Source organism: Mesorhizobium escarrei, assembly GCF_935825525.1.
Taxonomy (GTDB): Bacteria; Pseudomonadota; Alphaproteobacteria; order Rhizobiales; family Rhizobiaceae; genus Mesorhizobium; species Mesorhizobium escarrei.
Genome location: NZ_CAKXZT010000136.1, coordinates 73704 through 130567, shown reverse-complemented (window position 1 = coordinate 130567; position 56864 = coordinate 73704). Strand labels below are relative to the sequence as shown.

At 62.7% G+C, this 56864-nt stretch carries 55 protein-coding genes (2 of these 55 cut by a window edge); 36 read left to right on the top strand and 19 right to left on the bottom strand.

What is annotated here, in order from left to right; translation table 11 throughout:
• The 15 genes from NMG80_RS21180 to NMG80_RS21110 form a co-directional block, all read left to right on the top strand.
• A protein-coding gene (locus tag NMG80_RS21180; RefSeq protein WP_254019909.1) for a pirin family protein crosses the window boundary here: on the top strand, positions 1–192 show its end. The gene continues 714 nt to the left of window position 1, outside the view; 192 of the gene's 906 nt are visible here — the last part of the coding sequence; the start codon falls outside the window, past its left edge; the stop codon is at positions 190–192.
• Positions 193–409: 217 nt separating this feature from the next.
• A complete protein-coding gene (locus NMG80_RS21175) occupies positions 410–847 on the top strand; it encodes an ester cyclase (protein ID WP_254019908.1) in 438 nt (145 codons plus the stop codon).
• An 11-nt stretch (positions 848–858) separates the two neighbouring features.
• On the top strand, positions 859–1335 hold the full coding sequence (locus NMG80_RS21170) for an ester cyclase (RefSeq protein ID WP_254019907.1): 477 nt from the start codon (positions 859–861) through the stop codon (positions 1333–1335).
• Positions 1336–1362: 27 nt separating this feature from the next.
• Positions 1363–2316 carry a zinc-binding dehydrogenase gene (locus NMG80_RS21165; RefSeq protein WP_254019906.1) on the top strand — a complete coding sequence of 318 codons (954 nt, stop codon included), beginning with the start codon at positions 1363–1365 and terminating at the stop codon, positions 2314–2316.
• A 69-nt stretch (positions 2317–2385) separates the two neighbouring features.
• Complete coding sequence (locus NMG80_RS21160) at positions 2386–3156, top strand: SDR family NAD(P)-dependent oxidoreductase (RefSeq protein WP_254019905.1); 771 nt, start codon at positions 2386–2388, stop codon at positions 3154–3156.
• A 29-nt stretch (positions 3157–3185) separates the two neighbouring features.
• Positions 3186–4151 carry a LysR family transcriptional regulator gene (locus tag NMG80_RS21155; RefSeq protein WP_254019904.1) on the top strand — a complete coding sequence of 322 codons (966 nt, stop codon included), beginning with the start codon at positions 3186–3188 and terminating at the stop codon, positions 4149–4151.
• Positions 4152–4216: 65 nt separating this feature from the next.
• A complete protein-coding gene (locus NMG80_RS21150; protein ID WP_254019903.1) occupies positions 4217–5293 on the top strand; it encodes an amidohydrolase family protein in 1077 nt (358 codons plus the stop codon).
• Positions 5286–5624 (top strand): metal-sulfur cluster assembly factor, encoded by a 339-nt coding sequence (locus NMG80_RS21145; protein WP_254019902.1) that lies wholly within the window; start codon positions 5286–5288, stop codon positions 5622–5624. The genes NMG80_RS21150 and NMG80_RS21145 overlap by 8 nt, the downstream gene beginning before the upstream one ends.
• Positions 5624–6574, top strand: a complete 951-nt coding sequence (locus NMG80_RS21140) for an alpha/beta fold hydrolase (protein ID WP_254019901.1) — start codon at positions 5624–5626, stop codon at positions 6572–6574. Before NMG80_RS21145 ends, NMG80_RS21140 begins: the two co-directional genes overlap by 1 nt.
• 115 nt (positions 6575–6689) lie before the next feature.
• Positions 6690–7454 carry an SDR family NAD(P)-dependent oxidoreductase gene (locus NMG80_RS21135; protein ID WP_254019900.1) on the top strand — a complete coding sequence of 255 codons (765 nt, stop codon included), beginning with the start codon at positions 6690–6692 and terminating at the stop codon, positions 7452–7454.
• 62 nt (positions 7455–7516) lie between these two features.
• The gene (locus NMG80_RS21130; RefSeq protein ID WP_254019899.1) at positions 7517–8206 is read left to right on the top strand and encodes a fumarylacetoacetate hydrolase family protein; all 690 of its coding nucleotides are present in this window, start codon (positions 7517–7519) and stop codon (positions 8204–8206) included.
• Entirely contained in the window at positions 8203–8853 is a 651-nt protein-coding gene (gene maiA / locus NMG80_RS21125; RefSeq protein ID WP_254019898.1) for a maleylacetoacetate isomerase, read from the top strand. Before NMG80_RS21130 ends, maiA begins: the two co-directional genes overlap by 4 nt.
• Positions 8850–10145: an MFS transporter gene (locus NMG80_RS21120; protein WP_254019897.1), complete on the top strand. Its 1296-nt coding sequence runs from the start codon at positions 8850–8852 to the stop codon at positions 10143–10145. The genes maiA and NMG80_RS21120 overlap by 4 nt, the downstream gene beginning before the upstream one ends.
• A 10-nt stretch (positions 10146–10155) precedes the next feature.
• A complete protein-coding gene (gtdA, locus tag NMG80_RS21115) occupies positions 10156–11199 on the top strand; it encodes a gentisate 1,2-dioxygenase (RefSeq protein ID WP_367185981.1) in 1044 nt (347 codons plus the stop codon).
• A complete protein-coding gene (locus tag NMG80_RS21110; protein ID WP_254019895.1) occupies positions 11192–11749 on the top strand; it encodes a VOC family protein in 558 nt (185 codons plus the stop codon). Before gtdA ends, NMG80_RS21110 begins: the two co-directional genes overlap by 8 nt.
• 320 nt (positions 11750–12069) lie before the next feature.
• Here NMG80_RS21110 and NMG80_RS21105 read toward each other — a convergent pair whose 3' ends face one another.
• Positions 12070–12672: an NADPH-dependent F420 reductase gene (locus tag NMG80_RS21105; protein ID WP_254019894.1), complete on the bottom strand. Its 603-nt coding sequence runs from the start codon at positions 12670–12672 to the stop codon at positions 12070–12072.
• Between the two features lie 154 nt (positions 12673–12826).
• A complete protein-coding gene (locus tag NMG80_RS21100) occupies positions 12827–13561 on the bottom strand; it encodes an SDR family NAD(P)-dependent oxidoreductase (RefSeq protein WP_254019893.1) in 735 nt (244 codons plus the stop codon).
• 268 nt (positions 13562–13829) lie between these two features.
• Here NMG80_RS21100 and NMG80_RS21095 point away from each other — a divergent pair, with 268 nt between their 5' ends.
• From NMG80_RS21095 to NMG80_RS21085, 3 genes are all read left to right on the top strand, one after another.
• Entirely contained in the window at positions 13830–14759 is a 930-nt protein-coding gene (locus NMG80_RS21095) for a LysR family transcriptional regulator (protein WP_254019892.1), read from the top strand.
• 408 nt (positions 14760–15167) lie between these two features.
• Positions 15168–17738, top strand: coding sequence for a DEAD/DEAH box helicase (locus NMG80_RS21090; protein WP_254019891.1), 2571 nt, complete (start codon positions 15168–15170; stop codon positions 17736–17738).
• An 8-nt stretch (positions 17739–17746) separates the two neighbouring features.
• Positions 17747–18145, top strand: coding sequence for a RidA family protein (locus NMG80_RS21085; protein WP_254019890.1), 399 nt, complete (start codon positions 17747–17749; stop codon positions 18143–18145).
• 296 nt (positions 18146–18441) lie between these two features.
• Here NMG80_RS21085 and NMG80_RS21080 read toward each other — a convergent pair whose 3' ends face one another.
• Entirely contained in the window at positions 18442–19317 is an 876-nt protein-coding gene (locus NMG80_RS21080) for a LysR family transcriptional regulator (protein ID WP_254019889.1), read from the bottom strand.
• A 181-nt stretch (positions 19318–19498) separates the two neighbouring features.
• Here NMG80_RS21080 and NMG80_RS21075 point away from each other — a divergent pair, with 181 nt between their 5' ends.
• Positions 19499–20467, top strand: a complete 969-nt coding sequence (locus NMG80_RS21075; protein WP_254019888.1) for an SDR family oxidoreductase — start codon at positions 19499–19501, stop codon at positions 20465–20467.
• 194 nt (positions 20468–20661) lie between these two features.
• On the opposite strand, the gene NMG80_RS21070 is transcribed toward NMG80_RS21075, so the two are convergent.
• Positions 20662–21180, bottom strand: coding sequence for a DUF2867 domain-containing protein (locus tag NMG80_RS21070; protein ID WP_254019887.1), 519 nt, complete (start codon positions 21178–21180; stop codon positions 20662–20664).
• On the opposite strand from NMG80_RS21070, the gene NMG80_RS21065 reads away from it, so the two are divergent.
• Positions 21064–21858, top strand: a complete 795-nt coding sequence (locus tag NMG80_RS21065) for a TetR/AcrR family transcriptional regulator (RefSeq protein WP_367185980.1) — start codon at positions 21064–21066, stop codon at positions 21856–21858. The genes NMG80_RS21070 and NMG80_RS21065 overlap by 117 nt on opposite strands.
• A gap of 200 nt (positions 21859–22058) precedes the next feature.
• Here the strand turns inward: NMG80_RS21065 and NMG80_RS21060 are convergent, their stop codons facing one another.
• The 6 genes from NMG80_RS21060 to NMG80_RS21035 all read right to left on the bottom strand — a co-directional run bounded on the left by NMG80_RS21060 (position 22059) and on the right by NMG80_RS21035 (position 31370).
• Entirely contained in the window at positions 22059–22301 is a 243-nt protein-coding gene (locus NMG80_RS21060; protein WP_254019885.1) for a type II toxin-antitoxin system Phd/YefM family antitoxin, read from the bottom strand.
• Positions 22302–22466: 165 nt separating this feature from the next.
• Complete coding sequence (locus NMG80_RS21055) at positions 22467–23762, bottom strand: TIGR02679 family protein (RefSeq protein ID WP_254019884.1); 1296 nt, start codon at positions 23760–23762, stop codon at positions 22467–22469.
• Complete coding sequence (locus NMG80_RS21050; RefSeq protein WP_254019883.1) at positions 23759–27937, bottom strand: TIGR02680 family protein; 4179 nt, start codon at positions 27935–27937, stop codon at positions 23759–23761. Before NMG80_RS21050 ends, NMG80_RS21055 begins: the two co-directional genes overlap by 4 nt.
• Entirely contained in the window at positions 27934–29223 is a 1290-nt protein-coding gene (locus tag NMG80_RS21045) for a TIGR02678 family protein (protein ID WP_254019882.1), read from the bottom strand. Before NMG80_RS21045 ends, NMG80_RS21050 begins: the two co-directional genes overlap by 4 nt.
• Positions 29220–30740: a TIGR02677 family protein gene (locus tag NMG80_RS21040; RefSeq protein ID WP_254019881.1), complete on the bottom strand. Its 1521-nt coding sequence runs from the start codon at positions 30738–30740 to the stop codon at positions 29220–29222. Before NMG80_RS21040 ends, NMG80_RS21045 begins: the two co-directional genes overlap by 4 nt.
• 249 nt (positions 30741–30989) lie before the next feature.
• Positions 30990–31370 (bottom strand): winged helix-turn-helix transcriptional regulator, encoded by a 381-nt coding sequence (locus NMG80_RS21035; RefSeq protein WP_254019880.1) that lies wholly within the window; start codon positions 31368–31370, stop codon positions 30990–30992.
• A 152-nt stretch (positions 31371–31522) separates the two neighbouring features.
• On the opposite strand from NMG80_RS21035, the gene NMG80_RS21030 reads away from it, so the two are divergent.
• A complete protein-coding gene (locus NMG80_RS21030; protein WP_254019879.1) occupies positions 31523–31912 on the top strand; it encodes a DoxX family protein in 390 nt (129 codons plus the stop codon).
• A 42-nt stretch (positions 31913–31954) separates the two neighbouring features.
• Positions 31955–32698: an SDR family NAD(P)-dependent oxidoreductase gene (locus NMG80_RS21025; protein WP_254019878.1), complete on the top strand. Its 744-nt coding sequence runs from the start codon at positions 31955–31957 to the stop codon at positions 32696–32698.
• A gap of 132 nt (positions 32699–32830) precedes the next feature.
• Here the strand turns inward: NMG80_RS21025 and NMG80_RS21020 are convergent, their stop codons facing one another.
• Positions 32831–34027: an ROK family transcriptional regulator gene (locus NMG80_RS21020; protein ID WP_254019959.1), complete on the bottom strand. Its 1197-nt coding sequence runs from the start codon at positions 34025–34027 to the stop codon at positions 32831–32833.
• A gap of 143 nt (positions 34028–34170) precedes the next feature.
• On the opposite strand from NMG80_RS21020, the gene NMG80_RS21015 reads away from it, so the two are divergent.
• From NMG80_RS21015 to NMG80_RS20955, 13 genes are all read left to right on the top strand, one after another.
• Complete coding sequence (locus tag NMG80_RS21015) at positions 34171–35436, top strand: ABC transporter substrate-binding protein (RefSeq protein WP_254019877.1); 1266 nt, start codon at positions 34171–34173, stop codon at positions 35434–35436.
• Between the two features lie 61 nt (positions 35437–35497).
• Positions 35498–36433, top strand: coding sequence for a carbohydrate ABC transporter permease (locus NMG80_RS21010; protein WP_254019876.1), 936 nt, complete (start codon positions 35498–35500; stop codon positions 36431–36433).
• Entirely contained in the window at positions 36426–37328 is a 903-nt protein-coding gene (locus NMG80_RS21005) for a carbohydrate ABC transporter permease (protein ID WP_254019875.1), read from the top strand. Before NMG80_RS21010 ends, NMG80_RS21005 begins: the two co-directional genes overlap by 8 nt.
• Before the next feature lie 25 nt (positions 37329–37353).
• Complete coding sequence (locus tag NMG80_RS21000) at positions 37354–38451, top strand: ABC transporter ATP-binding protein (RefSeq protein ID WP_254019874.1); 1098 nt, start codon at positions 37354–37356, stop codon at positions 38449–38451.
• 4 nt (positions 38452–38455) lie between these two features.
• Positions 38456–39229 (top strand): SDR family NAD(P)-dependent oxidoreductase, encoded by a 774-nt coding sequence (locus tag NMG80_RS20995; protein WP_367185979.1) that lies wholly within the window; start codon positions 38456–38458, stop codon positions 39227–39229.
• Between the two features lie 40 nt (positions 39230–39269).
• On the top strand, positions 39270–40271 hold the full coding sequence (locus NMG80_RS20990) for a sugar phosphate isomerase/epimerase family protein (RefSeq protein WP_254019873.1): 1002 nt from the start codon (positions 39270–39272) through the stop codon (positions 40269–40271).
• Positions 40268–41080, top strand: a complete 813-nt coding sequence (locus tag NMG80_RS20985) for an SDR family NAD(P)-dependent oxidoreductase (protein WP_254019872.1) — start codon at positions 40268–40270, stop codon at positions 41078–41080. The genes NMG80_RS20990 and NMG80_RS20985 overlap by 4 nt, the downstream gene beginning before the upstream one ends.
• A 344-nt stretch (positions 41081–41424) precedes the next feature.
• A complete protein-coding gene (locus tag NMG80_RS20980; protein ID WP_254019871.1) occupies positions 41425–42612 on the top strand; it encodes a magnesium transporter in 1188 nt (395 codons plus the stop codon).
• A 15-nt stretch (positions 42613–42627) separates the two neighbouring features.
• Positions 42628–42795, top strand: a complete 168-nt coding sequence (locus NMG80_RS20975; RefSeq protein ID WP_254019870.1) for a hypothetical protein — start codon at positions 42628–42630, stop codon at positions 42793–42795.
• A 311-nt stretch (positions 42796–43106) separates the two neighbouring features.
• Positions 43107–44381, top strand: coding sequence for a tetratricopeptide repeat protein (locus tag NMG80_RS20970; protein ID WP_254019869.1), 1275 nt, complete (start codon positions 43107–43109; stop codon positions 44379–44381).
• A 95-nt stretch (positions 44382–44476) separates the two neighbouring features.
• The gene (locus NMG80_RS20965) at positions 44477–45193 is read left to right on the top strand and encodes a FecR domain-containing protein (RefSeq protein WP_254019868.1); all 717 of its coding nucleotides are present in this window, start codon (positions 44477–44479) and stop codon (positions 45191–45193) included.
• 81 nt (positions 45194–45274) lie between these two features.
• The gene (locus NMG80_RS20960) at positions 45275–47131 is read left to right on the top strand and encodes a CHASE2 domain-containing protein (protein WP_254019867.1); all 1857 of its coding nucleotides are present in this window, start codon (positions 45275–45277) and stop codon (positions 47129–47131) included.
• A 188-nt stretch (positions 47132–47319) separates the two neighbouring features.
• Entirely contained in the window at positions 47320–48180 is an 861-nt protein-coding gene (locus tag NMG80_RS20955; RefSeq protein ID WP_254019866.1) for an alpha/beta hydrolase, read from the top strand.
• A gap of 48 nt (positions 48181–48228) precedes the next feature.
• Here NMG80_RS20955 and NMG80_RS20950 read toward each other — a convergent pair whose 3' ends face one another.
• The 3 genes from NMG80_RS20950 to NMG80_RS20940 all read right to left on the bottom strand — a co-directional run bounded on the left by NMG80_RS20950 (position 48229) and on the right by NMG80_RS20940 (position 51398).
• A complete protein-coding gene (locus NMG80_RS20950; RefSeq protein ID WP_254019865.1) occupies positions 48229–49128 on the bottom strand; it encodes a proline iminopeptidase-family hydrolase in 900 nt (299 codons plus the stop codon).
• A 165-nt stretch (positions 49129–49293) separates the two neighbouring features.
• Positions 49294–50190 (bottom strand): arginase family protein, encoded by an 897-nt coding sequence (locus tag NMG80_RS20945; protein WP_254019864.1) that lies wholly within the window; start codon positions 50188–50190, stop codon positions 49294–49296.
• A gap of 302 nt (positions 50191–50492) precedes the next feature.
• Positions 50493–51398: a LysR family transcriptional regulator gene (locus tag NMG80_RS20940; protein WP_254019863.1), complete on the bottom strand. Its 906-nt coding sequence runs from the start codon at positions 51396–51398 to the stop codon at positions 50493–50495.
• Between the two features lie 80 nt (positions 51399–51478).
• Between NMG80_RS20940 and NMG80_RS20935 the strand changes: the two genes are divergently transcribed.
• Complete coding sequence (locus NMG80_RS20935) at positions 51479–51958, top strand: cupin domain-containing protein (RefSeq protein WP_254019862.1); 480 nt, start codon at positions 51479–51481, stop codon at positions 51956–51958.
• Between the two features lie 53 nt (positions 51959–52011).
• Here NMG80_RS20935 and NMG80_RS20930 read toward each other — a convergent pair whose 3' ends face one another.
• The 5 genes from NMG80_RS20930 to NMG80_RS20910 form a co-directional block, all read right to left on the bottom strand.
• The gene (locus tag NMG80_RS20930) at positions 52012–53088 is read right to left on the bottom strand and encodes an ABC transporter ATP-binding protein (protein WP_254019861.1); all 1077 of its coding nucleotides are present in this window, start codon (positions 53086–53088) and stop codon (positions 52012–52014) included.
• Positions 53085–53885, bottom strand: a complete 801-nt coding sequence (locus tag NMG80_RS20925; protein WP_254019860.1) for an ABC transporter permease — start codon at positions 53883–53885, stop codon at positions 53085–53087. The genes NMG80_RS20930 and NMG80_RS20925 overlap by 4 nt, the downstream gene beginning before the upstream one ends.
• Before the next feature lies 1 nt (position 53886).
• Positions 53887–54747: an ABC transporter permease gene (locus NMG80_RS20920; RefSeq protein ID WP_254019859.1), complete on the bottom strand. Its 861-nt coding sequence runs from the start codon at positions 54745–54747 to the stop codon at positions 53887–53889.
• A 67-nt stretch (positions 54748–54814) separates the two neighbouring features.
• Positions 54815–55819: an ABC transporter substrate-binding protein gene (locus tag NMG80_RS20915; protein WP_254019858.1), complete on the bottom strand. Its 1005-nt coding sequence runs from the start codon at positions 55817–55819 to the stop codon at positions 54815–54817.
• A gap of 66 nt (positions 55820–55885) precedes the next feature.
• Positions 55886–56864, bottom strand: partial view of an aldehyde dehydrogenase gene (locus NMG80_RS20910; protein ID WP_254019857.1) — the 3' portion only. The gene runs 497 nt beyond the window's last position; 979 of the gene's 1476 nt are visible here — the last part of the coding sequence; its start codon lies off the right edge, out of view; its stop codon occupies positions 55886–55888.

Sequence of the window (56864 nt, the reverse complement as noted above, 5' to 3'; positions counted from 1 at the left end):
CGGGGCGCAACCCGCTTGATGCTGCTCGGCGGCGAACCGCTGGAGGGCAAGCGCCACATCTTTTGGAACTTTGTCTCAAGCCGCAAGGAGAGGATTGAACAGGCCGCCGACGACTGGCGTGCCCGACGCTTTCCCGGCGTGCCAGGAGATAGCGAGTTCATCCCACTTGCTGAGGTTCCGCGCGCGGCGTGAACCATTGCCTAGTCGCAGCTTGTCGAGCTGATCGAACATATCGCTCGATATTATTCGAATTACCAAAAACCGGTGGACCCGGCATGTTGCCAATGCAGCGGCGCAAAAACGTCCTGCCGTCGTATGACCGAACTTTGGCGTCGCAAGCCACTCTTCGATCACAAAACTGACGTCGATACTGACCTGGCCATCGGCGGAACCATGAAAGGTTGAATCCATGACCACTAGCGTTAGTGAAACGGCCAAGGCCGTCATTCGCCGCAACACTGAAGACGTGCAGGGCGGCGGAAACTGGGCCCTGTTCGACGAGCTGTTTGCAGACAATTTCTTCGATCATACGCCCCAGCCCGGAGGCGGTCGCGACAAGGCCAGCGTCCTCGTCCTCTACAAGCGTCTGCGCGAAGCCTTTCCGGATTTCACGCCGGAGGTTCATTGGCAGCGCGCCGATGGCGACGTGGTCACCACCTACAAAACCTATCACGGCACGCATCAGGGGAATTTCCTCGGTGTCGCTGGCACGGGGATCAAGGTCAGCTTCGAGACCGTCGACGCGATGCGCGTCGTCGACGGCAGGATCACCGAGCACTGGGGCGTGGCGAACCTCTTCTCGGTCATGCAGCAGCTGGGCGCTATCGCGCCTCTGTCCAAGGCTTGAGGTCGGCGGTCATGAAGTCGCTCATCACATTGATCGCCGGTTCATTGCTCGCTTTGCAGGCGAGCGCCACGCCAGCGGCGGCGAACGATCCGAAACAGATCGCGTCGCAATGGTACGAGGCCTTTGCAAGCCATGACGCCGAACTGCTTGAGAAGATTCTGGCGCCCACTTGGATAGACATCCCTTCGCCACCGACCGTTCCACATGGTCCCGAAGGTGCGAAAGCGGCGATGGCAATGCTCGTAGGCGCCTTTCCCGATTTCGATATCCGGATCGAAGATATCCTCCAGGATGGGCGCAAGGTTGTCGTGCGGTCGACCATCACTGGAACACAACGAAATGCCTTTGCCGGTCTGCCCGCAACCGGTCGATCCATGAAAATTCAGGCAGTCGACATCCATGAAATCGAGAATGGCAAGATTGCCCGCACCTGGCACACCGAGGACTGGATGACCGGCCTGAGTGAACTGGGCCACCTCTCTCGATAGGCAATCAAGGTCATAAGGATAAGCACCATGTCTGCCGTCGTTCGCATGCGCCGTACCGGTGACCCATCGGTTCTTGTTCTCGAGGAAGAGGTCGTCGGCTCGCCTGGTCGAAGTCAGGTCAAGCTTCGCCAGGAGGCCATCGGCGTAAACTACATCGACGCGATGTTCCGTTCAGGCGCCTTCAACGCCAATCTGCCGTTTGTGACCGGAGTCGAAGCCTCGGGCGTGATTACCGAGACTGGCGCGAACACCGAGGGTTTTGCCGTCGGCGATCGTATTGCCTATTTCTTCGCGCCAGGAGCCTATGCGGAAGAGCGGATTATCGACGTTGCTCCGCTTGTGCATTTGCCAGACGATGTGCCGTCCGAGATTGCCGCAGGCCTTCTGACCAAAGGCGTGACAGCATGGCTGGCAGTCAGAAAACTGCACGAGATCAAGGCTGGTGACAGGGTTCTGGTTCAGGGCGCGACCGGCGGCGTCGGCTCGTTGGTTGTACGTTGGGCCAAGGCGCTGGGTGCGACTGTGGTTGCGGTGGGTTCGAGTTCCAAACTTGCGCGTATTTCGGCCGACGCCGATCATGTCCTTGCCTCCGATCAGGCCAGCCTTGCCGACCGCATACGCGCCGTCGCGCCGCAAGGCGTGGACGTTGTTTACGAGTTCGTCGGCAAGGCGACGTTTGCCGCCTCTGTTCAAAACGTCCGAGATGGCGGCGCCATTTTCACCATCGGCGCGGCTTCGGGTTCCCCTGAAATCGATGGGGAACTACTCGCCGAACGCCGTCTGAAAGTCAGCCACGCCAGCGCCGCTGGAACCGTGAAGGACGCCATGCTCGCCCAGGCTGCGACCGAGGTCTTTGATCAGTGGAGAGACGGCATCTTCGGGGAGATAGAACTTCAGCGCTACCGCCTTGCCGATGCGGGACAAGCGCATGCGGACTACATCGCGCGGAAGATTGGCCCAAATCCCATCCTCGTGCCCTGAGCCGAATCTGAACTCTGCCTTTGCCGATCGAGATCCGTTCAATCGACTAGAACCCGTGAGGAGACGACAATGAGCGACATCCTGAAAGACAAGGTGGTGATCGTGACGGGCGCGGCCAGTGGCATCGGCCGTGCAATCGCAATCGGGGCGGCGCAGCATGGCGCCAAGGCGGTCATCGTCTCCGATGTTGTCGAAACGCCAAAGGAAGGTGGCGAGCCGACAACGACCGAGATTGAGACGCTTGGTGTCCCAACTCGGTTCGTCCCGACCGATGTGTCAAAGAAGGCCGAAAACGACGCTCTCATCGATGCGGCCACCGAGTTCGGGGGCGTCGACGTGATGGTTTGCAACGCCGGCATAACGTTGCGCGCGGATGGCGCCGACGTGACCGAAGACGATTTTCACCGCCTGATGTCGGTCAATCTCGATGGCGTGCTGTTCGGCGCGCAGGCAGCAGCCCGCCAGATGAAGGCGCACGAAAAGGCCGGCAGCATCGTTTTGATGGGCAGCATGGGGGGGATCGCCGGCGCGGGCATAACCGTGGCCTATTCCACCAGCAAGGGCGGCGTCGTGCTCATGGCCAAGGCGCTCGCCGACGCGCTCGGTCCCGACGGCATCCGCGTGAACGCCGTCTGCCCCGGTACGATCGATACGCATCTGCTGCGCACGACGCCGGCCATCGCCGAGGCCTCCGAGGGTTTTCGCAAACGCACACCGCTGCGGCGTCTCGGCAAGCCGTCGGAGATCGGCGACGCCGTCGCCTGGCTGGGGTCAGACCTGTCAAGTTACGTCACCGGCATCGGCCTCCTGGTCGACGGCGGCCTGCTCTCGGTGATCTGAGCGGCGAGCCGAGCCCTGGAGCAATGATCGTGGACCTGCGCCGGCTCCGCTACTTCACCGCCGTCGCCGAAGAACTGCATTTCGGCCGCGCTGCCGAACGCATGCATGTCGTCCAGTCCGCGGTCAGTCAGCAGGTCAAGCTGCTCGAAGAGGAACTCGGCTTCCCGCTGCTCGAGCGTTCGCGGCAGAAGGTAAGACTGACGCTTCCCGGAGAGGTGTTCCTGCCGGAGGCGCGCGATATTCTCCGACGCATCGAGGAGGCAACACATCGCGCGCGCGCTTCCGCCGACGGGTCGATAGGCCGGCTCGCCATCGGGTTTGTGGACAACGTGCTGTGGTCGCTGCTTCCGCCGATGCTGCAGGTTTTCCGGGCGCGGTGGCCGGAGGTCGAGCTGACGCTCTATCCACTCGATCGAACGGCTCAGATCGAGGGACTTCGCGGATCCGTCATCGATATCGGAATCATTCCGTCCCCGCCGCCCGGCCACGGCATCGAGACTGCGCTCCTCGTCGAGGCGCCGCTGGTCATAGCGCTCCCCGACGGCCACCGTCTTGCCGGAACACCGTCACTGGCACTGGCGGCGCTGGCCGACGAACCCTTCGTGCTCTTCCCGAGGAAGATGGGCAGCCGGATCCTCGACATCATGGTCGCGGCGTTCGCCACGGCGGGATTCGCTCCGAAAGTGGCGCAGGAGGCCGAGCAGTTGCACACCCTGTTGGCGCTTGTCAGCGCCGGCCTCGGCGCAACGCTGGTGCCCGAATGGGTCGCCCGTACCCAGCACCCTGGCGTTGCCTACTCACGCGTCGAAGATCATCTGACGCCCTACGAATTGCTGACTGCCTGGAAGGCCGCTCCCGACAATCCGGCGATCGCGGCGTTTCGTGAAATTGCGACCACGGTTGCCGGCAAAAAGATTCCGCAAAGCATCCAGCCGGGGGCACTAGTAAAGATCGGCGACAGTAATCTCGAAACGAGATCACGTGGTCATTATTAATCGTTAGACAGAGATCGTCATCGAAGACATAGTTTCGAGAAATAGAAAACAAGTGGAGGAAGTAAATGATTGATGGCCTTCCTGTAATTGATGCGGTCATTCACGCTTACAATATGGATGCCTCCAATTTTGCGAACCGCTTCGCCAAGCCGCTCGCCGACCTCGTCTATCAGTCGGTGATCGCCACCGCCCGGCCGGGATATGCCCCGACCGAGGCGCAATTTTACCGCGACTGGTCGATCGAGGAGACCGTCGATCAGGTCTTTGTCGAAAGCGACACGGACCTCGCTGTTTATCACGCGTTGCCCATCTACTCGTTCAAGGACGGCCTATGCAGCTTCGATAAGGCGGTCGAGGCGCAGCAGCGCTGGCCGGACCGGATGATCACCTATTGCGGCGTCGATCCGCTCACCGGAAAGGCGGCGCTGGACGAGCTCGAACGGCAGGTGGAGATTCTCAAACCCGTCGGATTGAAGCTCTATCCCAACAGTTGGGTTGGTCAGGAAATCCGCGGCTGGAAGATGGACGATCCGGAGGTCGCCTTTCCGCTGTTCGAGCGCGCGCAGGCTCTTGGCATCAAGGTGGTCGCAATCCACAAGGCATTGCCGCTCGGCCCGGTTCCTCTCGAGCATTATCGCGTCGACGATATCGACCGCGCTTGCATGGCCTTTCCCGACCTCAACTTTGAAGTCATCCATGGCGGCATAGCCTTTGCCGAAGAGACCGCCTGGCAGCTGGCGCGCTTCCCGAACGTCTACGTCAATCTGGAAATCACCTGCGCGCTCGCTGCATCGCGGCCGGCGGCGTTCCTGCAGACCATGGCGTCGTTGATCGGGCCCGGCGGTTCCGGCGCGATCGATCGCCTCGTCTGGGGTACTGGCGCAATGGCTTTTCATCCGCAGCCGTTGCTGGAAACTTTCGTGCGGGATTTCGCCTTTCCGCAGGAGCTGGTCGATGGCGCCGGCCTACCGCAGATCGACCGCGAGGCCAAGCGCAAGATCCTGTTCGACAACTATGCGCGAATGACCGGCCTGGACCTCAAGCCGCGGCTTAACGCGATCGAAAGCGATGATTTCGCGCGCCGCCGCGCCAATGGGCCCGCAGCGCCGTTCTCGACCATGCGGGAGATGGCAGATGCTTGACCTCGATATCATTCACGAAGCGCTGGGCCGGGTCGTCGACCCGTGCTCGATCGCGACTGGTGTGCCGATCAGCCTCGCCGACATGGGAATGGTGCTGGAGGTGACCGAGGCAGATGGCGCGGTGCGCGTTACGCTGCGGCTGACCAGCCCGATCTGCTGGCAGGCGGCCAACATCATCGCTAAGGTAGAGCAGGTGGTGGGTGAAGTGCCAGGCGTGACATCGGTAACCTGCGCGGTGAATGCGCGCGCCGAATGGCTGCCCGCCATGATGAATCCACTTGCACAAGCCAGGCTGCGCCGGCTCCGACCGGTTGCGGGTGCGGTGGCGTGATGGCCTCCGGCAAGCTTGCTACCGCGCCGCGCGTCCCGCCAGTGGAAACGGTCCATCGCAGCCGTTTCATCTCGGTGGATGGCATGCGCACGCATTATCTGGAGGCCGGCGAAGGGCCGCCGCTGGTGCTGCTTCACAGCGGCGAGTTCGGCGGCTGCGCCGAGCTGAGCTGGGAGTATCTCATTCCGAAGCTCGCGCCGCATTTCCGCGTCATTGCGCCCGACTGGCTCGGCTTTGGCAAGACAGCCAAGATTCACGATTTCGACGGTAAGCGGGCCCGCATGCTGTCGCACATGGCGCGATTCGTGGAGGTGATGGCGATCGATCGGGCGCATTTCGTCGGCAATTCGATGGGCGCGACCTTTCTCCTGCAGATGGCGTCCGGCCAGCCCTGCGCACTGCCGATCGACCGGCTTGTGGCCATCAGCGGCGGCGGCTTCATGCCGGAGAACGAGGAGCGCCGGCGCCTCATCGACTACGACGGCACGGAAGAGGCGATGGCCGATCTGCTGGCCGCGATGTTCGAGCAGCCGGTCTGGCATCTCGATCCTGACTATGTGCGTCGCCGGCATGCGCTCAGCAATGCGCCGGGCGCGTGGGAGGCCGTGGCTGCGGCGCGGTTCCGCTCTCCCCAGGCGCCGTCCCGAGCCGAATTTGGCCAGGCCGACCACACGCCTTACGAGCTGATTGTGGTACCTACGCTGGTGATTGCCGGCGATCGCGACCGGTTGCGTTTCCCGGGCTTCGCGCCCGAACTCGCTGCCCGCATTGCGAACGGCGAGGCAGCGGTGCTCGCCGATTGCGGCCATTGTCCCAACATCGAGCGCGCCGACGCGGTCGCCGATCTCATTCTAGAATTCCTGGCACGCGACCGATCGGCGCGCGCGCCCGAACCGCCAAAGGCTGTCGCAAGCGGCAGTCCAGAGCACAGGCCGCGACTGACGGCCTGACCTCGTCAAGACAGAAATCAACACCACAGGGCGATGCGTGAAGTGCCGCCCGCGGCCAGCTCTTGGCTGGCCGAAGACCGCCATCGATCAACCAATTGCCAAAGGGAGAAAGACCATGGCTAGTCGTTTGAAGGGCAAGGTTGCCATCATCACCGGCGCCGGCAGCGGCATCGGACAAGGCACGGCGCTGCTGTTCGCCAGGGAAGGCGCCACCGTCGTCGCCGTCGACCTCAACGCCAAGGGGCTGCAGGAAACCGTCGAGGCTTCGAGGAAGAACGGCTTTCCGATCGACCCCGTCTCCTACGATCTCACCAGCGAGGACGGAGTGTCGAAGCTGATGGCCCATGTCGTCGAAAAGCATGGCGGGATCGATACGCTCGTCACCGCCGCCGGCTTCGTGGAGTTCGCGTCGGTTCCCGAGATGACGTTGGAACAATGGCACCGGACGCTCAAGGGCGAGCTCGACATCGTGTTCCTGCCGGTCCGCGCCGCATGGCCGCACATGATCGGGCGCGGCGGCGGCTCAATCATCAATTTCGGCTCCATCTCGGCATGGGGCGCGACGAGGAGCATGGGCGCCGTCGCCCACTCGACCGGCAAGGGTGGCGTGGTCTCGATGACCCGCCAGATGGCCTACGAAGGCGCGCCGCACAAAATCCGCGCCAACTCCGTCTCACCGGGGATCATCCACACGCCGGCGGCGCAGTTCGCCTTCGACAATCTGCCCGGCTTCGAGGACGGCATGCGCGCCAACACCATGCTCGGCCGGCACGGCAAGCCCGAGGATGTCGCCTGGGGGATCGTCTACCTGGCTTCCGACGAAGCCAGCTGGGTCACGGGCGTCGACCTGAAAATCGACGGCGGCCTGACGGCCTGGTGAACGAACCGGAGCAGCCGCGCCGAGCAAGAGCGGCGCGGAACCGCACATTGGGAGACATCAAGATGAGCCGGAATTTCGTGGTCGCCCCATCGCCGACGGTAGTTGTGCCGGTGCTCGGCGGCGGTGAGTTTCCCGTGCGCAGGATCTATTGCGCCGGCCGCAACTACGAGGCGCACGCCAAGGAGATGGGCTTCGAAGTCGATCGCGAGGAGCCGTTCTTCTTTCTTAAGCCAGCAGACGCCATCGAGCCCGACGGCGCGGTGATTTCTTATCCGCGCATGACCGAAAACTACCACTATGAGGTGGAGCTGGTGGTAGCGATCGGCATCGGCGGCAGCGACATCGCTGTCGCCGATGCCGGCGCGCATGTCTTCGGCTACGCGGTCGGGCTCGACATGACCCGGCGCGACGTCCAGATCGCGGCGCGCGAAAAAGGCCGGCCGTGGGACATGGGCAAGGCCTTCGACCGCTCAGCGCCCTGCGGAACGATCGTGCCGGTCGCGCAGGCGGCCGGCATTGCTGCCGCCGCGATCACGCTCGAGGTCAACGGAGCCGCCCGACAGAAAAATGCGATCGCCAATCTGATCTGGAGCGTCGACGAAATCATCCACTGGCTGTCGCGCTATGTCGATCTGGCGCCGGGCGACCTTATCTACACCGGCACGCCAGACGGCGTCGGGGCGGTCGTGGCCGGCGATCGGCTGGAGGCGCGCATCGACGGGCTTCCCTCGCTGACGGTGTCGATCTCATGACCACGCTCGTCATCCTCCACGGCTACTACCGCTCGTCGGCGTCGTTTCGAGTCCGGATTGCCCTAAGCCTAAAGGGCATCGCCTGTACGAATGTCTTTCATCATCTGCGGCGCGGCGAGCAGCGCGCGCCGGACTATCTTCGGGTCAACCCGCAGGGGCTCGTGCCATCGCTGGAAATCGATGGAAAGTTACTCGTCCAGTCACTGGCGATCCTGGACTACCTCGATGAGACGCGGCCGCAGCCGCCGCTGCTTCCGACCGATCCGGCCGGTCGCGCGCGTGTTCGAGCGCTCGCTCAGATCGTCGCCAGCGACATTCACCCGATCGACAATCTGCGCGTCCTCAACTATCTGCGCGGACCGCTGAGCCAGCCCGATGCGGCGGTGAAGGCCTGGTACAACCACTGGATCGCGGAAGGCTTCGCAGCAATCGAAGCCATGCTCGAGGCGAGCTCCGACACTGGCCTGTTCTGCCATGGCGACACTGTCACCATGGCCGACATCTGCCTCGTGCCGCAGCTCGTCAATGCACGAAACTTCGACCTCGACCTTTCCACTTACCCAATCTTGAAGCGCATCTGCGACGCGGCCCTGGCTTTGCCGGCGTTCGAGCGTGCGCTTCCCACCAACCAGGAGGACGCCGAATGATTACCCTTCCACCCAAGGTCGCGGCAGCGGCCGCGCCGGACATCGATCGACCCAAGGGCTACGAATGGAAGGCGGTTACATTGATGTCGCTAGGCCTAGGCCTGGTCGGCATCGATCGCTTTATTATCGTGCCGCTCATGCCTGTGCTGCAGCGCGATCTCAATCTCGACTATCAGGATCTCGGCATCATCACCGGGGCGCTGGCGATCGCTTGGGGCCTATCCTCACTCTTCACCGGCAATCTTTCCGACCGCTTCGGCTTCAAGCGCGTGCTGGTGCCCGCGCTGCTTGCCTTCTCGGTGATCGCGGGCCTCAGCGGTCTGGCCACCGGTGTAGGCACCTTGATCATCGTTCGAGCCGCGATGGGCCTTGCCGAAGGGGCTTTCACGCCCGCCAGCATCATCGCGACGATGGATGCATCGCCGCCGAAACGCCATGGCCTGAACGTCGGCATTCAGCAGACAATGCCCGCGCTGCTCGGCCTTGGCTTGGCGCCAATCGCAGTGACACAGCTTCTCAAGGTCATGGATTGGCCTTGGATATTCCTGTTGGTGGCGCTGCCGGGCGTAATCATCGCTTTGCTCGCACACAAGGTCCTGCGCCAGCCGACCGCAGAGGAGAGCGCCGTGCACAGCGTAACGCACGACGCGGGCGATCATCGCTGGTACGAAGTGTTCAAATACCGGAACGTTCCCCTCGCGGTGCTGTGCCAGCTCTTCTGGCTTACGTGCATCATCGTCGTCGCCGCGCTCTTCCCGAGCTATCTTGTCGACTACCTTAAACTTCCGATGGACCAGATGGGCTTCATCCTGTCCTCAATGGGCTTTGGCGGCGCCATCGGGGCCCTGTTTCTGCCAGCACTGTCAGATCGCATCGGCCGCAAGCCGGTCATGCTGTTGTCGGCACTCCTTGCGTTTGCTGCCTTTTGGACATTCCTGGAAGCCGGTGCGAACACGACCGTACTGTTCCTGTCTCTGATGGTCGCGATGGGGTGCCTTTATGCCCTGCTGACGCTCACGGTCGGACCGATCACCGCTGAATCAGTCCCGGCAAAGCTCATGGCGACAGGAACGGGAATGGTCATCGGTATTGGTGAGATTTTCGGCGGCGGTCTCGCGCCGGCGCTCGCCGGCTACATCGCCAAGAATTTCGGAATTGAGCATGCCGTGACCATGCCGCTCTGGGCGCTTGGTGCAAGCGTCGCTGTCATCATACTGCTCAAAGAGACCGCTCCGATCCGGCTTCGCGCCGCCCCAGCTGCAGCACTGGCCCAGGGAGGGAATCATGACTAAGGAGGATTTCATGGCCGCCGTGGCGGACACTTCTGCCCGGCGTGAATTCTACGACCGGATCAGCGAGAAGAACCTGGCACCTCTGTGGACCTCGCTCGCCGATCTGGTAACGCCCGAGCCGCGCAGCCACTGCCGCCCGGCGAACTGGCGCTTTACCGATATCCGCGCGGCGATGGTCGAGGCCGGCGACCTCATCACCGCCAAGGAAGCCGAGCGGCGAGTGCTGGTGCTGGAAAATCCCGGACTGCGCGGCCAGTCGAAGATCACGACGGACCTCTATGCCGGCGTGCAACTGGTTCTTCCCGGCGAGGTCGCGCCAGCCCACCGGCACACGCAAAGCGCACTGCGGTTCGTGCTGGAAGGCGGCGGCGCCCACACCTCGGTCAACGGCGAACGCACCATCATGAACGAAGGCGACTTCATTATCACGCCGCCGATGGCGTGGCATGACCATGGCAACGAAAGCGACGAACCGATCTTCTGGCTCGACGGACTGGATATTCCCGTTGTTCAGTTTCTCGACGCCTCCTTCGCTGAACATCTCGGCGAGGACCAGCAGAAACTCACCCGTCCCACAGGCGACAGCGACGCCCGCTATGGCGCCAATCTGCTTCCGGTCGATCATGACACCCGCGGAGGCACGTCGCCGGTGTTCAACTATCCCTATGCGCGCACCCGCGATGCGCTGGAGCGGATGCGAAGCGCCAACGCCTGGGATCCCTGCCACGGGCTCAAGATGCGCTACACCAATCCGATCACCGGCAACCACGCTATGGCGACGATCGGAACCTTCGTCCAGTTGTTGTCGAAGGGCTTTTCCACAGCTGCCTACCGCTCGACGGATGCGACGGTGTTCGTGCCGATCGAGGGGAAGGGGCGTACGCGGATCGGCGACGATTTCGTGGTGGAGTGGGGTAAACGGGACATCTTCGTCGTTCCGTCCTGGCACCGTGTCCGGCACGAGAGCGACGAGGACAGCGTCCTGTTCTCCTTCTCGGACCGGCCAATCCAAGAGGCACTCTATCTGTACCGCGAGGATCGCGGAAATGCCTGATGCACTTCATCCTGCAGGCCACGCACCCGGCCGGGCGCCGAAGGACGCGCCAAGCCGTTTGATCACTGTCACACATGTGCACCACACCGGATTCACTGTAGCCTCGCTGTTGCAATCTCTTCCGTTCTGGACCGACGTCCTCGGATTCGAATTGGTGGGAACAGACACGTTGAAGCGGCCTGATTTTGTTGAACAAGTTACAGGCGTGGCCGACGCCGAGATATCGGTCGCCATGGTGGCTGGCGCCGGACAGATCATCGAGCTTCTTGAATACACCAGACCCAGCGACCGCCGGGACCTGAGGTATCGCGCTTGCGACACGGGCGCCGCGCACATCGCCCTGATTGTGGACGGTCTCGACGCGCTTGTTGACCGCGCCCGCCCGTATGGTTGGGTTCCGCTCGGAAATCCGCAAACGGTGCCGGAGGGGCCATGGGCGGGGCGACGTGTGATTTATGTTCGCGGTCCGGACGGCGTCACGATCGAGTTCGTCGAGCTTGCGCGCCCTTCCGAAGGGCCGGCGGAAGCGACGCTCCAAACTCGCAAGTAAAATTATTCCTGTTTAAATTCAATATTTTAAGTTGCTAGGGTATGATGGAGTGGGAGTGAAGGGGAGTGCCGTGGAGTAGTATCGGATAGCAGAGGACACTCGAGCGAATCCTAGGCCATCGATAGCAGTCGATAGATCCTAGGCGACCCGCAGATATGCCGCTCTGTCGGGCGTCTCCCCGCTCTTCGAACGGCGCCCATACGCCGTCAGGCCCACCCCAACCCTCGCGACTTTGTGGCCTTCAAATATTCGGTCGCGCGCTGCTCGAAGAAGTTGGCGCGCGACCAGTTCTCGGCCTCGATCACACGGTCGTAGATCGATTACTGCTCCTTCTTGAACAGGTCCTGGAAGATCAGCTGGCCCCAAGTGCGGCCGCGTGCGTGCACCAGCGCGCCACCCTCATTGAGCTTTCCCAGCTTGACGGGTGCGAACCCGAGTTGTTTGGCCAAGGCCGCCACGGGAGCGATCGCGTCCTCGTCGTCGCTCGACAGAAAGACGACCCGGTGGCCGCCCTCGACGATCGGATCGGCAGCCAGGGTGGCCGCAACCAGGTGATTGAACCCTTTGACGAGCTTGGCGCCGGTGAACGCCTTCGCGACGAAGGCGGAGGACGGGAGGCCGTCCAGCTCTTCAGGGAGAACTCCAAACGTGTTCGTTGCGTCGATGACTGTCTTGCCTCCCCAGCTCGGCAGGGCCTTCGCCACCTCGCGGTGCTCCCAGAACGGGACCGCCAGGATGATCGTGTCGGCCTCGACTGCATCCCGCAGAGACTTGGCGACGACCGTGGGTTTAATCGCCCGAGCCTGCGGCGCCAACGCCTCGGGCGGACGGCGACTCGCGACGGCCACGTCGATGTTTTTACGGGCGAAGGCGTGGGCGAGAGCCTGGCCTACCGCACCGAATCCTATAATCGCATAGCTCATAATATTTCTCCGATCCGTGTTGATATTGATTCCCTGGCCCTCAACGGCGATGGGTTATCCGTTCTGCTGTGTGGCGACCTTTGCGTAGACGTCCCGCCGCGAACGGCTTCGGCGCGGCCGGACAGTCAGCCGCTTCCGGCGATCCGGCGCGAATTCAGATGGCCGAGAAGCCGCCGTCGACAGACAACTCCACCCCATTCACGAAGCTCGAATCGTCTGAAGCAAGAAACAGCGCGACGGCGGCAATTTCCTCAGAACGCCCCATCTTTCCCCGCGGGATCAGGGATTCGAACATCTGCTTCGCCTCCTCGGTGAGAACTTGGTCCTGCATCGGTGTGGCGGTCGGCCCCGGGTGCAGCACGTTCACCCTGATATTCCTGCCCTTCAGTTCGTTGAGCCAACCGCGTGCGAATGCGTGCAGCGTCGCCTTGCTCGCCGCATACACGCTGTAACCAGGAAAACCTTTGATCGAGGCAACTGACCCGGTCATGAAGATCGATCCGCCATCGCTGAACAGCGGCAACGCCTTCTGAACCGTAAAGAGCGTGCCGCGCGCATTCAGGCCGAAGGCCGCATCGAAGTGCTGCTCGGTAATCTCGCCCAGTGGTACGGCTTCGCCCCTGCCAGCGCTCGCGTACAGGACGTCGATCTTGCCCTTTACCCGCTTGACCGTATCGAACAGGCGGTCGAGGTCGTCGAGATTGGCCGCGTCGCCGCGCACGCCGGTCACGTTCCGGCCAATCAGCTTGACGGCCTCGTCGAGCGCTTCCTGCCGACGGCCCGTGATGAAAACATAGGCGCCTTCTTCAACGAACCGCTTGGCGCTCGCCAGCGCCATGCCGCTCGATCCACCCGTGATGACGGCAACCTTACCCTCAAGCTTTCCCATGACTTCTCCTTTTCGTGGTGTCGGGACAGCATCTGCCTCCGAGAACCTCGAAATGGGTCCGCCGGCGTCAGTTGTTGAGTGCGGAAGCGCGCACATCGGTGGTGCAAAATCGATCCGGCTGGACGACTGACGCCAGCCTCGGCGATCGATGTCGCCGTTCGGAATTGGGCCGCGCTCGTAGAAATAGGCTATGATGACCGCCCGTACTGCTGTTCGATGCGTTAGATACAGGCTTTGGAAGGCGCACCGCGCGGTGCCGGATTGCACCATGATCGACTGGGATGACATTCGCTACTTTCTTGCCGTCGCGCGCGGAGGCTCAGTGCGGGCTGCCGCCGAGGGCCTCGGGGTGTATCACTCGACCGTGCTGCGACGCATCGCTCAGCTCGAGGAGCGCCTCGGGGCGCAGATGTTCGAAAAGCTGCCTTCGGGCTACCGCCTGACGGCTGCGGGCGAGGAGGTCCTCGAGCTCGCGAACGAGATGGAAGCGTCGTCGCACCAGCTGGAGACGCGAATCTTCGGGCGCGACCAGAGCGTGCGCGGGCTTTTGCGGGTGACGTTGGCTCCGACCCTAGCGACACACCTGCTCATGCCGGACTTCGCCGATTTCGCGCGTCTGCATCCGGACATCGAGATGGACATCTTGTCGTCCGGCGAGCTGGCAAATCTGACCAACCGAGAGGCCGACGTGGCGATCCGCGTCGTCTACGACCGCAAAACCCTGCCGCTCAATCTTCACGGCCTGAAGGGACCGGAGCTGTTCGGCGGCGTCTACATGTCCCGGGATCGACTAGCCGCATGGCGTGCGGGCGCGCCTGATCCCATCCGGTGGATCGTCATAAGCATTCATGGAATTCCGGACTGGGCCCGCGAGGGTGAGGTTCGTACCACGGGGGTTCCGTTCAGGACCACGGACGGTGAGGCGCAGATCGTTGCTGTACGGCAAGGGCTCGGGATCACGACACTGCCGAGCTTCGTCGGAGATGCCGACCCCCTACTGGTGAGGGTGCCGGGCACCGACCTGCACATGTACGGAACGCTCTGGCTTCTCACACAGGGGGAGACACGCAAGACGAAGCGCGTGCGGCTCTTCACTGAGTTCGTATCCCGCAGGCTCGCCGCGTACGCGCCGCTTCTCGCGGGGCTGTCGCCGATGGCGGAGTATCCCACGGGGCATTTGTCGCTGTCATCCGGATAGGGCATCATCAGGACGCGCACGCGGCTCGACTTCTTGGTCATGTGTATCCTCCTTGGATGTTTGATGCAGCCCCAACCTTGCCTGGTCGCGTGTGTGTCGCACGTTGAAGGCCAACGCTGACGGTACTTTTGGCTGCGGTCGCAACTCGGATGCCGGACCCGGGATGGCGTGCTGGGAGCCGATAGTAGTCGATAGATGGCTTGCGGAGACCGTCGGAAATTTTCAACGAAATCAGTTCTGTAGTTTTCTGACGGGCCACGGGCCGGTAGTATTTGAACGGAAATTTATTTTCGCGAACGAATTCAAATGGTTGGCGTGACCTCGAAGAATCGAGTGGGAATAGGGGGGAGTCGCCCGCATCTACGATTATCGTCTGGTGAGAAATTTTTCTGAACGGATTATGCTTCGATGAAATCCAAGCGCCAAAGCCTGAATTCCGCCATCAAGCCGAACAGGGAGCCTAAGCTCTCGCGCACCCACCCGCCTGCGGATCTTTCGCCGGTGGACTGGCAACGCGGCTTGCGCCGCCAGTTCGGACGCGAGCAGGACTTCGGACTTGAGAATCTGACCAGCGAACCGTTTTTCTCTGAATTTCGGGTCAGCAATCCTGCTTCGAAGTCCAGCTACCGCGTGGCGATCCGAGGCCTGGGGCCGGGTGGCAATTTCTGTTCATGCCCCGATTATGCCACCAGCGAATTGGGGACCTGCAAGCACCTCGAATTCACACTTGCCCGGTTGAAGAAAAAGCGTGGCGCCAGGACAGCGTTTGCGCGCGGTTATCAGCCGGCATTTTCCGAGCTGTATCTACGCAATGAAGGCAAGCGTTGCGTCTATTTTCGCGCCGGAACTGACTGCCCGCCGGCGGTGGTCGAGGTTGCCAAAGGTTTGTTCGATGCCGAACGCGACGGGATTCTGCCGGACGAGCGGTTTGGCGAATTGGAGCGCTTCATGACCTTGGTGTCGAAGTGCGGCCATGAGTTGCGGGCCTATGACGATGCGCTCGATTTCATCGCGGGAAGGCGCGATGCGGATCGGCGCGCCGCAAGGCTTGAACAATTGTTCCAGCACGGCGCCGCCGATCCCAAGCTGCTGGGACTTCTGAAGGTACCGCTCTATCCCTATCAGGCCGAAGGCGCGCTGTTTGCCGTGCGAACCGGCCGGGCATTGATCGCCGACGATATGGGATTGGGCAAGACCATACAGGCAATCGCCGCAGCTGAAATACTGGCGCGACACTTTGGCGTTTCGAAAGTGCTGGTGGTCTGCCCGACCTCGCTCAAATACCAGTGGCAAAGCGAGATTATGCGTTTCTCGGGGCGGGAAGGTGAAAATGCGGCACGCGTGATCAATGGCGGTCGGGCGCAGCGGCAGAAGGACTACGCCTTTGACGATTTCTGCAAGATCACAAATTATGAGAAACTCAAGCCCGATCTCGACCTGATCGCCGCGTGGGGACCCGAACTGGTCATCGTCGATGAAGCGCAAAGGGTCAAGAACTGGAACACAATTGCCGCGCGCGCCTTGAAACGCATCGATAGCTCCTATGCGATCGTGCTTACCGGGACGCCGTTGGAAAACAAGCTGGAGGAACTGGTGTCCATCGTCCAGTTTGTCGATCAGCACCGGCTGGGCCCGACCTGGAAGCTGCTGCACGAGCATCAGGTCAAGGACGATGCCGGGCGCGTCACCGGCTATACCGGGCTGGAGAAGGTCAGCCAAACGCTGGCGCCGGTCATGATCCGCCGGCGCAAACCCGAGGTGCTGCGGCAACTGCCCAGCCGGACCGACCAGAATCTGCTGGTGCCGATGACCGAGACGCAAATGCTCTATCATCAGGAAAACGCTGACGTGGTGGCGAAAATCGTCCAGCGCTGGCGCAAGACCAGGTTTCTGTCGGACAAGGATCAGCGCCGGCTGACCTGTGCGCTACAGAACATGCGCATGTCGTGCAACAGCACCTACCTGCTGGACCAGGAAACCGATCATGGCGTCAAGGCCGATGAACTGGCGGCGCTGTTCGAGGATTTGTTCGCCGAGCCCGACGCCAAGGCGGTGGTGTTTTCGCAATGGACGCGGACCCACGACATCGTCATCCGCCGCCTCGAAGCGCGTAAGCTGGGCTACGTCAGCTTTCACGGCGGCGTGCCGTCGGAGAAGCGGCCGGAACTGGTTGAGCGGTTTCGCAACGATCCCGCCTGCCGCGTGTTTCTGTCGACCGATGCCGGCAGCACGGGGCTCAATCTGCAGCATGCTTCGACCCTGGTGAACATGGACTTGCCGTGGAACCCGGCGATCCTCGAACAGCGCATCGCGCGCATTCATCGCATGGGTCAGAGACGGCCGGTGCGGGTCATCAATTTCGTGGCCAAGGGCACCATCGAGGAAGGCATGCTTTCGGTGCTGGCGTTCAAACGCTCTTTGTCGGCGGGAATTCTCGATGGCGCCAGCGGCGAGATTTCGCTCGGCGGTTCGCGTCTCAACCGCTTCATGAAGGACGTGGAAAATGTCACCGGGAGCATGGGTGAGGGCGAGGCCGTAACACCGGCCGAGGAAGTGAGGAACATCGCCGCTGCAGATGCGGCCGGTTCCGCGGAAGATGTAAATGCGGATGTAGACACTGGCGCGGGCGAGACGGCGACCGCGCGAACTGATGCGGCCGGAGCGAGCGATACGGGCGCCGATCCCTGGCGCGCCCTGCTGCAGGTCGGCGCCCAGTTTGTCGCCGCGCTGGCGTCGGCCAACGATCCCAGCGCACCGGCGCATCCATGGATTGAGCGCGATCCCGCCACCGGCGCGCAAAGCCTAAAAATGCCGCTGCCGCCACCCGAAGCCGCGAGACAACTTGCCGATACGCTTTCTGCACTCGCCGACAGCTTGCGGGGAAGATTGCATGACGAGCCGCGGCTGAACGCACCGTCGCGGAGTACTCTTCACCGCAGGGACCCGAACAGCGGAACGACGAAGCAATCAAAGGGGTAGCGAAGAAGATGACGCTAGAGTGTATCAATCCGCGCGATCTACCGATCCCAACGACCTATACTCAAGTCGTTGTCGCAAGCGGGACCAAGCTCATATTCGTCGCTGGTCAGGAACCGGAAGACGTCGACGGGAAGCTTGTAGGCCCCGGTGATCTCGCGGTTCAAGCACGCCAGGTGTTTGCCAATCTTGGTCGAGCCCTTGCAGCCGCCGGCGCCTCGCCCGAACAAGTGGCAAAGATTACGATCTACGTTGTTGATTACGAGCGCGATCGCCATCTGGCGATCATCGAAGAAGCTCGAGTGGTGCTGTTCGGCGATCACAAGCCTGCCGACGTCCTCCTGGGGGTCACAGCCCTTTCTCCTGGTTATCTCATCGAGGTTGATGCGTTCGCGGTTGTGGATGGGTAGGCCGCGACCGGGCAACCGAACCAGGAGAGTCTATCCAACGACGGCCGTGACGGTCTTTTTCCAACGATGATGATCGTTGAAGGCGCGTCTAAAGAAGGTCGAAAATCGATCGATCGATGCCGATAGCGGTTGGAACCAGGCAAGTCGCGGATCGCCGGAATTCGTCTTTGAAATCGAAATCAAGAGCGCAAATCTCTTACGGATCGGTGAGACGGTTCTTGGCTATGCGCAGAAAAAATTGCGCTGAAAGTACGTTACGAATGATTGAGTAGCGCGGAACGGCGGCAATAGCATGTTCAGGGCTCTGCCAGCCTGGAGGACAGGAATTCGACGAAGCGCTGGGTCTTGGCTGGAACAAGGCGAGTTTCGGTGACAGCGTGAATGCTGACCGACGATCCCTGCCATTCGGGCAGGATGCGCCGGAGCCGGCCAGAGGCCACGTCTTCGGCGACGATCTTCTCGGCGAGCAGGGCGATGCCCTGGTGGTCGACCGCCAGGGCGCGGATCATCCCGACGCTGTTGAGCGTGAAGCGGCCGTGAACGCCGACATCGACCTTGTTCATCTCCTGGTGCAAGGTCCAGGTCGGGGTCCGCGGCATGCAGATGCATTCATGCTCCGCCAGCTCCGCCGGTGTCGCGGGCTCGCCTGACGCTTCGAGATAGCCAGGAGACGCATAGAGGTGGCGCGAATGCCGCCCGATCAAGCGCGCGATCAGACTGGAATCTTCCAGTTTGCCGATGCGGATCGCCACATCGAACGGCTCGGCCACCAGATCGACGCGGCGTGGGGTCAGGTCGAATTCGAAGGTGATGCCGGGATAGTGCCGCGCGAAGTCGGCAATGATCGGCGTGAGGTAAAGCGTGGCGAAGTCGACCGGGAGCGAAACCCGCAGGACGCCGCTCGGCCGCTCAACCATCGCGCCGAGCTGCTCGTGCGCGAGCCGTGCTTCGTCGACGATTCGCTTGCTTCGCTCATAATAGAGCTGGCCGGCCTCGGTGAGCTCGATCTTGCGCGTCGTGCGATGCAGCAGTCTCAGGCCGATCGCCTTCTCCAACTTGCTGATACGTCGCGACAGAGTGGAGTTTGGCATGCCGAGCGCCTCCGCCGCCTTCCGAAAGCTCCTGGCTCTGGCCACCTCCACGAACAGCGCCATGTCGTTCAAATGGTTCAACCGATTGTTCCATTGATGGAAAAATGATTTCTACCAGACCTGATTTATCCTAATATTGGAATGGTGCACAAGGGACCCCAGCGAATGGAGACTCACCTGCTTCGGTGGCACTGCCCGAGGCTACATCGATTACGCCGCCCTGAGCGCCCGAACCAATACCAGTTCGTGACAGGAGATTAGATTGTTTCAATCACCGCATCCCTCAACTGACTCGGATAAGAAGGCACTTGCCGAAACCGCAAGTTCAAGCGCGACGGGGACAAGAAAGGTCCTGCTCGTCGGCGCCACAGGATTCCTCGGAGCCAAGATTCTCCGCAACCTGGCGCATGATGCGAACGTGGCCGTCGTTGCGATGTCGCGCAAGGGCGCGCCCTCAAATGACAGCGCCGACGTCGAATGGGTGCGCGGCGACATGATGGATCCAGCGTCACTGGATCGTGCTTTGCAGGGCGTGGACGTCGTTGTCAGCTCGGCTAACAGCTACATGAAGGGAAGCCTCGACACGGATTTTCAGGGCAACAAGAATCTTGTAGAGGCCGCAGCAAGAGCCAATGTTGGCCGATTTGTCTTTCTCAGCATCGTCAGCTGCGATGCGGCGTCAGCAGTACCGCATTTCCACGCCAAGAAAGTGGCCGAGGATCTGATCAAGGCCTCCGGGGTGCCATATGTATTTGTCCGCGCGCCCTCATTTCTCGATCAAAGCTCAGACTATATTGCGAAAGCTGTGAAAGCTGGCAGGTTCCCGGCGGTCGGCGATAAAACCACGAAGTGGTCCTATGTGCTGACCGATGATCTTGCCTCATATCTTGCCAAAGCCGCGACCTATCCCGGCGCCGAAATCAACAACCAAACGATCGATGTCGGCTGGCGCGATGGGCCCAAAAGCCAGCAGGAGATCGCCGACATCATCTCCGAAATTACGAAGAGACGTCTTAAGGTTCGGGCTGTGCCGTGGCTGGTTTTCCGCTTGCTGGCGCGCCCGGTCAAGCTGTTTTCCGAGCTTGGCTACGACCTGATGCAGATGTTCCTGTTCTTCAAGAAGGGCGTCTATATCTCGAATATTTCGAAACAGGAGCACTTCTTTGGACCCGCCCCTGCATCCCGAGATGCGATCACGCGATGGGCGAAAAGTCATCAGCTGATTTCGTGATGCATCGCGATGGCGGATCGGCCTGACAGTCCCATCGTCGATTGCGCGGACCTGTTTGCGGACCTGCGCGTCGGAAGCCACTGGCTTCATCACCGTCCCTGACCGCGCGGTCAACCATGGCGGTGCCGGCCCCTCGTGGAAATGGTGTCGGCGCGCCATTCGACTCGATCGCGGCCCATCCTTACTCGGCCACGCTAGTGGCCGGAAACCACCTGCATCAGCATCGCAGGAACGATGATACGGTGAAATGGCTTCACCAACGCAAGATAGCTGCTGCCTACCGAATTGTGGGTCTTGACGGCGGTCGAGACCGAGATCTCATGCTCGGTCGATGTGCACTCCCTGACTTCCAACAACACGCGGAAATCGAGATGCCAGTCATCGAAACCGAACACGACACAATTGGTGGACTGGCTGACAACTGGCAAGAAGCCAATATTGGGGCCACTTCCCCGCTCCGGTCCAGTTTTCAAGCCGAAAGGCGCCACAATGCCATTTCGCAACGCCAGCAGCCACTTGATCCAGCTTGGCTGCCGCCCGAATACCTGCTGCGAAACGCCGACAGCGTCCAGGGCGAGACCTGTCACAACCAATACATGAGTGTCGCCGAAGTTTGCACCGGGAAGAAGCCGGTCAGCGTGCGCAAAGGGCTTGGCAAAAGGTTTCGCCACAACTTGCGGCCGCGGAGGGCGATGCCTGGCGATGCACATCATTGCGCTTTAGTCCCCTGCCGCGCGCCAAGACACAGGCCGATCAGAACAAGCACGAGTAGCGGAAAGCCGCTTGGCAGCATGATCAGCGTAGCAACAGTTCCCCATCCCAACAATGCCAAGCCGACGAATACGAGGAGCTTTCATGGCGCAGCGGCAGGTCCCTCAAAAGAGGAATGGGTGGGCGCTGGCCTGGCGGCCCTTATCGAAGGGGGTATCGAGTCGGTCAGGATTGAACGCCTGGCTGTCTCGCTCGGGGTCAGCAAGGGACCCTTCTACTGGCGTTTCAAGAATCGCGACGAACTCCTCAAGGCTATCATCGAGTTTTGGATGCGGGATTTCACCACTCTGCTCATTGACCAGACCCGGGACGGCGCGCGAACGATTGGTTGCACTCGCAGAAGTGTCTTTGGTTCAGCGAATGGGGTCCGTGGACGTTGCGCAGGCCGAGTGAGCTTTGCGGGCTTGGGCTGCACGGGATCCAATGCCCAGGGCTGCAGCGGGGGAAGTCGATGCGGCTCGTATCGATCACTTGACCAAAGAGTTTGCTCTAGCGGGCGCTCCACAGCCATTGGCCGGACGGTTGGCCAAAGCGGTCTACGTTGCTCTTCTCGGGTTCTATACGCTTCGCCAATACACTCCGGAATTGGCGGACGACGAATCATTCTTAACCGCGGTTGAGACCGCTTTGGACGCCGCCGAGGCCGCATGCCAGCGGGGCCAGTGATATCTGAGTGCTCAGATGATAAGGTGGGCTGCCTGGCTGGTCGTGCTGTAGGCTTCCCGCGCCTCGCTTCCTCAGCAGTCCGCTCGGGCGCGTTGCCTGGTCATCGCTTCATTTGAAAGGGCGGCGACGATCAGCGACATGTCGAGATAGTGCATCAGTAGCGGTCGCTACCCCGCATCGACCTCACCAGATCGGTAGAACTCTCGGCCTGAGGCGGCATGGTCGCGGTCAAGGATTGCAGGAGGGTTGCGTCGATCTGCTGCCGCGGTCTCGTCACGGCGGTGAGCCGTGCGACCGGTTTACCCCGCCGGGTGATCTCGATCGAATCTCCCGCCTCGACCCGATCCACTAGCTCGCTCAGATGGGCTTTGGCATCCGCAAGATTAATCATATCCACGTCACGCTTCTGACCATGTAGATGGCCATATAGCGTGTTGCGCTTAGCAACTCCAGCGAGAGGTTTCATGCTGGCCCGACAGCTCTATGACCTGGTCTGCGAGCGTGCCATGTCCGAAGTGCTGCTGTCGGGCTGAAAATGCGGCCTTCTTTGAAGAATGCAGCCTCATCGATCGTCGAGGTCCGGCAACAACGAGGCGGCCAGGGCCTCTTCGGCGATGGCCACGCGGTGCTGACGCATCGCGGGCGCCAGCGCTCCGTCCCATGACGCTTCGGCCACCTTTCCTCCAAGCGGGTGCGCCAGGCCCGGCGCCGTCCGCACGGCGGCAATATAGTCCGCGGCGCCAAAGCGCCATGGCTCAGCACCATGCTCTCGCATGACCTGGTTGCCGATACGCAATCCGGGCCAGTCGAAATCGCCGTGATAGCGAAGCCGCGCCCCCGCCAGTGCGAGTTGAGCCAGGAGGCATCGTTGCGCGGCGGCCGGCATCCCGTCGGTACAGACAAGCGGCGCGCAGCCTGCCCCCCATCGGTCCGCGGCAATGGCGAGCAGGTTGGGATTTTCGCAGACGTAAACGTTGCGGCCGGCTACCTCCCATCGGGGCGGCGAGCGCAGCAGCGATCGCAGCGACGCATAGGCCGGTTCTCCCAAGGGCAACTGATCGCTTTCGGTCGCGTCTGTCGGCAGGTTCAGGAAGAGGGCCGGGCGTGCCAGTTCGTTGACCAGAACGCCTGCTCTGGCCCATGTCTCGCGTATCCGCTCCGCGCCGGCGGCCGGTTCCGCAACGACGTCCTCTCTCGGTTCCTGTACCGTCTCGCCATCTTCGTCGGCAGCTGCGGCGTCGGGAGCGGGCCTGGCGGTCTGGCGCAGGACCGCCAGCACGAGTGCCGCGGCGCCGCGGCCATTGTCAAGCGCATGGGCATCGCCCAGCGCGTCCGCCGCCAGTTGCGAACGTGTTATGCCTTTTGCCGGCAGGAGCCGCAGCACCACTTCGGCGCGCCGGCAAAGCTCCGCTGCCGCGACCGTATCCCGCCGAGCGAGCCGCTTGACGAGGCCGATGCCTGCCGGCGTCAGCAGCAGCCTGGTCAGGTCGGGATGGCTGCAACCATCCATTACGCTCGACCACAATGTTTGCTGTCGAAGGCGTGCTCCGGCGAGATGAAGGATGGAGCCGTCAAGCCTTCCCAACGCCTCGCACAGCGATGTGGCGATGCCGGCGCGCCGCAGGTCGGCATCGACGCGACGCACGTCGATCTGCAGGGACTTCGATCGGCGCTGCGGGCGGCCGAGCAGCGCCGCCAGTGCCGCGTGCTCCTCTTCACTGAGCCCGACGACGCGAATATGATCGACGGCGCCTTCGAGCGGCGCGCGCTCGAAACGTTGGCGCAGCCGCTTGCGCAGCGAGGCAAGATGGTCGCCACCGAGCAGGCGTTGAAGACGCGGGTCGACTTGATCGCTCATGCCGGCGCAAATCTGCGATCGGGATCAGCCTCGGGCTTCTTCTCTCGTCCGTCCCAAGTCCATCGCGAGACGAATACGGCATCGATGCCTTCGCGCCGCTGCAACTGGCAGATGGCGACACCCGGCAGTTCGGCATAACAGGCCCACTCGCGCTCACTGGTGATGACGAAGTCCAGATCGAACTCGCGGATCAGCGCCATGCAATGCGCTCGCGCTGCGTCATCGATGCCGGCAAAGGCTTCGTCGAGCAGCATCAGCCGTGGGGCCAAGGCATAGCTGCTCTGGCTGTAGAAGCTGGCGACAGCGGCAAAGAGCGGCACCGTGAGGCCGAGCGCCCGCTCGCCGCTCGAAGCGGGTCCGGATAGCTTGCGCCAATGGCCGTCCTGCCAGCGTTCGACGCGGAAGCGGTGCCAATGGCGATAATCGAGGGCGCGGGCGAGCTGGTCGAGCAAGGTGCCGCCGCTGTCCTTTCCGCCGATGGCATCAGCGCGCTCCCGCTCGGCGGCGATGCGCTGCTGCAGCATCGCCCCGACGACGCGCCGGTCGTCTGCCGACCAAAGGTCCGCGCTGGTGTTGAGCAGGCGCTTGCGCGCCACGTCGAGGCCCACCGGCGCGCCTTCCTCTTCGGACAGCGGCTGCCACAACAGCCGATAGCGCACGCCGGTGGAGGTCGGGCGCTTGTGCAGTTCGCCGTTGATGGCATCGACCTGGCGTTCGGCAGCCTGCAACAGGCGCTGGATCTCTGCCGCGATCTCGGCCTGCAGATGGTTCTCCAGGACGGCGCGTTCGTTGGCGCTGAGCAGTTCGCCGCGCTGGGCGATCTCTTCGGCCAGCCGCATGGCGAGGCGGTCCGGCCGCTCGCGCCGGTTTTGATAGACGATATCCACCCGGAAACCCCAGTCGCTGGGATCGGCCTGGGCCTGGTGGCCCAGCGCGCCGAGTGCGCGCTGCAACTCGGTCAGTTCCTCGGCTATCTGCCGCTGGACGCGCGCCCACGCCTCGTTGTCATCCTTGAGGTTCGACAGTTCCTGTTCCGCGCGTCTGGCCAGCGTCAGAGCGGGGTCGATCGTCCACGGGCTGCCGATGTCAGGCAGTTCGATATACGGCAGCCCTGCAGACAGCAGGCCGGTGCCTGCAAACTGCTGCAATCTGGAGATCGCCTCGGCGCGTGCTTCGCCGCGTTCCTGAACGACGGCGTTCGCCGTCTCGGCCTGTTGCCCGGCAACCGCGCGTGCCTCACCCGCTTTGCGCAATCTATAGCCGGCGAGCTTCAGCTCGGCTTCGCCGGTTTCGACGGCGCGGCGGGCATCGGTCAGCCTTCGCTGCAGTTCCTCGACCTTGGCGCCGACCGTTTCCCGCAGCAGTTCGAGCCGGGCAGTGGCGTCTTCCGTTTCAATGCGGGCAGCCACGAGTTCCTCTTCGCGCTGCTGCACGTCGCTGCGCGCCTCGCGCTGGCGGGCACGTTGCCGTTGCTGCTCGGGCAGTGCCAGGCAAAACTCGTGAGCTGCTTGCTCGAGCCGGACCTGTGCATCGCGGTAATGATCCAGCGCCGCTTCGACGGCGGGCAGTGCGTCGGGCGTTGCCGGCAGGCGCAGGTCCATGGCATCTGCGGCGAGCTGTTCGCGCAAGGCCTTGAGCGCCTGTTCGGCCTCGCGACAGCGCGTATCCGATTCGTTCAGTTTTTCGCTGGCCAGGCGCGCGGCGTTGGCGGCGGTGCTGGCGGTCATATGAGCGCGCCGCAATACCTCGTCGGACGGCGCAACGCGCCATTCCTCGTCGGCCTGTTCGCGATCCAGCCCGAGCTGCTCGGCTTTTGCCCGCACGGCCGTCAATTCATCGGAGAGTTGCGCAAGGCGGCCAGCAATCTCGGCCAACCGCCGCTCGCGGGCTGCGGCGCGGGCCGCGTGGCCAATGTAGACCGCCTCCGGCTTGCCCCACGCACCGGACAGCGCGCCGAGGCGGAAGCGGCCGTCGGTGGAGATCCAGGCCTCGCTATCGATCGGATCCTCATCCGCCGAGGCGACGCCCGACAGCACCCGCTCGACGATACTGGCCGGCACGGCGCAGCCGGCAGGCACGGTGGCTTCCAGCCAGTCGACGAGCGACGGAGAATGCTGTTGCCGTTCCAGCAGCTGGGTGTCGTAAGGCAGGGTGCCGCCGTCGCCGGCCTGGAGGCGTCCGTCAGGCGATATCCAGGCGTCGAGCAACCCGGCTGCCTCAAGCGCGGCTTCAAGGCCGGCGCGTTGCGGTGCAGCCACTGCGCCGCGAAAATCGATCACTTGCCAGAGCGGCGCACCTTGACGCGTGTCCCGGACAGCGGCGTCGCGCGTGTAGGGCAGGGGCGGCGCCATGTCGTCGCCGGCCTCGAGGCGTCCCCGTTCGCCTTCGAGGAGTCCGTATTCCATCTCCAGCGCCTGTCGCTGGCCGTCGAGCGCCACGCGACGCTGTGTCAGCGACAGACTGGCTCCCTGGTACGCCGATTGCAGAAGGTGGCGGGCAGGGTTGTCGCCTTGCAGCGACGCTGTCCATTCCGCCAGGGCCGTCAGTGCCGCCGGCCTGCTGTAGGGATCGATCTGCAATTGCTTCAGGCCGATGAAATGGCGGTCCCAGTTTTCCACCAGGTCCCGGCCTTGTCGTTCGACCTCGGCGTCAGCTCGGGTCCGACGCTCGGCAGCCTCTTCGGCTTCGACCTGCCGCTCATCCCGGATTTCGCGGCGCCGCATATAGGCGGCCTCGGCCTGAGCGACCTCGCCGTGGCGGCGACGCAGCAACGCGATCTGTTCACGCCGGCCGGCAACGAGGTTGCGAAGCTCGGCGCAGGCCCCATCGAAAGCATGCTGTGTCAGTGAGGCCAGCGCGGAAGCCTCCAATTTGGCGAGGAGGTTTCCGTCGTGCTGGCCGGCGATACCCGCCGCATCGGCGTGAACAGCGCTTTCCCGGCGCAGATCGGCCAATGCGCGTTCCGCCTGCTCCGCGCGCCGGGTTGCGCGTTCGGTTTCTTCGCTGCTGAACTCCAGTCGTCGGCCTGCCTCTTCGACGGCCAATGTCGCCCTCTGCATCGCTTGCAGTCGCGCCGCCTTCTCCTTTTCGGCATTTTCGAGGCGGTTGGCATCCTGCATCGTCGGGTCGGAGCGCAAGGTGTCGAGCCGCGCACGCCCGCGCGCCAGCGCGATTTCGGCGCTATCATGAGCGGTCCGCTCCAGCGCTTCCTGCCTTTGCGTTTCGTCGAAGCGAGCCTGGGCCTCACCTCGTGCGCGGCTGGCATTGTCGAACTCCGTCTGGGCCTGGCGCAACAAGCGTGCCTGCCGGCGGGTCTGCGTGCCAGCGTAGACGCGATAACGCTCCTCGAAACGGCTGACGGCCTTGGCCAGTGTTTGATATTCGTCGAGCTGGCGGCGGTCTTCCTCCAACTGCCCGAGCGCTTCGGCAACGTCGCCGAGCAGTTCGGGCGCTAGCGGCGGCAGGGCCTCGGTCAGCGCATTCGAAAGCGCGGTTTCGTCCGGCTTTCTAGAAAGCTGCGGCTGGCGAAGCTGGATCAGCGTGTCCATCAACGCGTCGTAGCGCTTGGTGCCCAGATGGAACAGCCGCTCGTCGACGGCGCGACGGTAGCCGGCCGCGGTGTCGAACACCTGGCCACGGCCATCGATTGCGTCGCGCAGGCGCTCCTTGTTCAGCACTACCTGCTGCGGACTCGTCAACCACAGATCCTGGTTGATACGCGGCGCGTTGTCGGTGTCTTCCAGCAGGAAGAACCAACTGTCGACCTGCGGCCGAGCTGCTGTCGCAAAAAGGCCGGCGCCGAGCGAAAGAAAACGTGGCCTGCCGTCTTCCGCAACGCGACCGAACTCGATCCACGCATAGCCGATGCGCCGGTCGTAGCTGTTCATCAGCAGATTCCAGGCCATCTTCTTGCCGCCGTCGCCGTCGGGCTCGACGCGCGAAGACTTGAGCTGCGCGTCGAACAGCAGCGGCAGCGTGAGCGACAAAACCTTGGACTTGCCCGTGCCGTTATTGCCGCGCAGCAACAGATGGCCGTCGCGGAACCAGAATTCCTCGCTGTCGTAGTGAAAGAGCTCCACCAGGCCCAGGCGCAGAGGCTGCCAGCGCTGCCGAGTGGGCATCGGCAAAGCCGGTTTTTCCGGCGTCAAGCCGAGCAGGTCCAAGCGGTCGTTCATGTCGGTTCGAACCGAAACCCGACGTCCGCTGCCGACGCTTTGCGCGTTTCGCGAATTTCGGCTTCGCCCAGCGCGAAGCGCGCCAGCGCCGGCAGTGGATGTACGGCTCCGGCTTCCCGCACCGCCAGCTGCAGTTTTTCCAATCGCTCGATCGCGATGGCAGCGAGTTCGCGTTCGGCGCCTGGCTCGCGCGCCGATTTACGCCAGTAACGGCCGTACTGGGCCTTGGCCTCGTGCAGGAAGCCGGCAATGTCATGCTCATTGATATCCCGAGCGGAGGCCTGCGCCGTGTCGCCGCCATCGGCTCGCCGCTGCCTTTGCCCGGCGGCCAGATATTCGGCGACAAGCAGTGTTACATGGGCGTCGGTGCCTTCGGCAGGCATCGCCACGTCGGTCAGCAGACCGGCTTCGTCGACCAGCGCCAGCCCCTCTGCGCGCTGTTCCGCCACCAGGCCGGCAGCGTCGCACAGGCGGGCGGCCATCGCTCCGCGCTGGTTGAGGAAGTACGCACGGGCTTCCGGATCCAACGTCTCGACATAGACTACCGGATCATCGAGAAGCCGGCGTGCGAGCTGGTGGCGCAGCGCCGTGCGCCGACCTTCCTCGCTGTCCGCCACTTGTTCGCCGACCAGCGCGCACAGCCGCTCTTCGAGCGTTGCCGGCGCCTCTTCCGCAGTCCAGGTGGAGGGGCCACGCACGGCCGCCAGCATGCCGGACAGCATGCGGCGCTGCACGTCGTAGAGCGCATCCGCCTGATCGCCTCCGGCCTGCACGAACGTTTCCTCGTCGCCGGCCACGCGGTGCAGCACCCCGAGGCTCAGCAATGTGCGGCACACCGAAACGAGTTCGCGCCGCTCGTGTTGCGCCTCGAGGGCGAAGGTGAAGTCGAGCGTCGGCTCGGCGGCGAGTTCCAGCAGCCTCTCGCCGAGCAGGCGCAAAGTGATCTGCGGGTCGGCGCGTTCGAGCACCGCGCAGGCGAGGCAAAGCAGCACGTAGCGCCGGCGATCGTAGCCGGCAATGCCGCGCATGGCGTCGGTCAGATTTCCCGGCCGCTTGTAGAGGCGCGCGCCCTCGCGCTCGACCTGCAGTATCCAGCCGGTCTCGCGAGAAAACCATTCGCGCAATGCTTCGGCCTGGCGGCGTATGGCGGCGAAATCCTCATGCCCCGGGCCGATCAACGGCGTCATCAGCAGGGCCCGCACGCAGGCGCGAAACTCCTCGCGCTGGAAGCGCTGCTGCAGCAGGCCAATGCCGCGACCACCGTTGGAACCGTTCGCCGCCTTCATCGACCGTCCTGCAAGGGGGTGATGGTGATCAGATGGTCGCGCCCGGCAAAGACGCCATGTGGCGTGTCGATGGTAGCGAGGCTGTCGGGGGCAAGCGGCTTCAGGTGGATGTGCAGCAAGCCGTCGCTGGTCTGGCGTTGCACCGACGTCTCCGGCCCGGCTTGCTCGGCCAGTGTCTCCCCGAGCAGGCCCAGGAACAGACCGAAGGCGTGCTTGTCGAGTTCCCCGAGATCCGAAAGCCGCGCCGGGCGGCTAGTGGCGAGACGCTTGCGCGCCGCTTCGACTTGCTGTGATTCCTCCGCGAGCTGAAGCGCCAGGAACGCACGCTCCTCGGCGCGGTCGCGCACGCGCGGCAGCGGTCCGCGCGGGGCCGCTTCGCCATATTCGCGCAAACGCGGGTGAATCTTGAGCGGCGGGGCGTCGGCCCAGGAGGTGCTGGCCGGCAGCTCGGCGTCCGCGCTGGCGTTGAGCGAGAAATGCCGCGCCGGATTGAGAGCGAAGGCAGCCCGCGCAAGTCGGTGCGCCTCGCCGTCGTCTGCGCAAGCGGCAAACCAGCCGGCGAGCAGGCGGAAGTCGGCAGAGCGATCGCTGCGGCCGCTGCGCCGCTCATTCAGCGCAGCGATAGCGGACAGAAGCTGCGGGATGGCCGACCGTGCCCGCGCCCGCAACAGTTCGGCTTGCGGCGGCTCATGGCCGGTACTGAGGAACCAGCCGCGCAGACCCTTCCAGCGTTCTCGCCATGCTTGCAGATAGCCTCTCTGCGCCTCGGCCTGATCGTGCGCGCCGCCTGGAGCCGTGTCCCGCGATTCGCGCTCGGCCACCTGTCGAAGCAGGGCCTCGACCTCAGGCTCCAACGCCAGGATGAGCCGTGCGATGGTGTCGGAACGGCGTACCAGATCGCCCATGAAGCGTTCGAGATAGTCGATTAGCCGCTTCTTGTAGTTTGCGACCGCTCCTGCTTCGGCTTGCTGCAGCTCGATGCTGCGAGCGACGCCGGCCATGAACGCCTGCGCGTTCTCGGCCAAACCTTCGAAGACGCGCACAAGATCCCGCAGTGTTTCGTGGATCTTGGCCACGTCGGGTTGGGTTGCTTCCGCCAGTGACTGCAGTGCCTGCAGTCGGCTCGCTATGTCCTCGAGCGCCACGGTTTGCAGCTCGGCGCGCCGCTGCAAAGTCTGTACGAATGTCGCCAAGGCCGATTCCACCGCCTCGCCGCCCTGCGAGAGCCGGTAGAGGAAGCGTGCACGGTAGAAGTCGCTCAGGCTTGAAACCCGCGCGGTGTCGGGGTGCGATTCGAGATTGCCCCATTCCGTGAGCTGGGTGAGCGCCGTATTCACGTCCTCAATGCGCGGCGGCTTGTTCGGCCATCGGGCATCGGCAAGCACTTCGTCGGGCCGCAGCTGCAAACGGTATTGCCGCTTGGCCGCCGCGAAGACGTCCATGATGCAGCGGTAGAACACGGCCTTCTCGGCACTCACGTGACGGAATAGGTCCGCCGGGTCATTCGCAATATGCATGGGCAATCGCCGCCTCCCGGACTCACTTCGAGCGTTTTCGCTTTGTTCTTGCGCCCCGTCAAGACGGCCGTTGACCGTTGAGCACATCCCTGTGGGCTTCTGTGCACTCAGCCTGAAAACGAAGAGCGGTCAGAAGCCAGATGATGGTCAGCCCAACAAATGTCGGACCGATCCTGTGACAGTAGCCGCATCGGCTCGTTTGCTAAACCGGCTGTCTGGGGAAGCCAAGAAACTGGGGAAGCCAAGAAATCAGCCGCCTTTGGCTTTACGGCCGCGCGTGCCCGGCTTGGCCGGCACGCTCTTTCCATACTGGTTCCACCAGTCGGTGAGCGCTTCCATCGTGGGGCCAAGCCCGCGTGCCTTTGGCGTGATCGCATACTCGACGCGAGGCGGCACTTCCGCGAACACGGTGCGCGAGACCAGCCCATCCGCTTCAAGTTCGCGCAGTTGTGCCGTCAGCATGTGCTGGGTGATGCCCGGGATCGCTTTTCGCAGCTCACCGAAGCGATACACTCGCTGATTGAGGAGCCACATGATTTCCAGCTTCCACTTGCCCGAGAACAGCGCGAATGCGCGCCGCATCTCCTCGTGCATGTTGATCTCTTTGTCGGCCATAGTCTGTTCTTCCATACTAACAGCAAGTTATTCATCCTACTTGCGAATATCAATCTTAGACGACATTTTCGATCTGTGCTGCAGGTGCGCAGGTATGAAGTTGCGACCCGGAAGCGCGAAAGTCGATGAAAGAGATGTCGCTGCCGGGCGGCAAATAGGAAGATCACATGGCCGCAACTTATACATATTGGATCAGCACGGCACTTCTCAGTCTGCTGTATCTGAGTTCCGCAATTGCGTACGTGACCAAGGGCGCCTGGGTTCGTCAGGCGCTCGCCGACCTCGGCTATCCCGCCTACCTTGTGCCGGTCATGATCGCCGTGAAGGTTCTGGGCGCGGCGGCCATCTTGTCACGCTTCAGCGTTGCGCTCAGCGATCTCGCCTACGCCGGGATGTTCTATCACCTGCTGCTGTCCGGCTTGGCCCACGTCGGGGTCCGCAAGCCCGGCGGTGCTCTCCCGGCGGCCGTAGGCCTCGCGCTGTTGGCAGCCTCCTTCTTCACGCAAAACACAGCTCGCGAAGTGCCGTCGCCTTACGTGCTGACGGCGCTGCTTTGACGCAGCGAAACTTCCAATAACCCCTATCGAATGGAGATGAACATGGGTCGACTTAACGGAAAAGTGGCCATCGTTACAGGCGCCGGTCGCGGCATCGGCCGCGCCACGGCGAAGCTGTTCGCTGCGGAAGGCGCAAAGGTGGCGGTTCTTTCGCTCACGCCCGCCAATGTGGACGCTGTCGTCGCCGACATCGAGGCCGCCGGGGGCACCGCGCTCGGTGTCGTCTTGCGACATCAGCAATCCCGATCAGATCAAGGCGGCGGTGGACAAGGTGGCGCCGCCTATGGCGGAGTCGACGTCCTTGTAAACAACGCATTTGATCCGTCCGCGCCATTCTCGTCCATCATCGAACTGTCGGTGGAGCAGTTGCAGCGCAATTTCGAGGTCGGCCCGATCGCCTACCTGAGAACGATGCAGGCTTGCTATCCCCACCTCAAGGCCAGCGGAGAGGGCCGCGTCGTCAACTTCGGCTCGATGGCCGGTGTCATGGGCCTGGTGGGCTATGGCCCCTACAACATGGCGAAGGAGGCAGTGCGCGCCCTGACGCGGACCGCCGCGCGCGAGTGGGGTGCCGACAAGATCACCGTGAACAATCTCCTGCCGCTGGCAGAGACCTGGGGCCAAGAGGCTGACGTGCCCCCGCCGACCAACGCACTCGCCCGCTTCGGAACGCCGGAGGAAGACATAGCGCCCGTCGTTTTGTTCCTCGCGAGCAAGGATTCGCAGTTCATTACCGGCTCCAGCCTCACGCCGGACGGCGGCTCGATCATCGACAGTGGGCGCTGAGCCGCAAAGCAGCGCCCAACTGCGTCCACTTGGTGGGCGCTTCGTGAGCGGCCGCTCGCCGGAGATGTGTTCAGCGATATTCTTCGCGAGCGATCGCCCTGGGGAAACGGCCCCACTTGGCGCAAAGTCAAATCATTGCAGTCGGCTGTTGTGGCGCAGCACCAGGCCAACTGCGCCGAGCAATGCATCGTTCTGCGTGTGCTTGCCAACGATTATCCGCGTGCGCAGGGCGGGCGCGATATCGCGGGACTTGATGAGCGTGTGGCGTTCATATGACGCGATCAGCGGTGCCAGGAGAATGTCGCCCGCCAAGGCCATCCGGCCACCGATGATGATGAGCGGCGGATTGATCACCGAGCTGATCAGACCAAGACCACGGCCGGCGAACTCTGCTGTGTCCCCGATCATCCGCAGCGCACCGACATCGCCCTGCTCAGCCATCATGATCACGTCGTCCATCGTGACCGGCCGCCGCACGATGCGCGAAATCTGCTCCAGCGGCCGGGCAAAACTCGCATAAAGCTCCAGGCATCCGCGATTGCCGCACCGGCAAAGATCGCCGCCGGGATCGATGCTGATATGCCCGAATTCGCCGGCGCCGCCGGCGATACCCGTCACCAGCCGGCCATGCTGGACTATGGCCCCGCCGACGCCCAGATCGATCTTGAACAGCACGAAATCGTCCTGGCCGACGGCCGCGCCCCACATCAGCTCGGCAATGGCCGAGCAGTTGCTCTCGTTATCGGCGAAAATCGGCTGTTCGAGAACCGGCCCGAACACATCGCGGATGTTGACCCCGGCCCAGGTCGGCACAATACTCGCGCGCAGCACCACTCCTTCGCGGCTGACAGGGCCCGAGACGGAAACCCCAACCCCCAGGAGCCCCGCCATCGGCAGACCGTTCTCTTCGTAGCATTGAGCAATTGCCGACTTGGCGAGCTGGGCCGCCTGTTGTGGCTGGTAGTCCAGACCCAGGGGGATAGTTTGTTCTGCAATGACAGAATGCGAGACGTCGGCGACGATGCACCGCATCTCGTCGAGGCCCAGATGGATCCCGACGCAGGTGCCCGCAGCGGGATTGAGCGTCAAGGTCGCGGCAGGCCTGCCAATGCCCCTGGCCCCGGCATGATGGGCCGGCGATTCGATCACCATTCCGGATTTTTTCAAGCCATTGAGCGCGGTCGAGACCGTTGATCTCGCCAAACCGGTGAGATGCGTGATTTGCGACGCCGAAAGCACGCCGCGCTCACGCAGGCATCGTACGATCAGGCTCTCCGGTGATGCGGAGGGCTTGTCGATCAGCCAGTTTCTAAGCGAAGGTTTGTTCATGATGAGCACAAAGGACGTTGACTGATAGCTCAAATATGTCATCTTGGAAAGAACGGAGATACTGCATCTCCGTCTGCGACGAGCTCAAAACTGCGTCCACAAGCGGTCGATACGAACCGTGCATCACCTATGGGAGTGAAACGATGGAATATTTGAGGACGGCCGTTGCGGCCGCTGCGGCATACAGCTTTGTTGCGGGAGCCGCGCTCGCAGAGCCCAAGACCAACCTGTTGCATCAATGGGCGACCGGATCGGACGCCCAGGCTATCGCCAAGCTCGGCGAGATGTTTACCGCCAAGGGTGGTGCCTGGCAGCAGACCTCCATCGCCGGCCACACCGCCAACACGCTGGCGAAACTGCGCGCCGACGTCATCGCCGGCAACGCACCCCCCGCGGTGCAGCTAAAGGGACCCGAGATCGCCGAATGGAACGAGACCGGCATGACCGCCAATCTCGATGAACTGGCGACTGCGGAAAGCTGGGAAAAGGTCGTCGCTCCCGAATTGCTGCCGGTGATGAAGCCGACCGGCAGCTGGGTGGCGGCGCCGATGAATATCCATCGCATCAACTGGCTGTGGGCATCGCCGAAGGTCATGCAGGAGGCAGGCGTCGCCGAGGTGCCGAAGACCTGGGCGGACTTCAACGCCGCCTGCGACAAGGTCGTGGCATCAGGCAAAATCTGCATCTCGCACTCGACTGCCGACTGGACCGATTCGACGGTCTTCGAGGTCGTGGTCTACGGAATGGATCTCGATCTCTTCAAGAAGGCCTTCGTCGAGGGTGACGTCGAGGCGATGCGCAGCGACGGCATGGTCAAGGCCTTCGAACAGTTCCGCACCATGACGACGAAATATATGGACCCCGGCATGAACGGGCGCGACTGGGATAGCATGTCGCATCTGGTCGGACGCGGCGAGGCCGCCTTCCACATCATGGGCGACTGGACGCTCGGCCTGCTCACGGCCGGCGGCTTCAAGGAGGGTGCCGACTATGTCTGCGCCCAGGCGCCGACTGATTGGGGCAAACCGGGCTTCATCCTGAATTCCGACTCGGTCGTGTTCTTCCAGCAGAAGGATCCGGACTACGTCGAGGGGCAGAAACTGCTCGCCAGCACCATCCTGTCGCCCGAGTTCCAGACGATTTTCAATCAGACCAAGGGCTCGATCCCGGCCCGTCTCGACGTCGATCTCTCGAACGGCTTCAATTCCTGCCAGCAGCTTTCCCAGAAGGACCTGCAGGCGTCGATCGATGGCGGCACGCTTGTCCGTTCGATGGCGCATAACATGACGATCCCGCAGAAGGTGCGCGGCGCGATCATGGATACCGTCACCGAATTCGTGGCGACGCCGGACATGACCGCGCAGGACGCAGCCAGCGCCATGGCCGATGCGGCCGAAGCGCAGATGTGAAGACGCTGCCGATGATTGGCCTGGCGCGGCGCGCCCGGCCCTCGTTTCGCCGGAGCAGCCGATGTCCACGCATGATCTGACCGTACCGGTTGCGGCTCCCGCAACCCCGTGGCGGCAGCGCCTGGGCACGATGGTGCCCATTCTGGTGCTGGCGCCGTCGCTTGCGGCGAGTTTCATCTACGTCTTCGTCTTCACGCTCTGGACGCTGTATCTCTCGCTCTCCAGTTCATCGCTGATGCCGACCTATGGCTTGGTCGGCCTGGACAATTATGCTTCGCTCTGGGCGAACCGCCGCTGGAACATCGCCTATACCAACCTCTTCCTGTTCAGCGGCTTCTATATCGTCGGCTCGATGGCCATCGGACTGCTTCTCGCGATCCTGATCGACCAGCGCGTTCGCGGCGAGGCGGTCTGGCGCACCATCTTCCTCTATCCGCTGGCGGTGTCCTTCATCGTCACCGGCACGGTGTGGAGCTGGCTCTATAATCCCGTCGACGGCATCCAGGCCTTTGTGCGGGGGCTCGGCTGGACCGACTTCAGCTTCGCCCTGACCGCCAACCGCAACACCGCAATCTATGCGGTGATCATAACCGGTATCTGGCAGTCGTCCGGCTTCGCAATGGCGCTTTTCCTGGCTGGCCTGCGGTCGGTCGATCCGGATCTCGTCAAAGCAGCGCAGATCGACGGTGCGTCGGTCTCCCGAACCTATCGGAAGGTCATCCTGCCGACGATCGCCCCGATTTTTCTGGCGGTGGCGGTCATTCAGATCCAGTTTGCCATCAAGACGTTCGACTTGGTGGCGGCGTTGACGCGGGGTGGGCCAGGTGTGTCGACTACCTTCCCGGCGATCTATGTCTACGACCTGATGTTCCAGCGCGGGCAGATCGGCGAGGGTGCCGCCGCGGCGATGATGATGCTCGCGGCCCTCGCGGTTGTGCTGGTGCCCTATTCCTTGTGGATCGTTTGGCGCAGGCGGGCGGAGGGCCGCAATGGCTGAAATTGCTCTCAGCGCCCGGCATGATCCCGAAGCGGCCGCGGCGACACGGCGATATTTCTGGGCGCGCTTCCTTGTCTATGCGGTGCTGACGCTTTTCGCCGTCATCTACCTTGCACCGCTGCTGGTCGTCGTCTTCAACTCGTTGCGGGAGCAGTCCGACATTGCCCGCAACGGCCTCATCTCGCTGCCGCGCAGCTTCCGCCTCGACGCGTGGGCGCAGGCCTGGGGCACTTATTGCGTCAGCGGCACCTGCGAAGGCATGAAGCGCAATTTCTTCAACTCGCTCTGGATGACGATCCCCGCGACGCTCATCTCCACGCTCCTTGGTGCCATGAACGGCTACGTGCTGTCGAAATGGCGTTTCAAGGGCTCGGAAATTCTGTTCAATCTGATGCTGCTCGGCGTCTTCATGCCCGGCCAGATCTCGCTGATGCCGTGGGCGTTCCTGCTCGGCAAGCTCGGCTTGACCAATTCGACATACGGGTTGGTCCTGATTCACGTCGTCCAGGGCATCTCGTTCACCACCCTGTTCTGCCGCAACTTCTACGTCAGTATACCGGACGACCTTATCAAGGCGGCACGCATCGACGGCGCCGGCTTCTGGCGGATTTTTCGGAAGATCATCCTGCCGCTGTCGCCGCCGATTTTGATCGTCACCGTCATCTGGCAATTCACCGGCATCTGGAACGAGTATCTGTTCGGCGTTGTCTTCACCTCCGGCCAGCAGCAGCCGATTACCGCTGCACTGGTCGCGCTTACTGCCGGCGGCACGACCGCCCGCGCTTACGACGTGATGAGCGCAGCCGTGCTGATTGGCGCGCTGCCGCCGCTGATGATCTACCTGTTCGGTGGAAAATACTTCGTGCGCGGCCTGACACAGGGCGCCATCAAATGAGGCGCCATCAAATGAGACATCGCCCATGTCCGCGCTGATGATCCGCGACCTTCACAAGAGCTATGGCGGGCTCGAGATCCTGGCCGGCATCAATCTCGAGGCGCGAACCGGTGAGTTCGTCGCCCTTGTCGGCCCCTCCGGCTGCGGCAAATCAACCTTGCTCGCCATGATCGCCGGCCTGGAGACCGTTACCTCGGGCGAGATCTGGATCGGCGACCGGCTGGTGAACTCCGTGCAGCCCAAGGACCGCGACATAGCGATGGTGTTCCAGTCCTACGCCCTCTATCCGACTATGACGGTGCGCCAGAACATCACCTTCGGCATGGAAAGCCGAGGTGTGCCCAAAGCGGAGCAGGCGGAAGCCGTAAAGCGGGTTGCCGCACTCCTGCAGATCGAGCAGTTGCTCAACCGCAAGCCCGGCCAGCTGTCGGGCGGCCAGCGGCAGCGTGTTGCGATGGGGCGCGCACTGGTACGCGACCCAAAGCTGTTTCTGTTCGATGAGCCTCTGTCCAACCTCGACGCCAAGCTGCGCGTGGATATGCGCACCGAAATAAAGAAGCTTCACCATCGCGTCGGTAAGACGACAGTGTACGTCACCCACGATCAGGTTGAGGCGATGACGCTCGCGTCCCGCATTGCGGTGATGAACCAGGGCTCGGTGCAGCAGTTCGATACGCCGAAGCGAATCTATGACCGGCCAACCAACATGTTCGTGGCCGGTTTCATGGGATCGCCGGCGATGAATTTCATCCCCGCCCGGCTTACGGGCTCGACCAGCATCGCGGTACGCGCCGCTGACGGCAGCGACGCTACTCTTGCCCTTGCCGCGCCTTTGCCCGCCGGCGCGCCAAAAGACGTGGTGCTCGGTGTTCGGCCGGAACACATCTACCGCTTCACGACCGACCTGAAGTCGCGCAAACCTGCTGTCGAGCCCATACAGGCGCCGGTCGAACTGGTCGAGCCGACCGGGGCCGAGACGCTTGCTGTCCTCAGGCTAGGCGACCTGGAAATCACCGGTCGATTCGAGCCGGATGATGCTCCCATCATGGGCGAGACGATAACGCTCGGCATCGACATGTCGCGCGCCTGTCTGTTCGATCCAGCAACCAAGGCGCTTCTGTGATCTGATGTCCATGCAATTCGCGAACTATCCAAGCTTGACCGATCGCGTCGTGCTGATCTCCGGTGGCGCCTCCGGGATCGGCGCCGATATGGTCCGCGCCTTTGCCTCGAATGGCGCCCGCGTATGCTTTCTCGATGTGCAGGACGAACCCGCGGAGGCACTGGAGCGCGAGCTCGGCGGTGCCGTCAGGTGGGCTCCGTTGTACCTGCATTGCGATGTGACCGACGTCGCTGCGCTGCAGGCGTCGGTCGAAGCCGTGCGCGCGCGGCTTGGTCCGGTCGCCGTCCTGGTCAACAACGCTGCCGACGATCAGCGCCATCCTGTTGACGCCATGACAGCCGAATACTGGGACCGTAGCTTCGACGTCAATCTCCGTCATCACTTCTTCGCCGCGCAGGCGGTGCATCCGCATATGAAGGAATCAGGCTTCGGCTCGATCATAAACTTCTCTTCCATCGCTTGGCGTTTCGGGGCGGACCAGATGGTGGCCTATGCCACTGCCAAGGGGGCTGTGGTGGCGCTGACGCGCGCACTGGCGCGGTCGTTCGGACCCGACAACATCCGCGTCAATGCAGTCGAACCCGGCGCTGTCATCACCGAGCGGCAGCGCCAACTGTGGTTCAAGACCCAGGACGCAATCGACCAGACGGTGCAGCGGCAATTGATCCGCCGCGTCCTGCTGGGCGAGGAGATTGCACGGACCGTGCTCTTCCTTGCAGCGGACGACAGCCGCATGATCACGAAGCAGTCCATCACCGTCGATGCGGGTCTGCGCTGATGCGATCGCTTCCACATCTTTCAAAGGAACTGCCAAACTGATGCTTCGTCTCGGCCTCAACCCTTACGGACTGACCTACACTCTCGGCCTGCAGGGACGCGGTACGCCGCGGCACAATCCGGACGGGACGGGGCTGGAAGGCTTCATAGCGCTGGCGCAGGAACTGGGCGCACGCACGCTCGAGATCTACGAACCATGGTTGACCGACTTGCCGGATGCCGCGGTCGTCGACCTGCGCAGGCGTCTGACCGCGCTTGATATCGTCCCGGTGGTAAGTGGCGGACTTCTCGTGGCAGGTCCGTTGGACAACGCGTTTCGGGCGGCGCGCCTGCTCGAGGCGACAACGATCCGTATCGCGCTGACCCCCGTCCTGTGCGGCGATCGCAACCTGTGGGGCGGGAAATGGAGCGAGTTCAACGCAGCGATCCGCGCTGCCCTGACGGAATGGGGGCCGCGGGCGGCGGCCGAGGGCCGGGTGCTCGGCATCGAGAACCATCAGGATTTCGGCAGCGACGAACTGGTCGCGTTCTGCGAATTCGGCGGGGCCGGTGTCGGCATCACCTACGACACCGGCAACACCTTCCCTGTCGGCGAGGCACCACTTGCCTTCACGCGGCGGATTGCGCCGCACGTCTGTCATGTCCACCTCAAGGACTATCGCGTGCAGTTCACCGATGAGGGCTACCGTCTGGTCCGCTGCGCAATCGGCGACGGCGCCGTGCCATTCGCCGAACTGGCAGCCATCCTCGCCGAGCACCACGACACGCTGACGGCCGCGCTCGAGCCAGGCGCACTGGAGGCCCGCCACGTTCGCTGTCTCAGCGACGACTGGTGGAACGGATATGGGCCGAAATCCGCGCGCGACTTCGCGGCCTGCCTGAGTGCCGCGCGCGTAAACCGCCTTGCGGACGACGCCGATTACCGGACGCCCTGGGAGCGCGACGATGACGGCGCGCTCGTTTCGTATGAGCTCGACATGATCCGGCGCAGCGCCGCCAACATGAAGAAGTTCGATTTCATTGCAATGGAGAAATCAGCATGACTGCCCGAGAACTCAGCGGCCTGACTGCCTTCGTGACTGGCTCGGGACGCGGCCTCGGCCGCGTCATGGCCGAACGCCTGGCCGAACTCGGCGCGAACGTCGCCATCCACGATCTCGACTGGACCCGGCCATCGCAGTATGGCGAATTCGCAGACCTCGGCGAATCCGCTAGGGGTTTGGAAAAACATGGGACACGGGTGACAGCAGTCACCGGCAACATCGGCGACAGGCAAGCCGTTGTCGAAATGAAGAGGAAGATCGAGGCGGAGCTCGGCGATGTGCATGTTCTGGTCAACTGCGCCGGCGGGGACATCGGAGCCAAGGGGGTAAAGCCCAGCCCCAACAACGCGCTCGACATCGACTATGATGACATCAAGGTTCTGACCGAGAACAATCTCATCGGCACGATGCTGGTCTGCCAGGCGTTCATTCCGCCTATGGTCAAGCGCGGCTCAGGCTCGGTGATCAACATTGCCTCGGCGGCAGCGCATATCGGATGCTCGCCGGAGGTGGTCTACTCGACGCTTAAGGCGGCCGTCGTCCATTATACGCGTTGCCTCGCCAAGGAACTGATCGACGATGGCGTGCGCATCAATGCGGTGAGCCCCGGCGCAACCAAGACGGCACGGTTTCAAGCGAGCCGCGTGGTCGATCCGGAGCGCATGGATTCGAGCAAAAAATCGCTGAATCGCTATGCCGAGCCTGAAGAGATCGCCGAAGCGGTGGCCTTCCTCGCCGGTCCGCGCGCGCGGTTCATCAACGGGCAGGTCATTCGCGTCGATGGTGGTTTCACCATCTTCCCAGGTTGAATCGCGGCCGTTCACACCGCGAACTGTCGGGCTGAGCGCACCTCAATGAGCAGGCCACGCCAGCCCATCGCCGACCTTACTTCGTTGATGGGTTGCGACGTGCTCGCAGAGCCCAGGAATCGACGGTGAAGTTCGGCAACACGTCAATTCTCTTGGCGACACGCTGACGTTACAGCCCGCCTGTATGCACCCACGCAATGGCTCAGACTTCTCGGGGTCGGTCTACTCTGCGCCCTGAGAAGGCGAGATTTTCCGGATCGAGGCGCTGGGCCACTGCGCGCGGGCAGGGCGAACCGCTCCTGTCTACACGTTCAGAGGCGCAACATTAGAGATTGGGGGAACAGATGAGGCAAGAGAACGACGTTGAGAAGTCGGTGCGCACGTTGCGTGCTCGAGCACCTGACGACGCTGCTGAATTGCTTGCCCGAGAATCTCCCGAGTTCATCCGAGACATATTAATGTTGTTGCCGGATACGCACGCCCGGAAGGTGGCGGAGCATTTGCCTCCGGATATGAGGCCTATCATGCCTCATGGCGACGGCAAGGATATCGCGGTCCGCGGATCCGTCGTCGAGTTGATGGACCCGATCCCCGCCAGCGTTCCTGTCGGGACGACGGTAACCGCCGCGGTGGAGGCCGTCAGACGCGCCCAGGTGCCGACCGAGTTGACTTACCTCTACATCACGGACGAGGCCGACAAACTCGTTGGCCTGGTGGTCCTGCGCGATCTGATGCTGAGCGAACCGGCCGCCACGGTGGATCAGATCATGCTGCCGAAACCGTTCGCCCTTCACGTCGATATGCCTTTGGGCGAAGCCTGCAAGGCGGCGGTACGCCGTCACTACCCTGTCTATCCCGTGGTGGACGCGGAGAACCGGCTGCTCGGGCAGGTTCGCGGGTGGCGGCTGTTCGAACAGCAAATCATCGAGATTTCTGCCCAGCCTGGCCAGATGGTGGGTGTCCAGAAGGAGGAGCGTTCTTTCACGCCGCTGGTTTCAGCCTTCTTGAAACGTCATCCGTGGCTGCAGCTCAACCTGCTGACGGCCTTCATAGCCGCTTTCGTGGTTGGCTCGTTCACAGGCACGATCGAAAAGATCGTCGCCTTGGCGGCGTTCCTCCCGGTGCTGGCCGGCCAGAGCGGAAACACCGGCTGCCAGGCGCTGGCTATTACGCTGCGTGGCCTCGCATTAGGGGATGTGGACAAACGACCGAAGCTGCACCTGGTGCTGAGGGAGGGAGCGCTCGGGATCGCCAACGGCTTGCTCGTCGGTCTGGTGGCGGCTGCGGCCATGTGGTTCTACGCTTCACGGCAGCCGGAGTCGGCATCCCAGGCGCCCATGCTGGCACTTGTGATCCTGCTCGCCATGTCCGGATCGTGCCTCATGTCCGGAATCTCCGGCGTGCTGATCCCGTTGGGCCTGCGGCGTGTCGGCGCCGATCCGGCCGTGGCTTCCGCGATCTTCCTTACGACGGTGACCGATATTGTAGGCATGGGCCTGATGCTGGGACTGGCCACCATGCTCGTGCTGTAGGCACGCTCGACGGACGTGATCGCGGACGAGGACTTTGTTGCCTATGAGCTGACCTCGTCGGCGTTCAACAAGATAACAAAGGCTAAGCCGCACATCGCGCAGGCCGTCCTGAGAAGCATCGCCCGCCAGCTCTCCGAGCGCTTGCGCAACGCGGCGGAAGACCTTCGGATGAGCTACATGTGACCCTGATGCGTCGTGCGGCGACCAGATACCTGGAGAATCTCGCAAACAATATTGATCTTGTCGTCTGCGCAATCCACGGCTGATTATGATTTGGCTTAGTTGCCGTTTGTAGCGAATACTTGCTGGAAGCCCAGCAACGCTGAGAAGATGTTTGACCAACCAGCGTAGGCGAAATGCGAATGAACCCGATAGTTTGTTGCGCAGCTGCAACAGCTGCTGAAGACTCGGAGGTTTCCTGACAGTTCTGTCGCTTTTTTTCGTGCAGGCGTGCTAGATTCGCTGCACTAGTCGGGTTGGGGTGGGTTCTCGGCATGCATTCCTCGTTTTCAATGATCCTCGGCTTCGCCGCGGCGCTGCTTTGTACCGGCATATTGCCGGCCGGCGCACAAGGTCTCTATCCGGCCTATGACGATGCGTTTTCGGCCCGCATTACCAATCCGACCGACAACGGAGCGCTAGCTCAATTCGTCACAGTTGCCGTCAACGCAGGGCAGTACGATCAGGCGATCTCGTCGATCGAGCAGTATCTCATCAAACATCCTCGCGATGCGCGCGCCCGGCTCTCGGCCAGCCGGTTGTATTATCATGTCGGCTCCTATGAATTGGCCCGGCGGCAGGCGCAGTACGGCCTCGAGGTCGGGGACCTGTCCGCGGATGAGCAGCAGGAAGCCGTTCGCCTGCTCGCCCGCATCGAGCGCGCGTTACGTGGCGTCACCTGGGAAATCGCTCTGACTGGCGGCGTGTTCAGCGCATCCAACGATTTTGAGCCGGGCGGGGCCGAAGACGACCGCACCTTGGTCTCGCCCTATGGGCGGGCGGAAGGCTTTATCCGATGGGATCTCGGCACGCCAAGTGCTGATGCACTTGTCCTCTCGGGCTCGCTGGCAGCGACAGAGCGCTTTTTCACCAAAGACCTGTCGGTTCCCGGTGCCGAGGAGACTTTTATCCACGGGAACGCCGCCATTACCTTGGACAAGGGACTGCCCAACAGCGGGATCGATTCGCTACGGCTGCTACTTTCCGCGTTCGCCGTTACAGATCGTTTCGACAGCGACGTCCACGAGACCGGCGTCGGTCTAAGTGGGCGCCTCCTCGTGCGCCCCACCGTCGAGACGACGCTTTTTGCAGGTGCTGGCTACATCGATCTAAGCGGCTCGAAAGGCATCTTCGCCGATAGCAGGGTCTTCTATGAGGCAGGCGGCAGCTACCGCTTCCGCAATGGCCAGGCACTCGGACTGCGCCTGGTCGGCTCGACTGACTTCGCCTCCGGAGCTGGCGAAATCGGCAGCACCTACTTGGGAGAGGTCCGCTATGGCGGCGTGGTAATGGAAGTCCCGGACCTTTTCGTATGGTCTCACCAGGTCGCCGTCTCGGCCGGCCACAGCGACACTCCCGACTTGTCCTTCGGCATCGGGACAAACATAGAGAGCGACTTCTGGCGCATTGCCTCGGAAAGCGATTTTCAGCTCACCGAGTCGCAGAAGGTCAGTGTCGACCTCGCCTATCGTGAAACCGACTTCGAGATCGCCAGCCGCGACCGAAATTCATTCGAATTGCTCGTGAGCTACACGTTGACGCTCAACTGAAAGAGGCCGCGATGAGGACCCTGTATCGTCAGATAGCCACTTGTATCGCCTGCCTTGCCTTTGCGGCACCATCTGGCGCTGAAACGGTCGGGTCCATGACGGCCTACCAGACCAACATCATCCGCAATGACGGCGAGGCGATGAACGTCGGCGCGGGCGTCGAACTCGGCGACCAGCTGCGCAGCAATATCACCGGTCTCGGAATGCTCGTGTTCCGGGACGAGTCGAGCGCCAAGATTGGTCCGAACACCAGCCTGACGATCGATGAATTCGTCTACAATCCGGGGTCCCGATCAGGAAAGATCGACATCAGGATGAACAGCGGCCTGGCCCGTTTCTACGGCGGCCAGGTTTCGAAAGGCGGCGACATGCAAGTTGCGACGCCACACATGGTGCTCGGAGCCAGAGGTGGCATCATTGAAGTGCTTGTGATAGCTGGTCAGACCGTCGGCATACTGCGCGCCGGCCGCATGACCTGCATGATGAATGGTCGCAAGCTCGTGATCACAAACCCGGGCCACGCCTGCACGTCGGACAATGACAAACTGCTGACCGGCTACGGCGGTATCGACGCCTTCCCGATATTGGACAGCATCGATCGAATAGCCGGCACCGGCCTGCCAGGCGAACCGGGTCCAGGGCTGAACGTAAGCGCGATTTGTGCGTCAGCACTCGGCAATTCGCTCAAAGCCTGCAAGTCCACCGACGGCGCATTGCCCGGCGTGGCCATGGAGTTCCCTGACAGCCCAACGCCCCCTGTAGGCAGCGGGGTGGATGATGAGGATGATGACTGCTTTCCCGACTGCCGGTAAGGCCGGCCGATCGGCATGAGCCCCTCGCTTGATTGGTGGCGGGCTGCCAGGCGGAAAATACCTGGTCTTGCGGTCGTACTCTTGCTGCTCGCTTGCCATTTTGCTTTCGACGGGCCGCTATCGCGCCTGCGCGAGCGTACGTATGACTTCTACCAGTTCCTCGCGCCGCGCGAGGCGACCAGCAATCCTGTTGTCATAGTCTCGATAGACGACGCGAGCCTTAAGGCATATGGGCGATGGCCTTGGAACCGTGGCCTTTTGGCCGATCTGGTCGATGGTGTCGCCGAGTCTGGTGCCGCGGTGATCGGGCTTGCGCTGGTGCTGCCCGAGGCCGACATCTCTCCTGATGGCATCGCCGGAGACAAGCGCCTCGCCAGCGCACTGGCGAAAAATCGAACGGCGCTCGCCGTCAGCCTAGGCAATGAGGCGACCGTATCAGAAGCAGAGCCCAAAGCCGGCTGGTCGATTGTCGGGCAAGTACCCGAGACGCTTCCTGGCTTCACCGGTCTGATAGGCTCGCTTCCTGATTTCTCGAGCGCCGCTGCAGGCCTCGGCGTAATTCGCACTCTGCCCGATCCCGACGGCGTATTACGCCATGTGCCGCTGCTCTGGCTCCGAAATACGGCTCAAGGCGCGCAGCTCTGGCCGTCCTTCGCGCTCGAACTCCTGCGCCTCTACGCCGGAGAGAACGGCTACGTGGCCCGGATGAATGCCACCGGGTTTGACGCGCTCAGGATGGCCGGCACCATTGTGCCACTCGAGCCGCAGGGCAGCATCCGCCTCTGGGAAACCGACACCAATACGCCGCGCATATCTGCCAATAGTATCCTTTCGGGTCGCGGCGATCCGCTGCTGCGGAACGCGATCGCCATTGTTGATCTGTCAGCCGTGGGATTGACGCAGTATCTGCCCACCCCGGCGCGTCCGGCGCGACCAGGCGTGGACATCCATGCTGATGCAATCGACCAGATGCTTGCCGCGCGCTATCTTGTAGAGCCAACGCAAGCGCGTACGCTGGAGCGGCTGTGGTTGGTCCTCAGTGGCATCGTTTTCATCGGACTCTCCGGAGTTCTCGCCCAGCGTGTCATGCTTGGCGCCCTGGCTCTGGCGCTCCTGGCTGCCACGCCCTTCGCGTTCGGCGCTCTCGAATACAGCCTGCAGGGTAAGCTCTATGACCCACTGCAGCCGGCGCTTGCGACGATCCTCGTAGCTAGCTTCGAAGGCTATGCCCTCTACAGGCGCAGCGAGCAGCGCCGGTCCACCCTGGCCCGGCAGTTTTCGCAATTTCTTTCGCCCTCCGTGGTGCAACGCCTCGCAAATTCGGATACCGAAGCGATCCTGTCCGGAGAGAAGCGCGAGATCACAATCCTGCTGAGTGACATACGCGGCTTCACGACGATGAGCGAACAACTCGATGCCCAGGAAATCGGAAAGGTGGTCAATCACTTCCTCGGCCTTGCGACCGATGAGATACTCGAGCGCGACGGGACCATCGATAAGTTCATGGGCGATGCCGTGCTAGCCTTCTGGAACGCGCCGCTTGACCAGCCAGATCATCGCGAGCGCGCGCTCGAAGCGGGGCTTGCCCTGATCGAACGGGTGAAGCGCGAAAACGCCGCGTTCACCGCCCGCGGGCACCCCCCTATCGAAATCGGCGTCGCCATCGAGACTGGCATCTGCTCCGTAGGGAATTTCGGCTCCGAACGGCGCTTCGATTACACCGCGATCGGCTCGCCGGTGAACCGCACGGCACGGCTCGAGTCAACGACCAAAAAGCTGAGCATCCCCCTGGTGCTTGGTCCCGGATTTGCCCAAGGAGCATCGATGCCGGTTGTCCAGGCGGGCGCCTTTGAACTCCAAGGCTTCAAGGGCGAGGTGCCGGTTTTCACCGTTCCGGAGATACACCCCTCGTCGCAATCCGCCGAGGAAGTCGCATGATGTTTGGCACCGGTTCAACTCGCTGCCTCATTGGCCGGCGAGCGAAAGCCAAGGGCGGCGGAAATACGATGGGCGGCTCGGGCTAGGATGTCGCCCAGTGGCTGCCCGAAAGGACCTTCCAGTTCACGACGCGGGCCGACCAGTATACGCTAGACATGAATGCCAAGGCTGTCTGAGGAGTTGTAGACTTGACGAGCATCGCCACGGGATCCGTTGCGGATCGCGGTCGCGCTACATACGATTTTGGCGCGACGGCCATCTTTGCTTCCAAATCGGACCCACGCTTCCATTACTGTCTGTATGTACCGCCCGCGGTTGGGGAAGGCGCCCAAGTCGACCTCCTGGTGGCCGTGCATGGTACCGGCCGCACCTCGTTCCTGGGCTTCCGCGACGCGTTCGCCGAGTTCGGACGTTGGAACGACTGCGCCATTTTGTGCCCGGTGTTTCCAATGGGCGCTCTCGGCGACGATGCCCGCAGCGGATACAAATACATGATCGAGGGCGACATCCGCTACGATCAGGTGCTGCTCGCCATCATCGAGGAAGTCGTGGCGAAATACCGTCAGGACTGGACCCGCTTCGCCATGTTCGGATTTTCCGGCGGCGGGCATTTCACACACCGCTTCGCCATCCTGCATCCCGACAGGCTATGGGCGGCGTCGATCGGTGCGCCGGGCTCGGTGACCTTGCTCGATCCCGCGCGGGACTGGTGGGTGGGCATTCGCGATCTGCCGGAGAAGTTCGGCATCACCTTCGATGCCGCGGCGCTGGCAAAAGTGCCTGTCCAGATGATCGTCGGCGATGCCGACCTGGAGACTTGGGAAATCACCCATGCCCAGGGCAGCACCTATTGGATGCCGGGCGCCAACGATGCCGGGCGGACGCGGCCGGAACGCCTCAGGACGCTGTGTCGATCGTTCGAGGAAGCAGGTGTGCGCGTACGCTTTGATTTGCTGCCCGGGGTAGCCCACGAACGCGACACGGTGCTCGATTCGGTCAAGGATTTCCTGGCCCAGGTGCTCAAGGAACGACGTAACGCATCAGGATGAATGGGATAGCCGGCCCTGCACCGACAGGCCTACGCAAAACAGGCTGCCTCAATCGTATTTGGCCACAAAGCGTCCGACGGCGGCGAGGCAATCATCCTTCTCCTCGACATGCGGCATATGGCTGGAATTCGGGAAGACCATGCCTTCGACGTCGGGAATATGATCGAGAAAGGGCTGGACGCAGGCTTCGGTCGCTTCGTCGTAAAATCCGCGGAACGCCAGGGTCGGCGCCTCGATCAGATGCAGGCGGTCGACAATGGTCCAGTTCCGCATTGTGCCGATGACGTGAAATTCATTGGGTCCGTTCATGGTGTGATAAACCGTCGGATCCGCGTCGATTGCCGCGAATGTCCGGGCTACTTCCGGCGGCGTTGGAAGGACACGGCAGACGTGGCGGCCATTGAACGCCTTGGTCGCCGTAACATAATCCGGGTGATCGGTGGTCCCGGCTGCCTCGTGCCGGTCAAGCGCGAGTCGAACATCGGCCGGCAGCTCGGCGCGCAATTGCAGCGCGCCTTCCACCCATAGCGCCATCGAGGCCAGCGAGTTGGCCAGGATCAATGCCTTGAGCCCGGTGGGGCGTCGCACTGCATGTTCGGCCGAAAGTATGCCGCCCCAGGACTGGCCGAGCAGGGCGTAACGCTCGGTAATGCCAATGTGAGCGAGCAGCGCATCGAGTTCGCCCAAAAAGAAATCGACGGTCCAGAAGTCGCCGCCCTTGTCGGGCAGATGGGTCGATTTGCCGTTGCCGATCTGATCGTAGTGGATGACGGCCCGCCCGGTATCGGCAAGCTCCTTGAATGAATCGACATAGTCGTGGGTGCAGCCCGGCCCGCCGTGAGCGACGACCAAAGGCAGCTTGCCCGAGTTGAGATCTCCGACTACGCGATACCAGGTGCGGTAATCCCTGTAGTCGCTAAATCCTTCGGTGGTCGCATGTGCCGTCACAATTCCAAGCTCCGCGTCCTGGCACGGCAGGAACCGAATGACGGACCCTCCCAAGCCTTGTTTGCAGCCGACGGTACTAAGTGGCCCGGCGCATTCTCGTTCGGGGAGGTGATTGCGTGTTGCAGCGAAGTCGAAGCCCCAACGGTCAAGATTGCTCCCGTCCGCTTAAGCGGGCGCGGCTGTGCCGAGCGCTGCGGCCAGGACATCAGTGAGGCCACGTCCGGCGCTGCCGTCCTCGTCGAGGCGCGGATTGTAGATGGTGACCTCGATCCCGACCGCCTTTCCGCTCGCCAGGATGATGCGGAGCGCCGCCGACAGCTCGTCCCACGACAGCCCGCCCGGTACGCGGAAATCGACCGCCGGCATGATCGCATCGTCGAGACAATCGGCGTCGAGATGGATGAAAAAGCCGTCGAGTTCCGCCCGCGTCAGGTGGCCAACGGCTGCTTGGGCGGCGGCTTCGACGCCCAGGCGGCGGATGGCGTGCAGATCGTAGGCCGTGAGCTCCGCTGGCAAAGGCTGGCTGCCGTATTCGGCCTGGTCCTCGTGGTCGCGAAATGCGAAGGCGACGACGTCCTCGGAGCGCACCAATGGACGGCGGCCCTCCAGGTCGGTCAGCAGCGTCGGCCCGTAGCCGGTGACGAAGGCCAGGTCCATGGACGCGCCTTCGCTGTTGGGCTCGGCCTCGGGCTGGAAGAAGTCGGCGTGGCCGTCGATGAAGAACAGGCCGTAGCGACCGCGCCGGCGCAGCGCGAGCATCGGACCCAGCAAGATCGTACAGTCGCCGCCCAGCACCACCGGGAATTCGTCTGCGTCCAGCACCTCCTCCGCGGCGTCGGCGAGCTTGGGCGACCACGCCGCGATCGCGTTGGCGTTCAGCGTCAGGGTGGCAGGGTCAGGCTTCGGGTCTTTCGGCGGGACCGCCAGCCGCCCGGCGTGGCGCGCATGGATGCGTTCGGCGAGGCCCAGTTCCAGCAGCCGACCGGGCAAGGCTTCAACGCCGTCGGTCGTAAGACCCAGCGAGGACGGCGCTTCAAGGATGGCATAGCGGCGGCTCGGCATCGGATGCTCCAGCTATTGCGAGTGAGAGGGCGTAGCCCCCCTGCGTTCTCAGCTACTGAGCGCTGCGAGGCTGCCGGTTTGATGGTCCTGTAAGCGACGCTTTTGCAGCCAAAAAAACTCACCTCGCAGCCGGCGTACTTCAGTACGTGGGAAACCGAGGAAATTTCAAGCCTCCGCCCAAATTCCCTGTTGAGGCAAGATGAGCGCATTCAGAGAGAAAGTTGCGCGGCTGGATCAATGGATTGCGGTAGCTCAAACGATCCAAGACCGTTCGCTCTTCTCGTCCCAATACGGCGTGCGCCCTATGCATCGCGCAAGGTGGTCGACGAAGGCACGAACCTTGATCGACATGAGCCTGTTGCTGGGATAAACGGCATAAATCGTGCTGGCTGGGGCTCCCAGCCATCAAGCACGCGGCGCAGCGCGCCGGCGCGCAGTGGCTCCGCCACCGCCCATGTCGGCAGTAGGGCGATGCCGATGCCGTCGAGCGTCGCGACGCGCAGCATCTCCGCATTGTTGCTCCGAAAATTGCCGCCCACGGCCACCCGCACCTCGCCAATTTTGCCGGCAAGGCGCCATTCGTCGCCCCAAGGCAGAAGGCTGGTGCAGAGGCAGTTATGCTTGGCGAGGTCGCCCGGCTCGCGCGGCGCTTCATGCTTGGTGAGATAGGCGGGCGCAGCACAGGCGACGAGCCGGGATGGCGCGAGCTTGCGCACGACGAGCGGCGAATCCTCGAGCGCGCCGATACGGATCGCCAGATCGAGCCCCTCGTCGACCAAGCTCACATGCGCCGGGCTCAAGGCAATGTCGACGGAAAGCTCCGGATAGCGCCTGAGGAACCCCGGGACGGCCGGCGCCACATGCATCCAGCCGAAGCTGTCGGGCGCCGATATGCGAAGCGTGCCGCGCGGTTCGCGCTGCAGCGCGCTCGCCTCTTGTCCCGCCGCTTCAGCTTCGGCGAGAATCCGCGCGCAGTGGCGGTAGTAGGCTGCGCCCGCTTCGGTCATCGACAGCCGTCGCGTGGTGCGGTTGAGGAGGCGAATGCCCAGGCGCTGTTCGAGCCGCTGCACATGGGCGCTGACAGCCGACTTGGAGATTCCGAGCCGGTGAGCCGCAGCCGAGAAACTGCCGCTGTCCACGACGCGAGCGAACGCCGCGATGCCATCGAGCGGGTCCATCATCGGATTGTCCTGAAATCCGGACGGCATGTCCATACAATTCCGGCTAATCGACCGGCGAGAATGGCCTATCTCCTGGTGAGCGACCCGAACCACGAAGGAGATCGACGATGGATGCCAAAGCTACAACGGCCGAACCGTTCGTTCGCGAGCCGGCGGCCGGCTCGACGCTCAACGTTCTGGGCATCACCCATATCTACAAAGCAACCGGCGCCGAGACCGCCGGGTCCTTCTCGCTCTGGGAGTCCGTGGTTCCGCCGGGCGCGGGAGCGCCACCGCACACCCATGCCCGTGAGGATGAAGCCTTCTATGTGCTGAGTGGCGAACTGGTTATCGAATGCGAGGGCGACTCCGCGCCCCATCGCGTTGCGCCCGGCGGCTTCTTCTTCGGCGCACGCGGACGGCGCCATGCCATCCGCAATGTCGGCGACAAGCCGGCCCGCTTGCTCGTCTTCTGCGCGCCGAGTTGCGGCCTTGATCAGATGTTTGCGGAATTGGATGCCGCGACCGCTGCCGGCATGCCGGAAATGGGAAAGCTCGTGGCCATCGCCGCCAAATACGGCGTCGCCAGCGAGGCGCCGGCTGCCTGAGTAGAGTTTCCAAACAGTCCCTGAGATGTCGTTCCAGACCGCCAGCGCGTCTGTCAGGCTGGGAACAGAAATGCGGCGGCGGGATCGAAAAAAATCTGTCTGCTCGAGGCGATGCCTTCATGTGCTTGCGCCATGTCGGATGTCGGCCTGACGTCGATCTCCTGGCCGGCGGCGGTGCGCGCGATGACGCGCCGCCGCTCGCCGAAGAACGCGGTGTCGATGAATTCGACCGCAAGCCCGGCAGTGGCCGCGCCGGGTCTCAGTCGAAATGCTTCCGGCCGCACCATCAGCCGAGTCTTCTGGCCTTGGCTGAACTCCTGATCGATCCTCACGCCGAATACAACCGAGCCATCGGCGAGGCGGATCGTGGCGGCGCCGTTGACGGTTTCAAGATGCTCAGCCGGCAGGAAATTGGAATTTCCGATGAAGCTGGCCACGAATTCGCTCTGAGGTCTCAGATAGAGGTCCTCACCGGTGCCGATCTGCTCGATGCGCCCGTCCCGAAACAGGGCGATGCGATCCGAAAGATGCAGGGCTTCGTCCTGATCGTGGGTGACGTAAAGGATCGTTACGCCGGTTTCGCGATGGATGCGCCGTATCTCGGCCTGGATCTCCTCGCGCAGCTTCTTGTCGAGCGCCGAAAGCGGCTCGTCCATCAGGAGGATCGGCGGATCGTAGGCCAGCGCCCTGGCAAGGGCCACGCGCTGCTGCTGTCCGCCGGAAAGCGCGCCAGGATATCGGCCGCCGAAACTCTCGAGCCGCACCAGCGACAGCATCTCGGCGACCTTTCGGTTCACCTCGGCGTCCGGCCGGCGGCGAACGCGCAACGGAAAGGCAACGTTCTCGGCGACGGTTAGATGCTGGAACAGCGTGTAGCGCTGGAACACCATGCCGATGTTGCGCTTGTGCGACGGCACCGACAGCAGCGACCTGCCTTCGAGAAGAACGTCGCCGGATGTCGGCTGCTGAAAGCCGGCGATCGCGTAGAGCGTCGTCGATTTGCCAGAACCGGAAGGGCCGAGAAAGGTCAGGAATTCGCCCTTTTGTATATCGATCGTGACATCCTGCACAGCGACGAAGCCGCCGAACGCCTTGCGCAGGTCGCGAATGGAGAGGAATGGTTCGATCATTTCGACAATTTCCGCCGAATGAGTGCGGTTACGATCATCAGGCTCAGCGTCAGAAGAACGAGAAGGCTGGAGGCCGCAGCGATGACCGGGCTCAGATCCTGGCGCAGGCTGCCCCAGATCTTGACCGGCAAGGTCTGCAAGGTGGGGCTGGCCATGAAGATCGCGACCACCACCTCGTCCCATGAGGCGAGAAAGGCGAAGATCGCCGCCGAGAAGATCCCGATTTTGATAGCCGGCAAGGTAACCCGGAGTTTTGCTTCGAATGGGCTTGCGCCGCAGACGATCGCCGCATCCTCGATGGATTTGTCAAAACCTTCGAGTGCCGCGGTGATCGGAATGATGGCGAAGGGGAGTGCCAGGACCGTGTGGGCGATGACGAAGCCTGCCGTGGTGCCGCCGAGCCCGATCCGCAGGAAGAATGCATAGATGGCGATGGCGAAGACGACGACCGGCAGCACCATTGGCGTCAGCAGCAGGCCGCGAAGCGTGTTGCGCCCGCGAAACTGTCCCCTGACCAGGGCGAAAGAAGCCAGGAGCCCGATGACGACGGCAAGAATCGCGGCCATGGTGGCAATGCGGGCGCTGGTCAGCGCCGCTTCGAGCCAGGCCGGATCGGCGAAGAGCTCCTCATACCATTTCAGCGTCCAGCCGGGCGGCGGAAAAGCCAGCCACCGCGACGACCCGAACGACAAAAGCACGATGAAAACCACCGGCAGCAGCAGAAACGCCGCGACCAGGCCGGTGAAACCCAGCAGTGCTGCACGCAGCCAGCCGAGCCGGTCGTAGTCGAGCAGCATCTCAGATGCCTCCTGTCGTGCGCTTGGCGCCGACGAGGCGCAGTTGCAGCGCGTAGAGCGCCATGGTGACCAAAAGCAGGATGAAAGCCGCAGCACTTCCGAGCCCCCAATTGAGCAAGGACTGGATCATCTGGGCGATCATTGCGGCAAGCATCATGTTGGAGGTGCCGCCGAGCAGCGTCGGTGTCACGAAATAGCCGAGCGACATGACGAAAACCATCAGGCCGCCTGCAGCGATTCCGGGAAGCGACAATGGCAGCAGGATGCGGCGGAAGGCGTCGAAGGGGCTCGCACCGCACAGAGCGGCGGCGCGCAGCGTCATCGGATCGATGGCGCGCAGGGTTCCGACCAGTGGCAGTATCATGAAAGGCAGCATGATATAGACCATGCCGATGGTGACGCCGGTCAGGTTGTTGATCAGCGGCAGCGGTTCGCTGATTAGGCCAATGTCCATTAGCGTCCGGTTGATGACGCCGGTGCGTTGAAGCAGCACCATCCAGGCATAGGTGCGGGTGAGCAGATTGGTCCACATCGACAGGATGATGATGCCGAAGACGATCGAGCCGAGGGCGGGCGGCATGATGGCCAGCATCCAGGCGACCGGAAACGCCACGACGACGGTGACGGCGGTGACGACGGTTGCGACCAGAAAGGTGTTGAAGAAGACCCGCGCATAAGTGCCGTCGCCAAACAGGGTGGCGTAGTTCTGCAGGCCCGGCACGGGTTCGGTCACGCTGCGCAACAGCAACCCGACGACCGGCACCACGAAGAACAGGATGATGAGGACCAGCGCCGGAAAGGCGCCGCCGATGCCATCAGGCCTTCGGAGGATTGATGGCCGATGAAGCAAATTGCCCGACATGGCGATGATCCCGTCAGATCAGGCGGGACGCCTTGCAGCGTCCCGCCGGTTCATGTGAAATCTGCGGCTATTTGGCCTGCCAGGCGTACCAGCGCTCCGCGATTGCGTCGCGGTTTTCAGCCCAGTAGTTCATGTCGAGGTTGATCTGCCCGTCGACATAGGCGTCCGGCAGAGACTTGACGACATCGGCCGGCATTTCGGCCTTGGCTGCCGTGTTGATGGGGGCATAGCCGCTTGCTTCAGCAAACATGGCCTGGCTTTTCGGGCTTGTCGCAGCGGCCAGGAATTTCATGGCGCTCGCCTTGTTTTTCGAACCCTTGGGGATGACGAGCACGTCGGCGGCGGTCATGTTCTGGTTCCACGATACGCCGACATCGGCGCCGTCCTGCTCGAGGGCGAAGACACGTCCGTTCCAGAGCTGCCCGAAGGCCGCTTCACCGGAGGCGATCAGCTGTTGCGACTGCGCGCCGCTGTCCCACCAGACGATTTCCGATTTGATCGTGTCGAGTTTCTTGAACGCCCGGTCGAGGTCGAGCGGATAGAGTTTGTCCGCCGGCACGCCGTCGGCCAGCAGTGCGATTTCGATGACGCCTGGCGCCGACCATTTATAGAAGGTGCGCTTGCCGGGAAATTTCGTCAGGTCGAACATGTCGGCCCAGCCCGCCGGTTCGCCCGACACCGCCCCTTTGTTCCAGGCAAGAACGAAGGAGTAGTAGAAGCTGCCGACCGCATGGTCGGTGGTGAAGCGAGGATCGAGACCGGCTTTCGGCACGACGTTGAAATCGATCGGCTCGAGCAGGCCGTCCTTGGCCGCCTTGATGGCGAAATCCATTTCGACATCGATGACGTCCCAGGCGACGCTGCCGCCTTCCACCATGGCCTTCAGCTTGCCGTAATCCGTCGGGCCGTCCTGCAGGACCTTGATGCCGGAACTCGCTTCGAACGGAGCAGCCCAGGATTTGGTCTGCGCCTCCTGGGTGGTCCCGCCCCAGCTGGTGAACACCATTTCATCGGCGCGTGCGGCAGTGGCTGCCAGGAGCCCGGCCAGGATGCCGGCCATAATCAGTTTCATGTCATTCTCCTCTGTTGGTTGTTTTTGGTTTCTTGTTTTTGTGAAATTGCGTGAATGGCGCTACCCTCATCGCATGACGAACGGATCCGGGATCGGCTCGTCGGATATGCGTATCCAGACGGATTTCGAGCGCGTGTAATCGCGGATTGCGTCAAGCCCGCCCTCACGGCCAAGCCCCGACTGACCGTAACCGCCGAACGGCACGAGCGGCGAAACGGCGCGGTATGTGTTGACCCAGACGACGCCGGCATGGATGTCGCGCGCCATGCGGTGCGCCTTGGCGAGATTGGTGGTGAACACGCCCGAGGCCAGGCCGAACGGCGTGTCGTTGGCAAGCGCCAACGCCTCAGCTTCTGTGTCGAAGGCGAGAACGCTGAGCACCGGACCGAACAATTCCTCCCGCACGCACGGCAGTCCTGTGTCCTCGGCGTCGATAATGGTCGGTGCGTAGTAGAAGCCGTGCGGATGCTCGTCGGGCCTTTTTCCGCCGGTGACCAGCGTCCCGCCCTTGGCGAGGCTCTCGGCAACGATCTTCTCGATCCATTCCCGCTGGCGTGGCGTTGCCAGGGGTCCCATTTCGGTGGCCGGATCCTGCGGATCGCCGATTCTAATGGCCTCGGCCTTGTGCTTCAGCCTGTCCAGGAACTCGGCTTTGATCGAACGCTCGACAAGCAGCCGCGAGCCGGCGACACAGCTTTGTCCAGACGCCGCGAAAATCCCGGCGACGACCGCGTTGGCCGCGCTGTCCAGGTCTGCATCGGCAAAAACGACAACCGGGCTTTTCCCGCCCAGCTCCAGCGTCGTGGAGGCGAGATTTTCCGCCGTGTTGCGGATTATCGCGCGAGCGGTCGAAGGCCCGCCGGTGAAGGCGACGCGTGAAACCAGCGGATGACTTGTCAGGCGCCGGCCGCAATCGTGCCCGAACCCGCTCAGCATGTTGACGCTTCCAGCGGGAAATCCGGCCTCATGAACGAGTTCGGCGAAGGCCAGCAGCGGCGCTGGACCGTCCTCCGAGGCTTTCAGGACGACCGTGCAGCCGGCGGCC

Excerpts from the sequence above, each read along its gene's own strand:
- NMG80_RS21000 (WP_254019874.1), top strand. The coding sequence starts at position 37,354 with ATGTCCGCGCTGATGATCCGCGACCTTCACAAGAGCTATGGCGGGCTC.
- NMG80_RS21160 (WP_254019905.1), top strand. The coding sequence starts at position 2,386 with ATGAGCGACATCCTGAAAGACAAGGTGGTGATCGTGACGGGCGCGGCC.
- NMG80_RS21065 (WP_367185980.1), top strand. The coding sequence starts at position 21,064 with ATGAGTGTCGCCGAAGTTTGCACCGGGAAGAAGCCGGTCAGCGTGCGC.
- NMG80_RS20920 (WP_254019859.1), bottom strand. The coding sequence starts at position 54,747 with ATGTCGGGCAATTTGCTTCATCGGCCATCAATCCTCCGAAGGCCTGAT.
- NMG80_RS21040 (WP_254019881.1), bottom strand. The coding sequence starts at position 30,740 with ATGCATATTGCGAATGACCCGGCGGACCTATTCCGTCACGTGAGTGCC.
- NMG80_RS21070 (WP_254019887.1), bottom strand. The coding sequence starts at position 21,180 with ATGATGTGCATCGCCAGGCATCGCCCTCCGCGGCCGCAAGTTGTGGCG.
- NMG80_RS21030 (WP_254019879.1), top strand. The coding sequence starts at position 31,523 with ATGGCCGCAACTTATACATATTGGATCAGCACGGCACTTCTCAGTCTG.
- NMG80_RS21140 (WP_254019901.1), top strand. The coding sequence starts at position 5,624 with ATGGCCTCCGGCAAGCTTGCTACCGCGCCGCGCGTCCCGCCAGTGGAA.
- NMG80_RS21145 (WP_254019902.1), top strand. The coding sequence starts at position 5,286 with ATGCTTGACCTCGATATCATTCACGAAGCGCTGGGCCGGGTCGTCGAC.
- NMG80_RS20985 (WP_254019872.1), top strand. The coding sequence starts at position 40,268 with ATGACTGCCCGAGAACTCAGCGGCCTGACTGCCTTCGTGACTGGCTCG.
- NMG80_RS20970 (WP_254019869.1), top strand. The coding sequence starts at position 43,107 with ATGCATTCCTCGTTTTCAATGATCCTCGGCTTCGCCGCGGCGCTGCTT.
- NMG80_RS21005 (WP_254019875.1), top strand. The coding sequence starts at position 36,426 with ATGGCTGAAATTGCTCTCAGCGCCCGGCATGATCCCGAAGCGGCCGCG.
- NMG80_RS21105 (WP_254019894.1), bottom strand. The coding sequence starts at position 12,672 with ATGAGCTATGCGATTATAGGATTCGGTGCGGTAGGCCAGGCTCTCGCC.
- NMG80_RS21055 (WP_254019884.1), bottom strand. The coding sequence starts at position 23,762 with ATGAGCGATCAAGTCGACCCGCGTCTTCAACGCCTGCTCGGTGGCGAC.
- NMG80_RS21045 (WP_254019882.1), bottom strand. The coding sequence starts at position 29,223 with ATGAAGGCGGCGAACGGTTCCAACGGTGGTCGCGGCATTGGCCTGCTG.
- NMG80_RS21175 (WP_254019908.1), top strand. The coding sequence starts at position 410 with ATGACCACTAGCGTTAGTGAAACGGCCAAGGCCGTCATTCGCCGCAAC.
- NMG80_RS21035 (WP_254019880.1), bottom strand. The coding sequence starts at position 31,370 with ATGGAAGAACAGACTATGGCCGACAAAGAGATCAACATGCACGAGGAG.
- NMG80_RS20940 (WP_254019863.1), bottom strand. The coding sequence starts at position 51,398 with ATGCCGTCCGGATTTCAGGACAATCCGATGATGGACCCGCTCGATGGC.
- NMG80_RS21110 (WP_254019895.1), top strand. The coding sequence starts at position 11,192 with ATGCCTGATGCACTTCATCCTGCAGGCCACGCACCCGGCCGGGCGCCG.
- NMG80_RS21090 (WP_254019891.1), top strand. The coding sequence starts at position 15,168 with ATGAAATCCAAGCGCCAAAGCCTGAATTCCGCCATCAAGCCGAACAGG.
- NMG80_RS21135 (WP_254019900.1), top strand. The coding sequence starts at position 6,690 with ATGGCTAGTCGTTTGAAGGGCAAGGTTGCCATCATCACCGGCGCCGGC.
- NMG80_RS21025 (WP_254019878.1), top strand. The coding sequence starts at position 31,955 with ATGGGTCGACTTAACGGAAAAGTGGCCATCGTTACAGGCGCCGGTCGC.
- NMG80_RS20945 (WP_254019864.1), bottom strand. The coding sequence starts at position 50,190 with ATGCCGAGCCGCCGCTATGCCATCCTTGAAGCGCCGTCCTCGCTGGGT.
- NMG80_RS21150 (WP_254019903.1), top strand. The coding sequence starts at position 4,217 with ATGATTGATGGCCTTCCTGTAATTGATGCGGTCATTCACGCTTACAAT.
- NMG80_RS21010 (WP_254019876.1), top strand. The coding sequence starts at position 35,498 with ATGTCCACGCATGATCTGACCGTACCGGTTGCGGCTCCCGCAACCCCG.
- NMG80_RS21095 (WP_254019892.1), top strand. The coding sequence starts at position 13,830 with ATGATCGACTGGGATGACATTCGCTACTTTCTTGCCGTCGCGCGCGGA.
- NMG80_RS20995 (WP_367185979.1), top strand. The coding sequence starts at position 38,456 with ATGTCCATGCAATTCGCGAACTATCCAAGCTTGACCGATCGCGTCGTG.
- NMG80_RS21085 (WP_254019890.1), top strand. The coding sequence starts at position 17,747 with ATGACGCTAGAGTGTATCAATCCGCGCGATCTACCGATCCCAACGACC.
- maiA (WP_254019898.1), top strand. The coding sequence starts at position 8,203 with ATGACCACGCTCGTCATCCTCCACGGCTACTACCGCTCGTCGGCGTCG.
- NMG80_RS21100 (WP_254019893.1), bottom strand. The coding sequence starts at position 13,561 with ATGGGAAAGCTTGAGGGTAAGGTTGCCGTCATCACGGGTGGATCGAGC.
- NMG80_RS20935 (WP_254019862.1), top strand. The coding sequence starts at position 51,479 with ATGGATGCCAAAGCTACAACGGCCGAACCGTTCGTTCGCGAGCCGGCG.
- NMG80_RS20980 (WP_254019871.1), top strand. The coding sequence starts at position 41,425 with ATGAGGCAAGAGAACGACGTTGAGAAGTCGGTGCGCACGTTGCGTGCT.
- NMG80_RS21020 (WP_254019959.1), bottom strand. The coding sequence starts at position 34,027 with ATGAACAAACCTTCGCTTAGAAACTGGCTGATCGACAAGCCCTCCGCA.
- NMG80_RS20930 (WP_254019861.1), bottom strand. The coding sequence starts at position 53,088 with ATGATCGAACCATTCCTCTCCATTCGCGACCTGCGCAAGGCGTTCGGC.
- NMG80_RS20925 (WP_254019860.1), bottom strand. The coding sequence starts at position 53,885 with ATGCTGCTCGACTACGACCGGCTCGGCTGGCTGCGTGCAGCACTGCTG.
- NMG80_RS20990 (WP_254019873.1), top strand. The coding sequence starts at position 39,270 with ATGCTTCGTCTCGGCCTCAACCCTTACGGACTGACCTACACTCTCGGC.
- NMG80_RS21165 (WP_254019906.1), top strand. The coding sequence starts at position 1,363 with ATGTCTGCCGTCGTTCGCATGCGCCGTACCGGTGACCCATCGGTTCTT.
- NMG80_RS20965 (WP_254019868.1), top strand. The coding sequence starts at position 44,477 with ATGACGGCCTACCAGACCAACATCATCCGCAATGACGGCGAGGCGATG.
- NMG80_RS21120 (WP_254019897.1), top strand. The coding sequence starts at position 8,850 with ATGATTACCCTTCCACCCAAGGTCGCGGCAGCGGCCGCGCCGGACATC.
- gtdA (WP_367185981.1), top strand. The coding sequence starts at position 10,156 with ATGGCCGCCGTGGCGGACACTTCTGCCCGGCGTGAATTCTACGACCGG.
- NMG80_RS20915 (WP_254019858.1), bottom strand. The coding sequence starts at position 55,819 with ATGAAACTGATTATGGCCGGCATCCTGGCCGGGCTCCTGGCAGCCACT.
- NMG80_RS21015 (WP_254019877.1), top strand. The coding sequence starts at position 34,171 with ATGGAATATTTGAGGACGGCCGTTGCGGCCGCTGCGGCATACAGCTTT.
- NMG80_RS21130 (WP_254019899.1), top strand. The coding sequence starts at position 7,517 with ATGAGCCGGAATTTCGTGGTCGCCCCATCGCCGACGGTAGTTGTGCCG.
- NMG80_RS21050 (WP_254019883.1), bottom strand. The coding sequence starts at position 27,937 with ATGAACGACCGCTTGGACCTGCTCGGCTTGACGCCGGAAAAACCGGCT.
- NMG80_RS21170 (WP_254019907.1), top strand. The coding sequence starts at position 859 with ATGAAGTCGCTCATCACATTGATCGCCGGTTCATTGCTCGCTTTGCAG.